Annotated in this window: 59 protein-coding genes (1 of these 59 only partly in view); 28 read left to right on the top strand and 31 right to left on the bottom strand. The window is 72.2% G+C overall.

What is annotated here, in order from left to right:
* Positions 1-1,243: the 3' portion of an adenylosuccinate lyase gene (gene purB / locus ACPA54_RS15980; RefSeq protein WP_423530198.1), read on the top strand. Its footprint begins 203 nt before the window's first position; the window shows 1,243 of its 1,446 coding nt (coding positions 204-1,446); the start codon falls outside the window, past its left edge; the stop codon is at positions 1,241-1,243.
* Positions 1,244-1,396: 153 nt separating this feature from the next.
* On the opposite strand, the gene ACPA54_RS15975 is transcribed toward purB, so the two are convergent.
* Positions 1,397-1,765 carry an MmcQ/YjbR family DNA-binding protein gene (locus ACPA54_RS15975; RefSeq protein WP_423530196.1) on the bottom strand — a complete coding sequence of 123 codons (369 nt, stop codon included), beginning with the start codon at positions 1,763-1,765 and terminating at the stop codon, positions 1,397-1,399.
* A 187-nt stretch (positions 1,766-1,952) separates the two neighbouring features.
* On the opposite strand from ACPA54_RS15975, the gene ACPA54_RS15970 reads away from it, so the two are divergent.
* Entirely contained in the window at positions 1,953-3,560 is a 1,608-nt protein-coding gene (locus ACPA54_RS15970; protein ID WP_423530194.1) for an alkaline phosphatase D family protein, read from the top strand.
* A 108-nt stretch (positions 3,561-3,668) separates the two neighbouring features.
* Here ACPA54_RS15970 and thpR read toward each other — a convergent pair whose 3' ends face one another.
* The 3 genes from thpR to ACPA54_RS15955 all read right to left on the bottom strand — a co-directional run bounded on the left by thpR (position 3,669) and on the right by ACPA54_RS15955 (position 5,853).
* Entirely contained in the window at positions 3,669-4,277 is a 609-nt protein-coding gene (gene thpR, locus ACPA54_RS15965; RefSeq protein ID WP_423530192.1) for an RNA 2',3'-cyclic phosphodiesterase, read from the bottom strand.
* Between the two features lie 81 nt (positions 4,278-4,358).
* Positions 4,359-5,156, bottom strand: coding sequence for a F0F1 ATP synthase subunit A (atpB, locus tag ACPA54_RS15960; RefSeq protein ID WP_423530190.1), 798 nt, complete (start codon positions 5,154-5,156; stop codon positions 4,359-4,361).
* Positions 5,157-5,247: 91 nt separating this feature from the next.
* Positions 5,248-5,853, bottom strand: coding sequence for a TetR/AcrR family transcriptional regulator (locus ACPA54_RS15955; protein ID WP_423530188.1), 606 nt, complete (start codon positions 5,851-5,853; stop codon positions 5,248-5,250).
* 146 nt (positions 5,854-5,999) lie between these two features.
* On the opposite strand from ACPA54_RS15955, the gene ACPA54_RS15950 reads away from it, so the two are divergent.
* Positions 6,000-6,899: an alpha/beta fold hydrolase gene (locus ACPA54_RS15950; RefSeq protein WP_423530186.1), complete on the top strand. Its 900-nt coding sequence runs from the start codon at positions 6,000-6,002 to the stop codon at positions 6,897-6,899.
* Between the two features lie 28 nt (positions 6,900-6,927).
* Here the strand turns inward: ACPA54_RS15950 and ACPA54_RS15945 are convergent, their stop codons facing one another.
* The gene (locus ACPA54_RS15945) at positions 6,928-7,716 is read right to left on the bottom strand and encodes an AraC family transcriptional regulator (protein WP_423530184.1); all 789 of its coding nucleotides are present in this window, start codon (positions 7,714-7,716) and stop codon (positions 6,928-6,930) included.
* 233 nt (positions 7,717-7,949) lie between these two features.
* Here ACPA54_RS15945 and ACPA54_RS15940 point away from each other — a divergent pair, with 233 nt between their 5' ends.
* Positions 7,950-9,065, top strand: coding sequence for an MFS transporter (locus ACPA54_RS15940; RefSeq protein WP_423530603.1), 1,116 nt, complete (start codon positions 7,950-7,952; stop codon positions 9,063-9,065).
* 33 nt (positions 9,066-9,098) lie between these two features.
* On the opposite strand, the gene ACPA54_RS15935 is transcribed toward ACPA54_RS15940, so the two are convergent.
* From ACPA54_RS15935 to ACPA54_RS15925, 3 genes are all read right to left on the bottom strand, one after another.
* Entirely contained in the window at positions 9,099-10,577 is a 1,479-nt protein-coding gene (locus ACPA54_RS15935) for an amidase (protein WP_423530182.1), read from the bottom strand.
* A gap of 611 nt (positions 10,578-11,188) precedes the next feature.
* The gene (locus tag ACPA54_RS15930; RefSeq protein ID WP_423530180.1) at positions 11,189-11,890 is read right to left on the bottom strand and encodes a hypothetical protein; all 702 of its coding nucleotides are present in this window, start codon (positions 11,888-11,890) and stop codon (positions 11,189-11,191) included.
* A gap of 72 nt (positions 11,891-11,962) precedes the next feature.
* Positions 11,963-12,733: a class I SAM-dependent methyltransferase gene (locus tag ACPA54_RS15925; protein WP_423530178.1), complete on the bottom strand. Its 771-nt coding sequence runs from the start codon at positions 12,731-12,733 to the stop codon at positions 11,963-11,965.
* A 531-nt stretch (positions 12,734-13,264) separates the two neighbouring features.
* On the opposite strand from ACPA54_RS15925, the gene ACPA54_RS15920 reads away from it, so the two are divergent.
* Positions 13,265-14,497: an SDR family oxidoreductase gene (locus ACPA54_RS15920; RefSeq protein ID WP_423530176.1), complete on the top strand. Its 1,233-nt coding sequence runs from the start codon at positions 13,265-13,267 to the stop codon at positions 14,495-14,497.
* Positions 14,498-14,715: 218 nt separating this feature from the next.
* Here the strand turns inward: ACPA54_RS15920 and ACPA54_RS15915 are convergent, their stop codons facing one another.
* Positions 14,716-15,021, bottom strand: a complete 306-nt coding sequence (locus ACPA54_RS15915; protein ID WP_423530174.1) for a DUF6221 family protein — start codon at positions 15,019-15,021, stop codon at positions 14,716-14,718.
* A gap of 40 nt (positions 15,022-15,061) precedes the next feature.
* The gene (locus ACPA54_RS15910; protein ID WP_423530173.1) at positions 15,062-15,553 is read right to left on the bottom strand and encodes a hypothetical protein; all 492 of its coding nucleotides are present in this window, start codon (positions 15,551-15,553) and stop codon (positions 15,062-15,064) included.
* An 86-nt stretch (positions 15,554-15,639) separates the two neighbouring features.
* Between ACPA54_RS15910 and ACPA54_RS15905 the strand changes: the two genes are divergently transcribed.
* Together ACPA54_RS15905 and ACPA54_RS15900 are read left to right on the top strand one after the other, a co-directional pair.
* Positions 15,640-16,104, top strand: a complete 465-nt coding sequence (locus ACPA54_RS15905) for a hypothetical protein (RefSeq protein WP_423530171.1) — start codon at positions 15,640-15,642, stop codon at positions 16,102-16,104.
* Between the two features lie 155 nt (positions 16,105-16,259).
* Positions 16,260-16,697: a hypothetical protein gene (locus ACPA54_RS15900; RefSeq protein ID WP_423530169.1), complete on the top strand. Its 438-nt coding sequence runs from the start codon at positions 16,260-16,262 to the stop codon at positions 16,695-16,697.
* A 111-nt stretch (positions 16,698-16,808) separates the two neighbouring features.
* Here ACPA54_RS15900 and ACPA54_RS15895 read toward each other — a convergent pair whose 3' ends face one another.
* Complete coding sequence (locus tag ACPA54_RS15895; RefSeq protein ID WP_423530167.1) at positions 16,809-17,234, bottom strand: PPOX class F420-dependent oxidoreductase; 426 nt, start codon at positions 17,232-17,234, stop codon at positions 16,809-16,811.
* Between the two features lie 237 nt (positions 17,235-17,471).
* Between ACPA54_RS15895 and ACPA54_RS15890 the strand changes: the two genes are divergently transcribed.
* The 3 genes from ACPA54_RS15890 to ACPA54_RS15880 all read left to right on the top strand — a co-directional run bounded on the left by ACPA54_RS15890 (position 17,472) and on the right by ACPA54_RS15880 (position 19,286).
* Positions 17,472-18,239 (top strand): GNAT family N-acetyltransferase, encoded by a 768-nt coding sequence (locus ACPA54_RS15890; RefSeq protein WP_423530166.1) that lies wholly within the window; start codon positions 17,472-17,474, stop codon positions 18,237-18,239.
* A gap of 81 nt (positions 18,240-18,320) precedes the next feature.
* A complete protein-coding gene (locus ACPA54_RS15885; protein ID WP_423530164.1) occupies positions 18,321-18,743 on the top strand; it encodes a hypothetical protein in 423 nt (140 codons plus the stop codon).
* Between the two features lie 132 nt (positions 18,744-18,875).
* Positions 18,876-19,286, top strand: a complete 411-nt coding sequence (locus ACPA54_RS15880; protein WP_423530162.1) for a hypothetical protein — start codon at positions 18,876-18,878, stop codon at positions 19,284-19,286.
* A gap of 126 nt (positions 19,287-19,412) precedes the next feature.
* Here ACPA54_RS15880 and ACPA54_RS15875 read toward each other — a convergent pair whose 3' ends face one another.
* Positions 19,413-19,589 carry a hypothetical protein gene (locus ACPA54_RS15875; RefSeq protein WP_423530160.1) on the bottom strand — a complete coding sequence of 59 codons (177 nt, stop codon included), beginning with the start codon at positions 19,587-19,589 and terminating at the stop codon, positions 19,413-19,415.
* Positions 19,590-19,718: 129 nt separating this feature from the next.
* Positions 19,719-20,657: an ADP-ribosylglycohydrolase family protein gene (locus ACPA54_RS15870; protein WP_423530159.1), complete on the bottom strand. Its 939-nt coding sequence runs from the start codon at positions 20,655-20,657 to the stop codon at positions 19,719-19,721.
* Between the two features lie 52 nt (positions 20,658-20,709).
* Between ACPA54_RS15870 and ACPA54_RS15865 the strand changes: the two genes are divergently transcribed.
* Complete coding sequence (locus ACPA54_RS15865) at positions 20,710-21,093, top strand: YrdB family protein (protein WP_423530157.1); 384 nt, start codon at positions 20,710-20,712, stop codon at positions 21,091-21,093.
* 327 nt (positions 21,094-21,420) lie between these two features.
* Here the strand turns inward: ACPA54_RS15865 and ACPA54_RS15860 are convergent, their stop codons facing one another.
* Complete coding sequence (locus ACPA54_RS15860) at positions 21,421-22,083, bottom strand: hypothetical protein (protein ID WP_423530155.1); 663 nt, start codon at positions 22,081-22,083, stop codon at positions 21,421-21,423.
* 148 nt (positions 22,084-22,231) lie between these two features.
* On the opposite strand from ACPA54_RS15860, the gene ACPA54_RS15855 reads away from it, so the two are divergent.
* Both ACPA54_RS15855 and ACPA54_RS15850 read left to right on the top strand, forming a co-directional pair.
* Positions 22,232-23,515 (top strand): ferredoxin reductase family protein, encoded by a 1,284-nt coding sequence (locus ACPA54_RS15855; protein WP_423530153.1) that lies wholly within the window; start codon positions 22,232-22,234, stop codon positions 23,513-23,515.
* Positions 23,516-23,857: 342 nt separating this feature from the next.
* Positions 23,858-24,898, top strand: a complete 1,041-nt coding sequence (locus tag ACPA54_RS15850; protein WP_423530151.1) for an esterase/lipase family protein — start codon at positions 23,858-23,860, stop codon at positions 24,896-24,898.
* Positions 24,899-25,021: 123 nt separating this feature from the next.
* Here ACPA54_RS15850 and ACPA54_RS15845 read toward each other — a convergent pair whose 3' ends face one another.
* Both ACPA54_RS15845 and ACPA54_RS15840 read right to left on the bottom strand, forming a co-directional pair.
* The gene (locus ACPA54_RS15845; protein ID WP_423530149.1) at positions 25,022-26,647 is read right to left on the bottom strand and encodes an ABC-F family ATP-binding cassette domain-containing protein; all 1,626 of its coding nucleotides are present in this window, start codon (positions 26,645-26,647) and stop codon (positions 25,022-25,024) included.
* Between the two features lie 322 nt (positions 26,648-26,969).
* On the bottom strand, positions 26,970-27,740 hold the full coding sequence (locus ACPA54_RS15840; RefSeq protein WP_423530147.1) for a DNA alkylation repair protein: 771 nt from the start codon (positions 27,738-27,740) through the stop codon (positions 26,970-26,972).
* An 89-nt stretch (positions 27,741-27,829) separates the two neighbouring features.
* On the opposite strand from ACPA54_RS15840, the gene ACPA54_RS15835 reads away from it, so the two are divergent.
* The 4 genes from ACPA54_RS15835 to ACPA54_RS15820 all read left to right on the top strand — a co-directional run bounded on the left by ACPA54_RS15835 (position 27,830) and on the right by ACPA54_RS15820 (position 30,803).
* Positions 27,830-28,345, top strand: a complete 516-nt coding sequence (locus ACPA54_RS15835; RefSeq protein ID WP_423530145.1) for a GNAT family N-acetyltransferase — start codon at positions 27,830-27,832, stop codon at positions 28,343-28,345.
* Between the two features lie 119 nt (positions 28,346-28,464).
* Positions 28,465-29,208, top strand: coding sequence for a GntR family transcriptional regulator (locus ACPA54_RS15830; protein ID WP_423530143.1), 744 nt, complete (start codon positions 28,465-28,467; stop codon positions 29,206-29,208).
* 88 nt (positions 29,209-29,296) lie between these two features.
* Positions 29,297-30,469 (top strand): ROK family transcriptional regulator, encoded by a 1,173-nt coding sequence (locus ACPA54_RS15825; RefSeq protein ID WP_423530141.1) that lies wholly within the window; start codon positions 29,297-29,299, stop codon positions 30,467-30,469.
* A gap of 181 nt (positions 30,470-30,650) precedes the next feature.
* Positions 30,651-30,803 (top strand): hypothetical protein, encoded by a 153-nt coding sequence (locus ACPA54_RS15820; protein ID WP_423530139.1) that lies wholly within the window; start codon positions 30,651-30,653, stop codon positions 30,801-30,803.
* An 18-nt stretch (positions 30,804-30,821) separates the two neighbouring features.
* Here the strand turns inward: ACPA54_RS15820 and ACPA54_RS15815 are convergent, their stop codons facing one another.
* The 4 genes from ACPA54_RS15815 to ACPA54_RS15800 are packed head-to-tail and all read right to left on the bottom strand — an operon-like array spanning position 30,822 to position 34,856.
* Positions 30,822-32,036, bottom strand: a complete 1,215-nt coding sequence (locus ACPA54_RS15815; protein ID WP_423530138.1) for a CaiB/BaiF CoA transferase family protein — start codon at positions 32,034-32,036, stop codon at positions 30,822-30,824.
* Entirely contained in the window at positions 32,033-33,187 is a 1,155-nt protein-coding gene (locus ACPA54_RS15810) for an amidohydrolase family protein (RefSeq protein ID WP_423530136.1), read from the bottom strand. The genes ACPA54_RS15815 and ACPA54_RS15810 overlap by 4 nt, the downstream gene beginning before the upstream one ends.
* A 44-nt stretch (positions 33,188-33,231) precedes the next feature.
* Positions 33,232-34,377, bottom strand: a complete 1,146-nt coding sequence (locus ACPA54_RS15805) for a thiolase family protein (protein ID WP_423530134.1) — start codon at positions 34,375-34,377, stop codon at positions 33,232-33,234.
* On the bottom strand, positions 34,374-34,856 hold the full coding sequence (locus ACPA54_RS15800; RefSeq protein WP_423530132.1) for a Zn-ribbon domain-containing OB-fold protein: 483 nt from the start codon (positions 34,854-34,856) through the stop codon (positions 34,374-34,376). The genes ACPA54_RS15805 and ACPA54_RS15800 overlap by 4 nt, the downstream gene beginning before the upstream one ends.
* Positions 34,857-34,965: 109 nt before the next feature.
* Here ACPA54_RS15800 and ACPA54_RS15795 point away from each other — a divergent pair, with 109 nt between their 5' ends.
* The 6 genes from ACPA54_RS15795 to ACPA54_RS15770 all read left to right on the top strand — a co-directional run bounded on the left by ACPA54_RS15795 (position 34,966) and on the right by ACPA54_RS15770 (position 38,997).
* On the top strand, positions 34,966-35,463 hold the full coding sequence (locus ACPA54_RS15795) for a nitroreductase family deazaflavin-dependent oxidoreductase (RefSeq protein ID WP_423530130.1): 498 nt from the start codon (positions 34,966-34,968) through the stop codon (positions 35,461-35,463).
* Between the two features lie 191 nt (positions 35,464-35,654).
* Positions 35,655-36,518, top strand: a complete 864-nt coding sequence (locus tag ACPA54_RS15790; protein WP_423530128.1) for an amidohydrolase family protein — start codon at positions 35,655-35,657, stop codon at positions 36,516-36,518.
* A complete protein-coding gene (locus ACPA54_RS15785; protein WP_423530126.1) occupies positions 36,518-37,525 on the top strand; it encodes an LLM class flavin-dependent oxidoreductase in 1,008 nt (335 codons plus the stop codon). The genes ACPA54_RS15790 and ACPA54_RS15785 overlap by 1 nt, the downstream gene beginning before the upstream one ends.
* Before the next feature lie 41 nt (positions 37,526-37,566).
* Positions 37,567-38,028 (top strand): nuclear transport factor 2 family protein, encoded by a 462-nt coding sequence (locus ACPA54_RS15780; protein WP_423530124.1) that lies wholly within the window; start codon positions 37,567-37,569, stop codon positions 38,026-38,028.
* Positions 38,029-38,138: 110 nt separating this feature from the next.
* Positions 38,139-38,267, top strand: coding sequence for a hypothetical protein (locus ACPA54_RS15775; RefSeq protein ID WP_345676109.1), 129 nt, complete (start codon positions 38,139-38,141; stop codon positions 38,265-38,267).
* Between the two features lie 151 nt (positions 38,268-38,418).
* Entirely contained in the window at positions 38,419-38,997 is a 579-nt protein-coding gene (locus tag ACPA54_RS15770; protein WP_423530122.1) for a hypothetical protein, read from the top strand.
* A gap of 96 nt (positions 38,998-39,093) precedes the next feature.
* Here ACPA54_RS15770 and ACPA54_RS15765 read toward each other — a convergent pair whose 3' ends face one another.
* The 3 genes from ACPA54_RS15765 to ACPA54_RS15755 all read right to left on the bottom strand — a co-directional run bounded on the left by ACPA54_RS15765 (position 39,094) and on the right by ACPA54_RS15755 (position 41,161).
* On the bottom strand, positions 39,094-39,894 hold the full coding sequence (locus ACPA54_RS15765) for a hypothetical protein (RefSeq protein ID WP_423530120.1): 801 nt from the start codon (positions 39,892-39,894) through the stop codon (positions 39,094-39,096).
* A gap of 130 nt (positions 39,895-40,024) precedes the next feature.
* The gene (locus tag ACPA54_RS15760) at positions 40,025-40,537 is read right to left on the bottom strand and encodes a hypothetical protein (RefSeq protein ID WP_423530118.1); all 513 of its coding nucleotides are present in this window, start codon (positions 40,535-40,537) and stop codon (positions 40,025-40,027) included.
* Positions 40,538-40,618: 81 nt separating this feature from the next.
* Positions 40,619-41,161, bottom strand: a complete 543-nt coding sequence (locus ACPA54_RS15755; RefSeq protein ID WP_423530116.1) for an ATP/GTP-binding protein — start codon at positions 41,159-41,161, stop codon at positions 40,619-40,621.
* A 57-nt stretch (positions 41,162-41,218) separates the two neighbouring features.
* Between ACPA54_RS15755 and ACPA54_RS15750 the strand changes: the two genes are divergently transcribed.
* A complete protein-coding gene (locus tag ACPA54_RS15750; RefSeq protein ID WP_423530114.1) occupies positions 41,219-42,571 on the top strand; it encodes a BTAD domain-containing putative transcriptional regulator in 1,353 nt (450 codons plus the stop codon).
* On the opposite strand, the gene ACPA54_RS15745 is transcribed toward ACPA54_RS15750, so the two are convergent.
* The 4 genes from ACPA54_RS15745 to tatA form a co-directional block, all read right to left on the bottom strand.
* Entirely contained in the window at positions 42,543-43,466 is a 924-nt protein-coding gene (locus ACPA54_RS15745) for a TauD/TfdA dioxygenase family protein (protein ID WP_423530112.1), read from the bottom strand. The two genes, ACPA54_RS15750 and ACPA54_RS15745, sit on opposite strands and share 29 nt — an antisense overlap.
* Complete coding sequence (locus ACPA54_RS15740; RefSeq protein ID WP_423530110.1) at positions 43,463-44,158, bottom strand: TetR family transcriptional regulator; 696 nt, start codon at positions 44,156-44,158, stop codon at positions 43,463-43,465. Before ACPA54_RS15740 ends, ACPA54_RS15745 begins: the two co-directional genes overlap by 4 nt.
* 204 nt (positions 44,159-44,362) lie before the next feature.
* A complete protein-coding gene (locus ACPA54_RS15735) occupies positions 44,363-44,938 on the bottom strand; it encodes a TerD family protein (protein ID WP_345676117.1) in 576 nt (191 codons plus the stop codon).
* Positions 44,939-45,095: 157 nt separating this feature from the next.
* Positions 45,096-45,353 carry a Sec-independent protein translocase subunit TatA gene (gene tatA, locus ACPA54_RS15730; RefSeq protein WP_423530108.1) on the bottom strand — a complete coding sequence of 86 codons (258 nt, stop codon included), beginning with the start codon at positions 45,351-45,353 and terminating at the stop codon, positions 45,096-45,098.
* A gap of 205 nt (positions 45,354-45,558) precedes the next feature.
* On the opposite strand from tatA, the gene ACPA54_RS15725 reads away from it, so the two are divergent.
* From ACPA54_RS15725 to ACPA54_RS15715, 3 genes are all read left to right on the top strand, one after another.
* Entirely contained in the window at positions 45,559-45,918 is a 360-nt protein-coding gene (locus tag ACPA54_RS15725) for an ArsR/SmtB family transcription factor (protein WP_423530106.1), read from the top strand.
* The gene (gene mgtA / locus ACPA54_RS15720) at positions 45,902-48,592 is read left to right on the top strand and encodes a magnesium-translocating P-type ATPase (RefSeq protein ID WP_423530104.1); all 2,691 of its coding nucleotides are present in this window, start codon (positions 45,902-45,904) and stop codon (positions 48,590-48,592) included. The genes ACPA54_RS15725 and mgtA overlap by 17 nt, the downstream gene beginning before the upstream one ends.
* A 120-nt stretch (positions 48,593-48,712) precedes the next feature.
* Complete coding sequence (locus ACPA54_RS15715; protein WP_423530102.1) at positions 48,713-50,203, top strand: NAD-dependent succinate-semialdehyde dehydrogenase; 1,491 nt, start codon at positions 48,713-48,715, stop codon at positions 50,201-50,203.
* 6 nt (positions 50,204-50,209) lie between these two features.
* On the opposite strand, the gene ACPA54_RS15710 is transcribed toward ACPA54_RS15715, so the two are convergent.
* The 3 genes from ACPA54_RS15710 to ACPA54_RS15700 form a co-directional block, all read right to left on the bottom strand.
* Positions 50,210-50,641: a phosphatase domain-containing protein gene (locus ACPA54_RS15710; RefSeq protein ID WP_423530100.1), complete on the bottom strand. Its 432-nt coding sequence runs from the start codon at positions 50,639-50,641 to the stop codon at positions 50,210-50,212.
* A gap of 18 nt (positions 50,642-50,659) precedes the next feature.
* Positions 50,660-51,766 carry a glycosyltransferase family 4 protein gene (locus ACPA54_RS15705; protein ID WP_423530601.1) on the bottom strand — a complete coding sequence of 369 codons (1,107 nt, stop codon included), beginning with the start codon at positions 51,764-51,766 and terminating at the stop codon, positions 50,660-50,662.
* Positions 51,767-52,091: 325 nt separating this feature from the next.
* Positions 52,092-53,312 carry a trans-sulfuration enzyme family protein gene (locus tag ACPA54_RS15700; protein ID WP_423530098.1) on the bottom strand — a complete coding sequence of 407 codons (1,221 nt, stop codon included), beginning with the start codon at positions 53,310-53,312 and terminating at the stop codon, positions 52,092-52,094.
* A gap of 99 nt (positions 53,313-53,411) precedes the next feature.
* Between ACPA54_RS15700 and ACPA54_RS15695 the strand changes: the two genes are divergently transcribed.
* Entirely contained in the window at positions 53,412-53,945 is a 534-nt protein-coding gene (locus ACPA54_RS15695; protein ID WP_423530096.1) for an Lrp/AsnC family transcriptional regulator, read from the top strand.
* A gap of 39 nt (positions 53,946-53,984) precedes the next feature.
* Here ACPA54_RS15695 and ACPA54_RS15690 read toward each other — a convergent pair whose 3' ends face one another.
* Positions 53,985-54,770, bottom strand: a complete 786-nt coding sequence (locus tag ACPA54_RS15690; protein ID WP_423530094.1) for a phytanoyl-CoA dioxygenase family protein — start codon at positions 54,768-54,770, stop codon at positions 53,985-53,987.
* Positions 54,771-54,870: the final 100 nt, after the last annotated feature.

Below are 54,870 nucleotides of genomic sequence, written 5' to 3'. Positions count from 1 at the left end.
GAACGTCGACCTCGCCTCGATCGCCGAGCGCGAGCGCGTCACCCGGCACGACGTGAAGGCCCGCATCGAGGAGTTCAACGACCTCGCCGGCCACGAGCACGTGCACAAGGGCATGACGTCCCGCGACCTGACCGAGAACGTCGAGCAGCTCCAGATCCGCCAGTCGCTGCACCTCGTCCGGGACCGTGTCGTCGCCGTCCTCGTGCGCGTCGCCGAGCTGGCCGCCGACAACGCCGAACTGGTCATGGCGGGCCGCTCGCACAACGTCGCCGCACAGGCCACCACCCTCGGCAAGCGGTTCGCGAGCATCGCCGACGAACTCCTCGTCGCGTACGCCCGCCTCGAGGACCTCATCGCCCGCTACCCGCTGCGCGGCATCAAGGGCCCCGTCGGCACCGCCCAGGACATGCTCGACCTCCTCGGCGGCGACCGCGACAAGCTCGCCGACCTGGAGAACCGCGTCGCGACGCACCTCGGGTTCGACGCGACGCTCGTCAGCGTCGGCCAGGTCTACCCGCGCTCGCTCGACTTCGACGTCGTGTCGACGCTCGTCCAGCTCGCCGCCGGACCGTCGTCGCTCGCCAAGACGATCCGGCTGATGGCCGGCCACGAACTCGTCACCGAAGGCTTCCAGCCCGGCCAGGTCGGCTCGTCGGCGATGCCGCACAAGATGAACACCCGTTCGTGCGAGCGCGTCAACGGCTTCACCGTCATCCTGCGCGGCTACATGTCGATGACCGCGGAACTCGCCGGCGACCAGTGGAACGAAGGCGACGTGTCCTGCTCGGTGGTGCGCCGCATCGCCCTGCCCGACGCGTTCTTCGCCTTCGACGGCCTCGTCGAGACGTTCCTGACGGTCCTCGAGGAGTTCGGCGCGTTCCCGGCCGTCATCGCCCGCGAACTCGACCGCTACCTGCCGTTCCTCGGCACCACCAAGGTCCTCATGGCCGCGGTCCGCGCCGACGTCGGCCGCGAGACCGCGCACGAGGTCATCAAGGAGAACGCGGTCGCCGCCGCCCTCGCGATGCGCGAGGAAGGCGCCGAGCGCAACGACCTCCTCGACCGCCTCGCCGCGGACGCGCGCCTCCCGTTCAGCCGCACCGACCTCGACGCGATCCTCGCGGACCGCCTCGCCTTCACCGGTGCCGCGGCCGCGCAGGTCGACGAGGTCGTCCGCCGCGTCGACACCGTCGCCGACCGGTACCCGGAGGCGGCAAAGTACCGTCCGGGCGCAATTCTCTGACGCGGTACACAAAACGCGGCACCGGAGCGACCTGACACGCACCACGCGGCACCACGCGTTTCGCGCCACGCGGCACGACGTGAACGGCGCCCGGGTGCCGGCCTCCCTCACGAGGCCGGCACCCGGGCGCCGTGGTGTTCCGCACGATGCGGCTCACGCGTCTTCCGCGGCCTCCCGCTCCGCGTCGTACGCCTTCACCACCCGTTTCGGGGCCGTCAGCCGCCACGCGTCCTCGATCAGCTCGCCCAGTTCCTCGGCGGTGACCTTCGCGTAGACGACGTCGATCCAGCCGTGCCGGGCGAAGAACGGCGGCAGCAGGAACACGTCGGGCTCCTCCTCGACCAGCGCGGCCTGCGTCTCCCGCGTCGCCTTCAGGCACACGGTGTCCGCGCCGTAGCCGAGCAGCGCGAACATCTTCTTCCGCACCCGGTAGGTCGGCTGGTCGCCCCAGTTCTCGACGACCACCTCCTCGGCCTCCGGGAGGTCCAGCAACATCGCGCGTACGTCGTGCTCGGTCGGCATCCCCACGTTCTACCGCCCCGCACCGACACGCGGCGAGCACCCACACCGGCCGGACCCGCGCGGCACCGGGACGCTGTCCGCCACCGGGACGCTGCCCGCCACCGGGACGCTGCCTGGCCAGAGCAAATCGGAATACCAGCCGTGGAGCATTCCGGACCGTGATCCGCCGCTGTTACGTTTCCGCGCCATGACCAGACTCCCTTTGCAACGCCGGGACTTCATCCGGCTCACCGCCGCCGCGTCGGGTGCCGCCGCGGTCGGCACCGCCGCCGCACCCGCCGCGCACGCGGCCGAAGGACCGGACGCCGCCGCAGCCGCGCAATCCGGTGCCGAAGCGTTCCGGCACGGCGTCGCGTCCGGCGACCCGCTGCCCGACGCCGTCGTCATCTGGACGCGCGTCACCCCCGAACCCGACGGCCGGCCCGGCCGCGGCCGCGGGCCCGCCGTGCACGTCGGGTGGGAGATCGCGACCGACCGCGGGTTCCGCCGCACGGTGCGCTCCGGCACGGCCCGCACCGGGCCGGAACGCGACCACACCGTCAACGTCGACGTGCGGGGGCTGCGGCCCGGCACCGCGTACTTCTACCGGTTCCGGGCCGGCCGCACGGTCTCGCCGGTCGGCCGGACGCGGACCGCGCCCGCCGCGCACGCCAAGGTCGACGGGCTGCGCTTCGGCATCGCGTCGTGCGTGAGCTACAGCAACGGATACTTCGCCGCGTACCGCCACCTGGCGGAGCGCACCGACCTCGACGCCGTCATCCACCTCGGCGACTACATCTACGAGTTCGGCAGCGGGGCGGGACACCCGGGAAGCACCGACGTGCGGCCGATGGACCCGGCGACCGAGTGCCGCACCCTCGCGGACTACCGCACCCGGCACGGCGAGTACCGCACCGACCCGGACCTGCAGGCCCTGCACGCGTCCGCGCCGATCATCGCGACCTGGGACGACCACGAGACCTGCGGCGACACCTGGTCCGGGGGCGCCCGCGACCACGACCCGGCCACCGAAGGCCCGTGGGCCGCCCGGGTCGCCGCCGCCCGGCAGGCCTACTTCGAGTGGCTCCCGGTCCGCCAGGCCGTGCCCGGCTCCACCCAGCGGCGGCTCGCCTTCGGCACCCTCGCCGACCTGACCATGCTCGACCTGCGCAGCTTCCGCTCGCAGCAGGCGCTGCCGACGGACACCGCGGCCCTCGACGACCCGGCCCGCACCATCACCGGCGCCTCGCAGATGGCCTGGCTGAAGGACGGCCTCACCCGCAGCCCCGCCGCCTGGCACCTCATTGGCAGCTCGGTCATGGCCGCGCCGTGGATCCTGCCCACCGGGCAGGCCAACCCGCCGACCACCCTCAACGCCGACCAGTGGGACGGCTACCGCGCCGACCAGACCGCGCTCTTCACCCACCTGCGCGACCACGATCTGCGCAACACGGTGTTCCTGACCGGAGACCTGCACTCGTCGTGGGCGGGGGAGGTCCCGTCTCCCGGCGGAGGGGCGCCGGTCGCCTCCCAGTTCGTGGTCGGCGCCATCACGTCGACACCGTTCGCGACCATCTACCCGGGCGGCATGGGCGCGCGGATCGTGGCCGGCATCCTCGCGATGAACCCCCACCTGCAGTGGGGCGAAGCCGAGGCCAACGGCTGCGGCATCCTCGACGTGACCCGGGCCCGGGTCCAATTCGACTGGTACAAGGTCGCCGACCGGACGAAGGCCGACAGCCCGGTCACGCACCTGAAGTCGTTCGCGGTGGACGGGGGGACACGGCGGCTGGTGCCGGCCACGACGCCGGTGTGAGGGAACAGCGGCTGTGGACAACCACGGGGCTGTGGATGACCGGGTTGTCCGCGGCGGGGCGAGCGCGGAAGTGTGGTGTTTCGGGGAACCCCCAACCCGGTGTGATCATCAGCCCGGCACGTGCGGCGCCCCGGTCAACGGCCACGACGCGACGTCGGAGTAGCGCACCGGGCCCGCCTCACGGCCGTACGTGCTGCCCACCAGCCGCAACCGGTCCACCGGCCACGCCTCGCCCGCGAAGCCGCCGAGTGCCGCGGCGGCCGGCACCACCCCGTGCCGGTCGCCGTTGCTCGACCGGGCGAGCGTGACATGCGCCCGGAACGGCCGCTCCTCGACCGGCAGCCCGCACCCCGCCACCGCGTCGCGCACGTCGTCCGCGAGGAGCCGGAGCCGGTGCACGTCGCCGTCGACACCCGCCCACAGGATGCGGTCGCCGAACCGGTCGGTCCCGGCCAGCATCAGATGGAACTCCGCGTGCCGCGCCGCCACCGCACCCAGCGCCTCGCCCAGCGCGGGCACGGTGGCGGCCGGGACGTCGCCGAGGAACACGAGTGTCACATGCCACGCCCCGTCGTCCGTCCACCGCAACCGTGGCCGCTGCGCCACCACCGGCCGCAAGGCGCGCCGCAGTTCGGCCTTCGCCTCGGAGGGCGGATCGACGGCGACGAACAGCCGAAGGGTGCCGTCGGCGTCGTCTTCTCGGGTGCCACTCGCCATACCGGCGCCGATACCCGCCACACGCCCCGTCGACGCCGGACGCCACGCGTGGACGCCGGACGCCATGCGTCGTCGTCCCGCTCAGTGCCCGCCGTCCAGCGACGACGCCAGATACGACGCGGCCAGCAGCGTGAAGATGTACGCCTGCAGCGCCTGGATGAACAACTCGAACGCGACCAGCAGCACCACGACGACGAACGACGTCGCCGAGAACAGCGCCCCGACCGTCGGGCTCAGCAAGTACCACGACGCCACCGAGAACGTCACCAGCAGCATGTGGCCCGCGAACATGTTGGCGAACAGACGCACCGCGAGCGTGAACGGCTGCGTCACGAACACGTGCACGAACTCCAACGGCGCTACCAGCACGTACACCCACGCCGGCAGGCCTGGCGGAAACATGATGTTCCGCAGATAGCCCCAGCCGCCCTGCGTGCGGATCCCGACCACGATGTAGGTGACCCACACGATGCCGACGATCACCGCCGGATAGGCGATCCGCGACGTCACCGGGAACTGCGCGAGCGGGACGATCGACATCAGGTTCATCGTCCACAAGAAGAAGAACATCGAGACGAGGAACGGCACGAACCGGTCGCCGCGCCTGCCCATCGTCTCGCGGGCGATGCTGTCGCGGACGAACAGGTAGCCCAGCTCCCCGACGTTCTGTATGCCGCGCGGCACCAGCCTCGGCCGGGCGAACGCGGCGGCGAAGAACCCGACCACCAGCGCCGCGCACAGCAGGCTCAACAGCATCGGCTTGGTGACCCCGAAGCCCGCGATCGTGAACAGCGGTTTGAACTCGAACACGTTCAGGCCCGGCGCGGGGAAGCCGCAGCCCGCGTCGAAGAGGTGGCAGTCGGAGGCGAGCAGGGTCACGGCGGTCGTCCCTTCCCCGGCGTGTTTTTGGGGTACGAACGTACCATCATGAAGTTTGGGGGCTCCTGGGGCCTCTGCGTCGGGCCCGGTGTCAGACCGTGCCGAAGATGCGGTCCAGGTGGTGCCGGAGCACCGCCGCGGCGGCATCGGCGCTGCGCTGGCCGACCAGCACGCTGGTGCCCAACCCGGCGGACATCGCGAGGAGGCCGGCGATCTCGGCCGCGGCGTCGAGTTCCGGGGCGACCTCACCCGCGTCCTGGGCCGCTCGCAGGCGGCCGACGAGGTGGTGCTCGAGCGCCGTCGGACCGTCGACGAAGCCGTGCTCGGCCAAGCTGCGGTCGGTCAGCGCGAGGGTGGCGTAGGCCGTGTAGACCTTGTGCAGGTCGCGGCTGGGGCCGTCGTCGGGCAGGCCTTCCAGCAGCATCGCCTCCAGGACTTCCCGGGTTCCCGGGTGGCTGCCCGCGGCGCGGACCCGCGCCTGGACGCGGGCGCCGAGGAGGTCGCCGAGCCGCTGGTAGGCGTAGAAGAAGAGGCGGTCCTTCGTCTCGAAGTAGTACTGCACCAGCCGCACCGACATGCCCGCTTCCGCGGCCACCTCGCGCATGCCCGCGGCGTGCAGGCCGTCGCGGGCGGCCACGCGCACCAGCGCGTCCGCGATGTGCTGCCGCCGTTCCTCGTGGTCCACGCGCTTGGGCACTCGTTCCGCCGTTCTCTCCGGGTTCCGGGCTGGGGCGCCGTCGGGCGCCGTCGGGATCCGGACTCGGGTTCACGTTCGGACTCGGGTCGGGTTCGGGTTCGGGTCCGATCCGTCGGGCTATTCTCTCATCATGGTACGTTCGTGTCATGAAAAATGAGCCCGGCACCCGCGCGACGACGGGCCGGTTCCGTGACGAACGTTCCGCCGGCCGGTTCCGTGCCGCTTACGCCGAAGCGCTCACCCTCTGGCCGTCGCCGCGCCGCGCACTCGACATCGCGACGGACTTCGGCACCACCCGTGTCGTCCACCACGGGCCCGACACCGGCGAACCCGTCGTCCTGCTGCACGGCAGCGACGCGAACAGCTCCGTGTGGTACCCGCAGGTCGCGGCATTCGCGGAACGCCACCCGGTATACGCCGTCGACACCGTCGACGACCCGGGCGGCAGCGTCCAGACCGCGCCGGTCACCGGCTCCGCCGACGCCGCGGCGTGGCTCGGCCAGGTCGTCGCCGGGCTGGCGCTCGACCGGATCCACCTCGTCGGACACTCGTACGGCGGCTGGCTCGCCCTCAACCAGGCCGCCCATGCCCCGGACCGCCTCGCCACCGTGACCGTCCTCGACCCCGGCGGCCTTGAGAAGGTCCGTCCGGCGTTCTACGCCACGGTCATCGGCGGTGCCCTCGCCACCTTGCTCCCGCGCCGGGCCCGGCCCTGGGCGGCGCGCGTCCTGGCCAACAGCGCGGTCGTCGCCGATCCGCGTCTGACGGCGCCGCTGATGATCGCGGCCCGGAGCTTCGGCCCCCGGCGCACCGCCGCCAGGCCCTTCACGGACGACGAACTCCGTTCCATCCGCGTGCCGTTGCTCGTTCTGCTGGGTGCCCGCAGCACGCTGATGCGCGTCGACCGCGCCCAGCGCCGCGTGCGGGACCTGGTCGCGGGCGCGGTTGCGGAAACGGTGCCCGCGACGGGGCACGGGCTGGCGATGGAGAAGCCGGAGTATGTGAACGCGCGGGTGCTGGAGTTCGCCGAGACCGTGCGGGCCTGAACCCGGGGGCGGCTGACCCCGGCGGCGCTCAGGTGTGCGCGCCGCCGCCGCGGTACGCCCCCGGGGTCGTGCCGAAGGCGCGGCGGAAGGACTCGATGAACGCGCTTGGTGTCGCGTAACCGCAGGCTGCCGCGACCGACGTGACCGGGGCGCCCCCGGCGAGAAGCCGCAGCGAGTGGTGCAGGCGCAGTTGGGCGCGCCACTGGGGGAAGCTCATGCCGGTTTCGGCGCGGAAGAGGCGGCTCAGGGTGCGTTCCGACGCGCCGACGGCGGCGCCGAGTTCGGCGAGCGTCCGGCCGTCGCCCGGGTCCGCGGTCAGCAGCGCCGCGACGTCGCGGAGCCGGGCGTCGCGCGGTGCGGGGAGGCCGAGCGGGAGTGCTTCGACGCGTTGGAGCTGGTCGAGGGCGACGCGTTCCAAATTGCGGCGCTGTTCGTGGGGAAGGTCCGGCGGAAGGTCGGGGGACGTGCCGTCGGTGGAGTGCGCGGCGCCCGTCAGGACGGCGACGATTTCGCGGAGCAGCGGGCTGACGGCGAGGACGGTCGGTCTGTCGAGGCGCAGCGGGTTGACGTCGGCGGCGAAGCAGAGGGTGCGCATTTCGCTGGGGCCGTGGGCCTCGTGTGCATGGGCGACGCCGGCGGGTATCCAGACGGCGCGGTGCGGGGGGACGGCCCAGGTTCCGGTGGGTGTCGAGACGACGAGGACGCCGATACCGGGGCTGATGAGCTGGTTGACCGCGTGGTCGTGCCAGTCGATGCGCTGGCGGTGCGCGAGCGTCTCCCGGGTGGGGCCGGGCAGCGGGAGGCGGGTTATCGACATAAGTGGTCAGACTACCGACAGTCCGCAGGGGGGTGGTTTCGGAAGGCTGGTCTGGGCCGGGTGCGCGAGGGGTGCTCCGGCGTGACCGGTGGTGAAGGAACGGAGCTGTGATGACGGATGTCGACAACCGCCCGGGCGAGGTGCTCGACGGTGTGGACGGTGAGCGGGCGGGGCCGGAAGTGTCCGCCGCCCGGGACCCGGACGGTGCCGCCGCCGAGTCGGTGTGGCGGCGGATGCGGCTGTGGGGGATCGCGCATGCGGTCGACGACCTGTACCAGGGCCTGGTGCCGGCGAGTGTGCCGTACTTCGTGCTGGACCGGGGCTACAGCTATGTGGCGGCGTCGGGTCTGACGCTCGCGGCGACGCTGGGCAGTTCGGTGCCGCAGCCGTTCCTGGGCGTTCTCGTGGACCGGCTTCGGGTGGGCTGGATGGCGGCGGCCGGGGTCGGGTTGGCCGGGCTGGGGATCGGGCTGTCGGGTTTGGTGCAGCCGTACTTCGGGGTGTGGCTGCTGATTCTGCTGTCCGGGCTCGGGGTGGCGATGTTCCATCCGGCGGCGGGCAAGTCGGCGCGGGAGGCGGCGGGGGAGAGCACCGCGGCGATGAGCGTGTTCGCGGCGGGCGGCAGTGTCGGGTTCTTCCTCGCGCCGGTGCTGGCGACTCCGGCGCTGGTGGCGTGGGGGGTCGGTTCGACGGCGCTGTTCATTCCGCCGGCGGTGCTGGTGGCGTACGTCCTCTACCGCAATCGGCATCGGCAGCAGGTGCTCGCGGCGAAGGCTTCGGCCACGCGGACCGGGGTTGACCGGTGGCCGCCGTTCCTGGTGCTGACGGCGATCGAAGTCGTCCGGTCGGTGACGTTCTTCGGAGTCAGTACGTTCGTCGAACTGTATTGGATCAAGCATCTGCATGCGTCGCATGCGCTGGGCGGGACCGCGCTGGCGCTGTTCCTGGGCGGCGGTGTGTTGGGCACCCTGCTGGGCGGGCGGATCGCGGACCGGATCGGGCTGGTGCGTACCGTCCAACTCGGCGGGGTGCTGGTGATTCCCATGCTGGTGGGGCTGCGGCTGACGCCGGGACCGTACGCTCCGTTGCTGTTCGCGGTGCTGGCGGGCCTGACGCTGAACATTCCGTTCGCGGTGCTGGTCAAGCTCGGGCAGGACTATCTGCCGACCCGGCCGGGCACGGCGGCCGGGGTCACGCTGGGGCTCGCGGTGAGCATCGGCGGGCTGATCTCACCGGCTTTCGGCGTGGCGGCGGATGCGGGGGGACCGCAGAGCGTGTTCGTGATCCTGTGCTTCGTGCCGATCGCGGCGACGGCGCTGGGATGGTTCCTGGCGGAGCCGGAACGGTAGACGGATAGCCGGACGACAGATGTCGCGGGCCGGTCAGAGGTCCGGGGTGCGGTCGAACCACGGCCGTGCGGACTCGAGTTGAGTGGCGAGGGCGAGCAGCAGGCCTTCGCCGCCGAGACCGGCCACGAACTGGACGCCGAGCGGCAGCCCGCTCGGCGTCCAGTACGTCGGCACGGACATCGCGGGGCGGCCGGTGATGTTCGCGAGCTGGGTGTACGGCGTCCAGCGCAGGTTCTCGTCCGCGATCCGGTCGACCAGGTCGGTCTTCGCGAGCAGTCCGGCGCCGCGGACCGCGAGGAGCAGGCGGCTCGCCGTCTCCATCCAGGCCGGAGTCGCCAACTGGCCGATGCGCGCGGGCGGGTGCGCGAGGGTCGGGGTGAGGAGCAGGTCGTAGGTCTCGTGGAACTGGGCGAGACGGTGGGCGTGCTGGTTCCAGCGGTTGTGCGCGCCGACGTAGGACGGGGCGCTGGTGGCGCGGCCGACGGCGGCCATGATGCGGGTGTCGAGTTCGAACTTGTCCTCGCCGCAACCGGTGAGACGGCGCACGAAGTCGACTTCGGCGGCGACGGACGCGAACCACATGTTGAGGAAGTCGCGGGCGAGCTGGCGTTCGTCGACGCCGGTCTTGGCTTCCTCGACGTCGTGGCCGAGGGACCGCAGGAGTGCGACGGCGTCCTCGACGGCGGCGATCGCGTCGGGGGAGACGTCGGTGCCGATCGGGGACGCGGTGGCGTAGCCGATGCGCAGGCGGCCGGGGTCGCGGCGGGCGAGTTCGGCGAACGGCGCGTCGGGCAGCGCGGGCAGGTACGGGCCGGACGGGTCCGGGCCGGCGATGACGTCGAGCATCGCCGCGGTGTCGCGGACGCTGCGGGACAGCACGCCGTGGCCGGCCGCACCGTGGAGCATTTCGGCGTAGACGGGGCCGCTCGGTACGAGGCCGCGGCCGGGCTTCAACCCGAACAGGCCGCAGCAGGCGGCCGGAATGCGGATCGACCCGCCGCCGTCGTTGCCGCCCGCGACCGGCACGACGCCCGCGGCCACGGCGGCCGCCGAGCCGCCGGACGAACCGCCGGGGGTGTGTCCGGTGTTCCACGGGTTGCGGGTCGGGCCGTTGACCTCCGGCTCGGTGATGCCCTTCGCGCCGAACTCGGGCGTGTTCGTCTTGCCGAACACCACCAGGCCCGCGTCGAGCCAGCGGCGCACCACCTCGGCGTGGTCCGGCATCGGGAAGTCGGCGAGCGCGCGCGAGCCGCTGCCGGTGGGGAGGCCGGCGTAGTCCTGCGACAGGTCCTTGATCAGGAAAGGCACGCCGGCGAAGGGCCCGGACAGCGAGGTTTTGGCCCGCTCGCGCGCCAAGTCGTGCATCGGCCGGACGACGGCGTTGATCCGCGGGTTCACCGCCTGGGCCCGCTCGATCGCCAGCTCCAGCAGCTCCGTGGCCTTGACCTCGCCCGCGGCCACCAGCCCGGCCAGGCCCACCGCGTCGTGCTTGCGGTACTCGTCGAACTCCACCGCCGCGCCTCCTTGCCGAACCCACGCCCAGAGGAACGGGCTACTCGCGGGTAGCCCTCGCTGCGAGGTTACCCGGCACGGTTGGCGAGGGGCCAGAGGCGCGGCCGGTGGAGGGGTGCCGGGCCTGGCCCGCCCCGCTCGGACTGGGCCCGGCCTGGGCTCGGCCTGGGCTCGGCCTGGGCTCGGCCTGGGCTCGGCCTGGGCTCGGCCCGTCGCGCGTCACCCACGAAACCGGTCCCGTGCGGCGTTGCGTGGCTCCTTTTGTTCCGCCAACGATCGAGCGGCGAAAACGTCACACTGCGTTCTCGTCCGAGCGACCCGTCGTTCGAACAGCGCGAAGCAGTCGGAGGGGCGGCCGGGCGGCCGGTCAGGCCTCGCGCCACCCACCCGCCGCCCCGCCCCCTCACCGGCGCTGTTCGAGCGACCCGCCGTTCGAACAGCGTCCGAACCGGAGCGCCGGGTGGGGCCGTCCCGCGGGGCGGTCGGAAGGGCAGCCGGGGGGCGTGAGGCAGCCCAGCGAGGCAGTCGGAGGGACGGCTGGGCAGCCGGGCGGCCGGGCGGTCGGTCAGGCCCCGCGCGACCCGCCGCCGTCCCACCCCCTCACCCCTTGCTCACCCCTTGACGGCCTTCCCCAGCTCCATCGCCAGCGTCTCCAAATGCGCGCCCGTCAGGTCCGGCAGCGGGGCGTCCGCGTCGTCGTGGCCTTCGACCCCGACGACGAGGCCGATGTCGCCGTCCCCGGAGACCGGCACCCGGTAGAACGCCGCCGTCCCCGCCCCGGGTGTCACGCGGGCCGAGCCCGGCGGTAGGAGCGTCGACACGAACGTCGTGGCCTGGTCCATGGCCATCCCGCCGTCGTGCATGAGCAGCGGCAGGGCGAAGTTCTGTGCGGTCTTCGCGGCCGGCGAGGCGATGACGGTCAGCGACAAGTCGGCATCGCCGACGAGGTACGAGCAACTGATCGACGACCTTGCCGGGACGGCCGGAATGGCGGGCATCGCCGGGCTGGTCGGGCCGGACGGCCTGGCCGGCTGGGCCGGTTCGGCCGGCGACGAGCCGCCCTCGGCGGGCGGGCTGTCCGGTACCACCGGGCGGTTCGCCCCCACGGTCTTCAACGCCCGCGCGACGTCGAACGCGAACGGGCACGGCGCGCCCGCCGTCACCGACTTCGCCTTGCCCTCGAACTCCTCGACCGATATTCGCCCCCCGGACCCGCCGGAGTCCGACGTACACGCCGCCGCGGCCAACGCCACCACGACACCGCCCACAGCGGCGGAAAAGCGGAACGGGATACGACGGTCGCGACAAGTCATCTGCCCGACCCTAGAGGAGCCGCCGCACGGCCACGTGCGGGAGTCCACACCCCGCGACGGCGACTGTGCGCCTCACCGCCGGGCGTGTGCGTACCAGACCCACCGGTGGCTGTCCGCGAGCCGTTGCGGCATCGGCGGGACCCACGGGCAGCGGCCCGCCACGAGGTCGGGCGGTAGGTATGCGTCGAGCCGCCACGCGCCCGGCGGCAGCGGCACGTCCGGATGCTCCGCGAACCCCAGCCACGGGCACCCGCTCTCCGTCATCAACGCCAGGAACGCGCTCTTCGCCGGATCCCGCGCGAACGCCGGATGCGGTACGTCGAACACGACCCGGCCGCCCGCCGCACTCAACCGGCCGATCTCGCTCAACAGTTCGATCGAGTCGCCCCGATCCAAGGAGGAGAACAAACCTTCGGCGATCCATACCGTCGGACGCCCGGCATCGTGCCCAGCCGCCGCCAACGCCGCCGCCCAATCACCCCGCAGATCCGCGTCGACCCGTCGGCGCGGCGCCGACGGCACCAGCCCCGCGGCCTCGAACGCACTTTCCTTGGCGTCGAGTTGCCCCGGCAAGTCCACCTCGTACGCGGTCAGATCGGACGGCAGCGCCAAACGCCGGCAACGCGGATCCGACCCGGCCCCGAGCAGCACCAGCTGACGCACCCCCGCCGCCACGGCACGCTCGACAGCCGCGTCCCCGAACCGCCCCGCCCCGCCCCACGACCACACCCACCGACGCGCCGAGCTCGATCTGATACGCCACCTGCTCCTCGGCCACGGTAGTGCGCAGCAGATGCGCGTACGGATCACGCAGATACGCGTCCGCCCGCCGGTGCTCGTCATCCCGTACGACCGCCATCCAGTCGCTCGTACGCTGCACGGCATCGTCACCCACGGCCGCACTCCCGTCTGCCCTGCCCTGCCCTGTGCCGCCTTGCCCTGTGCTGCCCCGCCCTGTGCCGCCTTGCCCTGTGCTGCCTTGCTCTGGTGGGCCGCGGCGTCGCATCCGCGTGCTCCGCGCAGAGCCCCGGCACCGCCCACGAATCCCACCGCGATCGCGTGGTTGGCCCCACCTTGCGTCCCCGCACCCCGTCGAGGGCTCGCCCCCGACGCGTGCCGAGCCGGGATTCACCCGGACAGGTGCACGGGCCGGTCCGCGAGAAGGCAACCCCCGGCCCGACCACTCCGCCCGGCCGTCCGCACCAGGTCACCGCACCCCGCGGCCGAACCCTTCGGCCCGCCCACCACCCCTTCCGTCCACCCGTGGTGGTCGCTTTCCGTAATCGTTCGAGTGGCATCCGTCACCTGGCTGGCCTACGTTTCCCGGTGGATGCCCCGCGATCCCGCGGAGTCCGGTGAAACGAGGTGAATACCTTGTCCCGCGTATCCGAACCCCTGTGCCCGGTCCGCGTGCCGGAGCCCTCGTCGGCGGCCGCGCCCGCCCCGCGAGGCCGTTCTTCCGGTACGGCGGCGCTGCCCGGTCCCGCTCCGGCCGGCGACGCGCCGCTGCCGGAGCCGGCCGCCGCCGAGGACGCCGAAGGGCCCGCACCGCGGACCACCGGCGATCGGCCGGTCGTGCTGCTCAGCGGGTCCAGCGGCATAGTCGGCGAGGCCGTGGCCTACGCCCTGCGCCGCGATTTCCACGTCGTGGCGCTGCGCGGGCGGCGCGCCGGTGCATACGTCCACGAAGACCTGCCCGTGGACCTCGCCCACCCGCGGCTCGGCCTCGACTCCCGTGCCTGGGACGCGCTCGTCGCCCGTGCCGACGTCGTCGTGCACGCCGCCGGGCGGGCCCGCTACGACGGCCACTCCGACGAGTTCCAGTGCGTCAACGTGTCCGGATCGCGCCGCATGGCCGAACTGGCGGCGGCCGCGGGGGCGCCGCTGATCCACCTGTCGAGCGCGTTCGTGGACCGGGTCGGCCAAGCGCGCGATGCGGCCGCCGCGATCCCGGACACCTGCCCGGTCACGCCGCTGACCTACCTCGAGTCGAAGGTCGCCGCGGAGCGCGCGGTCGCCGCTTCTGACGCACTCACTTGCGTCGTCCGCCCCTCCCTCGTCATGGGCGACAGCGACACCGGGCGCACGCCCGAACTCGGCTTCGTCCACGAGCACATCAAGATGCTGCTGTCCGGCGTCGCCACGTCGATGTGCGGGCCCCACCAGCGCGTCGACATGGTGCCGCGCGACATCGTGGCGCGCGCGGTCGCGGCCCTCGTGTCACTGGCCGTACACGACCCGCGGCGACTGCCGTCGCGCTACTGGGCGACGTCCGGGCCGGCGGCCCTGACCTGCGCCGAGTTCGGCGACATCGTGACGGACGTCGGACGGCGCGGCGGACTGCGCCTCGCCGCACCGGACTTCCACGACCCGGCCAAGGCCGCGCTCGCCGACTACCCGGACTGGGACGTCCTGGAGCCGCGGCTGCGCTCGGTGCTCGCCGCGCAGGCGGCCGGCAGCACGATCCTCGGCGCGGGCGAGATCCTGCCGACGTCGTTCGGCAGCCGCGAGGTCCCCGGCGCGCCGGCGCCGGTGACCGTGCGCCAGGCGCAGCAGCACCTCGAAGTCAACGCGCGGGCCCTGCTCGACGCGGCACCGGGCGCCTGACGCGCCGAGGGGGCGGACCCCTAGCGGCGGCGTTTCGCAGGTACGCGCCGCTGCCGGGCTCGGAGGACCGACCTGCGCGAGATGCGCCGCACTGCCGGACAACGGTGGTGCGGCGCATCTGCGCGACGGCCGATCGCAGAGGGGCGCCCCGCGCGGTGCCAGGCGCAGGATATGGACGCAGCTGTGGATGCCGCTATGGACGCAGCTGTCGATGCAGGCTACGGACGCCATTCCTGCCGGTAGGCGGGGTGTTCGGCATAAGCCTGGGCGAGGACACGAACCGCGTAGGCGAGGCCGGGCGCTCGGGGGTCCGCGGGATCCATGGCCTTGTAGTCGCGCGCCAGGCTTTCGGTCAGGTCGAGCATGGGGAGATGGCTGTCGAGAAGGGCTTCGCCGCCCAGAGTGTCGGCCACGCGGGCATAGGCATGGTTGTCGTCCATGATGCGGTCGACGAGGAACCGCACCAGGTCGTCCATGTGGCTGTCACCGCCGGCGGGGCGCTCTGGTGACGATCGGCGCAGCATGGTCAGTCGGCCGTCGGGTGGGAGGCGAGGTGGCAGTTGGTCATCGCTTGGTCCTGTTGAGGCTGGAGACGTATGCGTGGGCGTCGGACATGAGGCCACGCCAGACGGACTCGGTGTCGGGGCCGCAAGGGGCGACGTACACCCACTCGCGCATCGGGCGGCCGCCGGACTCGAAGGGTACGGCAGCCTCCGCGGCGACCAGCGAACTCGCTTGTTCCGCGGGGATCTTGACGACGAGTCGGGTGTCCTTGAGGAACGCGAAGTAGCGCCCGCCGACGCTGAGGCCCTCGTTCTGCAGGATGCGGCCGCTGCCGACGCCTGGCCGGGCCAGGAATTCGGCGGCCAAGTCGGCGTAGAGCGCGCGGATGGCGGCCGGGTCGTCGGCGCCGTCGGTCGGTTGCGCGGGGTTGCGGGTCATGGTGTGGTCCCGTCCGGTGGTGTGGCCAGGAGCCGTCGAGGCAATTGTGGACGGCTGCCGGGGTAGTCCGGCGTGTTCGGTGATCGCACCGACGCCGGCTGTGTACACATCCATCGAAGAAAGAGTGGTGCGGGGGGTTTCCGGTTTGCGACGGGGAATCATCTCTGGGGGAATGGTTCAGCGGACGTGGTGAGGTGTGCGTGACGGACCAGCCCAGGCCGCGTCAGCCACTGACCGACCTTGTGACCGAGGCGCTGCACACGGCCTCTCTCCGCAGCCTGTGGCGAATGTGCGTCGATATCGACAGTACGCCGCCGTTTCGGATCGACCTCGTGCAGTTGGAGGTGCTGGCCGAGGGTGGTCGGATTCTCTGTACGGACGAGGTGCTCCGGGCGCTGACGGCCGGTCTGCGCGGTGCCGGGCTGGCGGTTGATTTCGATGCGGTGGTGCGGGCGGCGGACGTGCAGTTCCCGCCGGTGCGGTCGCTGGTCTACCCGTTCCCGGGGGTGCCCGATCCGTCGGTGGCGGTCACGATGGCGATGCCCAAACATCCGTCCGAACGTGAACTTGCCGATGCGGAAGCAGAGTTGCGGCGGACGGTCGGCAAGATCGCGGAGTTGCGGCGGGCGGCGGAGGCGGCGCGCCGGACGCGGCGGCCGGAGTGATCGTCCGGAACCGAGGGTGATCTGGAGTCGCCAGGATGGGCCGGCCGGATTCACCCGCATATCGTAGAGAGTCGCCGATTACTGTCCGTGGTATCCGTCGTACGCTGGGTCTCTTCGGATCGACGTCTTCGGGCCCTTTCGCATCAGGGGAGTCCATGGCCAGCGACGCGGAATCGACGGTGCCGGGTGCACCGAGGGTCACCCTCTACGTCGACGACCGGCTCGACCCCGACGATCCCGTCCAGGTCACGGCCGACATTCCCGCCCGGCACGTGCGTGTCGCCGCGCATCCGCGGTGCATCGACGAGGCGACGGCGGAAGAGATGACGCGGCTCATCAACGAGAACATCGTCCGCGGGTGGGGCTGGGGCTTCACCGAGACCGCGATGGCGCAGACGCCGCCCGCGATCATCTTCCGGTCCGACCCCGACCTGTCCCGTCCGGCGCTCGTGGTCGACGAGACCGACGGGGTGATCGCCGTCTTGGGGCGGGCGCCGGGACTGACCGAGTACGGCGCGGAGTGGCTGACACGGCGCGTCGGGGAGCACATGGACCACGGGTTCTGGCATCGGCGGGCCGGTGGGCTGAGGTAGAGAGTCGACGGGACCCGGAAGGCCCGCGGCCGCGGGCCTTCCGGCTTGTCCTGTCCTGGCTGGTCCGGGTGTCCTGTCCTGGCTTGCTCGGGTGCGGAGCGCCGGGTGTGGTCAGGCGGTCGTAGCGGGGACCGAGCGGCGTTGCATGCCGTCCGCGTCCGGGTCGAGGCCCCAGGACAGGATGCGCCGCGGGTGGACACGGATGATCTCCGCGCTCAGGCCGGGGCGGCGCGGGGCGGCGTCGCGGACGGCTTCGGCGGTGCCGCGGATTTCGATACCGCGCACCTTCCACGGGGTGACGGAGGCGATGTCGTCGACGACGAACGCGACTTCGTGGGTTTGTTCGACGTTGCGGAACTTGCGGCTCGCGCCCATGGCGTAGCCGGCGATGTCGATCGTGCCGAGTGTGGTGTCGATGGTGAAGCCGACCGGGTTGTTCTGGAGCGTGCCGTCGGGGGCGGCGGTGGCGAGGCGGCCGAGGCGCTGGGTGCGGAGGTACTCGAGTTCTGCCGGGGTGAACGGCGATGCGGAGGTCATGCGGCCAGCCTGGAAGGTGAAGTGCGGTTCAGGTCAAGAGGGCACGGCGGGAGGCTGCGCGTGCTGCACTCGTGTGGGCGTGTCCCGGGCTTGCGTCGTGCCTGAGACGTGCGTGTGCCTGTGTGCCTGTGCCTGATCGGGGGCCTGCTCGGTGCTTGGTCGGTGCTTGGTTCGTGCTGTCCACAGGGTGCGGGGAATTGCGTTGTCGGGTGGCGGCGGGCGACGGACAATGGCCGGATGATCACGCTGCGGAGAACCGTTCACGACGCGTCCGGGCGTCCGGTCGCCGACTATGTGCCGGGGACGCGGGCGGGGCATCCGTGGGCCGACGATCTGCGGCCGAAGGACGGGGTGTCGCCGCGCGAAACCGCCGATGCGGTGCTGGCCGCGATGCCCGGGTGGCTGGTGGGTGCGCCGGAGGAAATCGGGGCGGCGCTGCTCGCCGGCGGGGCACGCAAGCATCGGCACGCGCACTGCTTTTCGTGGGACTTCGCGGCGCGCCGTGCGGACCCGTCGTGGGCGGTGCCGGAGTTGCGGCCGGGGCTGCGGCTGGAGTCGGCGCTGAGCCACGAGGCGGCGGACCTGACGTCGCTGTGGATGTCCGCCTATCCGCCGGGACACCCGGACAACCCGGACGGGGAGATGTTCGACTCGGCGCGCACTCAGCTCGCGCTGCTGTTCGACGGCCAGGTGCTGGGGCCGCTGCTCGCGTGCAGCACGGTGATCGTCGACGGGACGCGGCCGGTCGCGGCGTCCCTGGTCAGCGGCCGCGACGGCGAACCGCCGCTCGGCGGGCCGTGGATCACCGAGGTCTTCCGGCACGCGGACCCGGAGTACGCGGGCCTCGGCGCGGTCGCGCTGCGGGCGTCGTTGGCGTTGGCGGCGGATGGGGGGCTGTCCGCGCTGGGGCTGGCGGTGACGGACGGGAATCCGGCGCGGCGGACGTATGAGCGGATCGGGTTCGCGCACGTGGAGAGCACGATCACGGTTGTCGTGCCGGAGTAGGGCGGGCGGCTTGGTAGCCGCGTGGACGCGCCGGGTTTCGGGTGGTGACGACACGGCGGCGGGTGTGGCACGCTTCCGGCCGTGACCGAATCCCCGATATCCGGTCCGGCGTCCGTCGCGGCGCCGGATCCTGTGTGGCTTGCCGCGCGACCGGACGACCGGCTGCCGTCGGCGTTCCGGTTCCTGACGGAGATCGCAGCGTGGGTGGCCCTGCCGTGGGCGATCGCCGACACGTCGATCGTGCTCGGGGTGTTCGTCGGTTTGATGATGGTGGCCGTGCCGACGGTGTTCGCGACACCGGGCGACAAGCGCCAGGTCTTGGTGCCAGTGTCCGGCAAGGTGACGATCGCGCTGGTCGCGGCGCACATTCTCGCGGCGCTGTACGGCTCGTGGTCGGCCTGGCCGGTGTGGCCGGCGGTTCCGACGACGGTGGTCGCCCTGATGACGATCGTGACGGAGATGCCGCGGTGGCGGTGGTTGTGGGGAGCCGCGGGCAGGCGGTGAGGCGGCGCGGACGGGGCTGAGCGCGTGCGTCTTCACGGCCCGCGAGCCGAGTCGGTGGCACGCCTGCCACAACCGGTAGGTGGCCGGGCAGCGGACGAGCCCTCTGAGGGCCGATGCCCGGGCCCTACGGCCATGATGGCGACGGTGCATCTTCAGTATTTCAATCAGACCGGATGGCTCGCGTTTTTCAACGGCACCGAGACTGAGATCTGTCGGCAGGTGAACGTCGAGGGCTGGGACAAGGAGACCGGAACGGCCCTTGTGGTCCACGCGAAGCGCGGCGCGCTCCGACCGGTCACGGATTACGAGGACTTCTCGCACCTCGAAAGTGCGGACCAAGTGGTCGGCGCGATACCAGGCGGGGGATGGCGGGCCCATTGGCACACTGAAGGTCCGGGCGGAACTCCGCTGACGGAACAGGTGCTTGCGTGGCTGATCACGTCCAACGGGCGCGCCACCCCCATCACCATGGACGCGTACGGGCACGTAGAGGACGCGAACAGTGCCGACGCCTTCATTCCCCCGGGCGAGGTACTCGGCTGACACCTCCGCGTGTCGGTGGCGGTGTCGAAGATCGCGGTATGACGCTGATCGACTACTTCGTTGCCGTGGACGACGTGGATGCCTGCCGGGTGGAGCCGGGGAATGACGGACCCGAGGCTTACGGCTTCATGGTGTTGCCTGCCAAGGGAATAGACCCGTGTGGCCGTCGGGCGTCGCCGAGTCGGACATGTCCGGTGAGGCCTTGGTCGTCACCGTCACCGACACGCTGCGGGACGCCTTGGCGGCGGCGGACGCGCCGACGCTGGCGGCCGTCGCCGCCGCGTGGGCCGAGGCGGAGGACATGCGGGACGTGTCGGCGGCGGTGCTGGGCGAGTTTCTGACGTTGTTCGCCGAACTGGCCAAGGCGGCGGTCGATCGCGGGGCGCGGCTGTGCGGCTGGTGGGCGTTGTCAGGCCCCCGCGGCGGCTCGGGTCAGGTTGCGGGACCGGGTGGAAGCTCCGTCGCCGCCCAGTCCGGTAGGGGTTCGGTGGTGTCCGCCCAGGTCTGCGGGGGCGCCGTGCGCGGGCCGAGGATTCCGCCGACGATGGCGCACGTGGTGTCGACGTCGCCGCCTGCCGCGGCGGTCGCCCACAGGGCTTCGGCGAAGTCGTCGGGGTAGTGCGCGGCGATCCAGATCGTGAACGGCACGGTGTCCGGGGCGCTCACCCGCCGACCGCTGCCAAGGCTGCGGCCCACGGCCCGGGGGTCGGTTCGGCCCGCGAGTGCCAGCGCGGCGCCGAGGCGGTCGCGGACCAGTCCGGGCGGGGTGAGGTCGCGTACCGCGGCCATGAAGTCCCGGGCAGGGAGCGGGGCTTGGCAGACGAGTGCGGTCGCGGCGGCCACGGCGACCGCGCCCGCGACGCCCTCGGGGTGCGTGTGGGTGACCTCGGCGGACGCCGCAGCTTCGCGTGCCGCCCGGTCGAGATCGTCGGCGAACCACGCGCCCAGCGGTGCGACGCGCATCGCCGCGCCGTTGCCCCACGACCCTTGGCCCTCGAACGGCTCGGCGGCGAGCGGCCGCCACGCGGCGCCTTCGCGGACCAGGCGCAGCATGCGGTTCACCGTCGGCCCGTAGCCGCGGTCGAAGTCGTGGTGGCGGGCGAACGATGCGGCCAGCCGGTCCCGGTCGACGGTGCCGTGGGCGGCGAGTTCGGCATGCACCGCACACGCCATCTCGGTGTCGTCGGTCCACGGCCACGGGCCTTGGGGCAGGTCGCGCCGCCGCAGCGCGGGGAGGTTCCCGGGGACGAAGAACTGCGCGCCCAGCGCATCGCCGACTCGCAGGCCGAGGAGTGCGGCGCGATCATGTTTCCCGGGGGTGTGGACAAGACGGCCAAGGGCGCCGAGCCGTCGGCTTGAGGCTCCCGTCACGCCGAGGCCCCGGGTCTGTCCCGACGATCCGCCCTCCTGCCACCATGGCGGCATGACGCTTCGGGGACTCAATTTGGCCGTCCGATTCCTGCTGGAACTGGGTGCGCTCGCCGCGCTCGCGTGGTGGGGCGTGGACCTCGGATCGAGCTGGGTCGGCAGCCTGGTGATGGGCATCGGCTTCCCGGCCCTGGCCGCGGTGACGTGGGGCAACTTCGTCGCCCCGCGCGCCCCGCAGTTCCTGCCCCGCCCCGGCCGTTTGGCGATCGAGATCGCCATGTTCGGTTCCGCCACCACCGGCCTCGCCGCCATGGGCCACTGGCCGGCCGCCTTGGTCTTCGGCCTCGTCGCGGCCGGCAGCACCGCACTCACCCACATCTGGAAGCAGGACGACGCGATGCGGGCGAACGCGGGCAGCCGGATGCGCGCCCAGGCGTAGGGGCCGGGCGGCCACGGGCCGGGCGACCAGAGCGGGGCGTCCACGGGCGGGGCGTCCGCAGGCCGGGCGGCCACGGGGCGGGCCGGTCGACGTGCGACGGGCTTACCCCCCCCGCACTTAACGGGTCGTCAGGGGGTGGTTAAGAGCCGGTTAAGTGCCGTCTGCGGGAGGGGTTTTCGCAGGTGGGGGGCGGTTTCATGGTTAGGCTCGCGGCATGTCCGAGTCAGCCATTCGGCCGCGTGAAACGCGCGGCTCCTCCGGTGTGCCCGGTGCGTCCGGTGGTGGCGGTGCGGTCGCGCCGGGGCGCCACCGTGCTGCCGCGGCACCTCAGTCGGTGGCTCCTCGGAGTCCGGGCGGCGGTGGGCGGCACAGCAAGCCGGGTGGCGGCGATGGTGTGGCCATGCCCGTGGCTTCGGCGAGTGCCGTGCCGGGCGTGGGGAGGGGTGGTGACAGGCCGCTGATTCCGATCGTGCCGGCGGTGGGGCCCGCGGGGGTGGGGCCGGTGGTCGGGCCGATGGTCGGACCGATGGTGGGGCCGATGGTGGGACCGGTGGTCGCGCCGATGGGGCGGCGGCCGCGAGGAGAGGGCGCCGGGGTCGCGGAGAGGTCGCAGGGGCGGCACGCGGCGGTGGCGTCCCGGGAGCATGTCGACCGCCCGGACGTGGCCGGAGCAGCGGCACATTCGACCGCGGCTTCGCGGACTTCGGCGGCTTCCACGACGTCGTCGACGAGTTCGGCGATGACGTCGCCCGCACCCCTTCCCGCGACCTCGCCCGCAATCCCTCCCGCGACCTCGCCGACGCCCCCGTCGGCGACCCTGCTCCTGCCTGCGACCCCGCCGCCGACCTCGCACCCGACCTCGCCTGCACCCCTTCCGGCGACCCCGCCGACGATGTCGCCGGCGTCTCCGATTCCGCCCGCGACGCCGCTTCCGGTTCCGCCCCCGCTCTCGGGCCTGACCTCGTCGATGACCTCCGAGGACCGGGTCACGCCCCCCGCGTCGCCGATTGCCGACGTGGACCTTGCACCGGAGTCCGGCAGCGCGCAGGGGTGCGCCCGCGAGGGCGGAGCCCTGGGACCGTCCCCGAGTACCGCCCCTCGGCGCGGTGCGCATCGCCCCCGGGTCACGTCTTCGCAGTTGCTGGTCGGCGTGGTGTTCGGGGGCGGGGCCGTGGTCGGGGTGTGGGCGGCGCAGCTGGCGGATGTGGGGCGGCTGGATGCGTTGTTGGCGTCGTGTGCGCATCTGGCGGGCTTGGCGGCCGGGTTCGGGATGCTCGTGCTGATTCTGTTGATGGCGCGGGTTCCGGCGTTGGAGCACGGGGTCGGGGCGGATGTGCTGGCGCGGTGGCATGCGCGGGGTGGGCGGATCGTCATCGGGCTGGTGCTGGCGCATGCGGGGTTCGCCTGGTGTGCGTACATGCGCAATACCGGGACCGAACCTATTGGCTCTGTGGGGGAGTTGCTCGGGTATCCGGCGTTGGCGGCGGCGATCGTCGGGACTGGGATGCTTGTGGTGGTGGGGCTCGTGTCGGCTCGGGTGGTGCGGCCCCGGGTGCGGCATGAGACGTGGCGTGGGCTGCATTTGATGACGTATGCGGGGGCGGCGGCGGGTTTTGTGCACCAGCCCGCGGGGCCTGATCTGGCCGGGGCTCCGGTGCTGGCATGGGTGTGGACGCTGGCGCATGTGCAGGTGGCGGTGTTGGTGCTGTGGTACCGCGTGGTGGTGCCTGCGCGTGCGGCGCTGCGGCACGGCATTCGGGTGACGAGTGTGGTGGACGAAGGGCCGGGCGTTGTGTCGGTCACCATGCGGGGGCGGGAACTCGACGCGTTGCAGGCCGAGTCCGGGCAGTTCTTCCGGTGGCGTTTCGTCACCGGGAGGTTGTGGCGGACCGCGTTGCCGTTCTCGTTGTCGGCGCCGGTGCGGGACGACACGTTGCGGATCACCGTGCGCGTCGTCGGCGACCATACGCGCCGCATCCGGCGGCTGCGGCCGGGTGTCCGGGTGGTCGCCACCGGGCCGTTCGGGGCGATGACGGCGCATCGGCGGACGCGGCGGAAGGTGCTGCTGATCGCGGGCGGGGTGGGGATCACGCCGATGCGGGCGCTGTTCGAGACGCTGCCGGGCGGGCCGGGTGACCTGACGCTCATGTACCGGGCGCGGAGTGGGGACGACCTGGTGCTGCGCGACGAGTTGGATCGGATCGCGGGGGAACGGGCGGGGACCGTGCACTACTTGGTGGGCGGGTCGCGTGGCGTCGGGAATCCGCTGACGCCGGCGAACTTGCGGCGGCTGGTGCCGGACATCGCCGAGCACGACGTGTACTTGTGCGGCTCTCCGGGGATGGCGAAGGCCACCCGGCGGGCTTTGCGGCGGGCAGGGGTGCCGGGAGAGCGCGTGCACGCCGAGGTCTTTGCGTTCTGAGGGCTGGGACCGGAGGTGGTTCCGGGTCCGGGTGTGATTCCGCGTTCGATTCGAGAGGGATTGCTGCTGTGCCGATTCGCCGGATGGGGCTTGCCGCCGGGTTGTTTTCCGTCAGTGTCGCGGCCGTTGCCGTGCTCGGTGTGCCCGCGCCCGCGGCGCCCGCGCCGCCGGACCGGCCCGTTCGGCCGCCGGCCGCGGGGCAGCCGGCGGCATGTGACACGTGTCGACATGAACCGGTGCGTAGTGCGCATTGAAGTCGGCGAGCGCCGACTGTAACCTCCGGTAACCCCTGGAGGGGTGGCCCGGCCGCCTGGGCCGGATTTGCCGTTGGGGAGGTATGCCATGTCCGACTCGCACCGGTCGCGCACCTCGCTCACCCGCACCTCGCTCACCCGCGCTTGGTCCGCTTGCACTGTGTCCGCTCGCACGGTGTTCGCCCGCACGTCCCGCACCCGGACCTCGCGCCTCCGCGCCAAGCTCCGCCGTACCGTCGTCGCGGCTGCCGCGTCGTTGTGTCTGCTGGGCGCGGTGCCCGGTACCGCGGGGGCCGCGACGAACTATCCGGTGCCGTACTCGTTCGGCGCCGGCATCGCCGCGCAGCTCCTGCACCCGGGCTCGGCGCCGGTCGGTGCCAACGACTTCGGGTGCCGTCCGTCCGCGGAACACCCGTACCCCGTCGTGCTCGTGCACGGCACGTTCGGCAACATGACGGACAGCTGGCAGAGCCTGTCGCCGCTGCTCGCCAACAACGGCTACTGCGTCTTCGCGCTCGACTATGGCGGCTCGCCGGGCAACCTGTTCCAGGGCTACGGCGACATACCGGCGAGTGCCGGGCAGCTCGCCGCGTTCGTCGACCGGGTGCTCGCCGCGACCGGCGCGCCCAAGGTCGACATCGTCGGCCATTCGCAAGGCGGCATGATGCCGCGCTACTTCATCCGGAACCTCGGCGGCGCCGCCAAGGTGCACGAACTCGTGGGCCTCGCCCTGTCGAACCACGGCACCACCCTGTGGGGCCTGCTCAACCTGCTCCAGGCCTATCCGGGCGGCAGCCGGTTCCTGACCTCGCTGTGTGTGGCGTGCGTGCAGCAGACCGCCGGTTCGGACTTCATGAACGCGCTCAACGCCGGCGGCGACACCGTGCCGGGCGTGCATTACACGGTGATAAGCACGCGCTACGACTGGGCGGTCACCCCGCTGGAGAGCACGTTCCTGCACGGGCCCGACGCGACGAACATCATCGTGCAGGACACGTGCTGGTCCGACTTCGCCGACCACCTCGCGCTCATCTACGACCAGGTCGCCCTGCGTGAAGTCCTCAACGCCCTCGACCCCGCACGCGCCAAGCGCACCTGCGCCGTCGTGCTGCCGGTGCTCGGCGGCTGACCGGGCGGCGGCGCCCGGTCAGCCGCCCGGTCAGCCGCCGTCCCCCGGCACCGGAATCCCGAACGCCGCCACGGGATTCCGGTGCCGCAACATGCCGGTGCCCGCCTTCGGGCCGAGGGCGCGCTACATCCGGTCCACCCGGGTCAGGCCGTCCTCGTCGAGGCGCAGCCACCGGGTGATGCCGAGACCGCGCAGGAACGGCAGGTCGTGGCTCGCCACGATCAGCGCGCCCTGGTACGACTCCAGCGCGGTCGTCAGCTGCCGGACGCTCGCCAGGTCGAGGTTGTTCGTCGGCTCGTCCAGCATCAGCAGCTGCGGTGCCGGGTCGGCGAGCAGCAGTGAGGCCAGCGAGGCGCGGAACCGTTCCCCGCCGGAGAGCGTGTCGGCGCGCTGGTCCGCGCGCCGGCCCTTGAACAGGAACCGGGCGAGCCGGGCCCGGATGTCGTTGTCGGTCGCGGCAGGCGCGAACCGGGCGACGTTCTCCGCGACCGTCAGCTCGTCCCGCAGGAGGTCCAGCCGCTGCGGCAGGTACCGCATCGGCACGAACGCGTGGACTTCGCCCGCGTCCGGCTCCAGAAGCCCGGCGATGGTGCGCAGGAGCGTGGTCTTGCCGGCGCCGTTGCGGCCGACCAGGGCGATGCGTTCGGGGCCGCGGACCTCCAGTTTGAGCCGGGTGCCGTAGCGCGGGCGGACGCCCGGCAGCGACAGCACGTTGCGGCCTTCCGGGACCTCGGTCAGCGGCAGGTCGACGCGGATCAGGTCGTCGTCGCGTACCGCCTTCTCGGCCTCGGACAGCCGTTCCCGGGCGCCGGCGAGGCGCTCGGTGTGCATGGCCTTGTGCTTGCCGGCGGACACCTCGGCGGAGCGTTTGCGCATGCCCATGACGATCTTGGGCTCGCGCTTGTTGTCCCACATCTTCTGCGCGTAGCGCTTGCGTCGCGCCAATTTGACCTGGGCGTCGACGAGTTCGCGCCTTTGACGGCGGACGTCGGACTCCGCCGCGCGCACCATGCGCTCGGCGGCATCCTGCTCCACCTCCAACGCGGCCTCGTACTCGCTGAACGTGCCGCCGAACCAGCGCACGTCACCGTCCCGCAGGTCGGCGATCTGGTCCATCTCGTCCAGGAGTTCGCGGTCGTGGCTGACGACCAGGAGGACGCCCTGCCAGGCCGCCACGGCGTCGTAGAGGCGTTCGCGGGCTTCGATGTCGAGGTTGTTGGTCGGTTCGTCGAGGATGAGGACGTCGGGGTGGCGCAGCAACTGGCCCGCCAACGCCAGCATCACCGATTCGCCGCCGGACAGTTGCCCGGTGGTGCGGTCGAGGCCGAGGTGGCCCAGGCCGAGCCGGTCGAGGGTGGCGAGGGCGCGTTCCTCGACGTCCCAGTCGTCGCCGACGGCGGCGAAGTGCGCCTCGTCGACATCGCCCGCCTCGATCGCGTGTAGGGCGGTGCGCTGCGCGGCGATGCCGAGGACGGCGTCCACCCGGGCGGTCGTGTCGAGGGTCAAGTTCTGCGGGAGGTAGCCGAGTTCGCCCGTGACGCGGACCGAACCGCGGGTCGGGGCGAGATCGCCGGCGATGAGCCGCAGGAGCGTGGACTTTCCCGCGCCGTTGAGGCCCACCAGGCCGGTGCGGCCGGTGCCGAACGCGGCCTGGAAGCCGGTGAACACCGCTCCGCCGTCCGGCCACGCGAAGTCGAGGTCGGTGACGACGATGGAGGAGAGGGTGGAGGTGGGGGAGGCACTGGACATAAACGGTCTCCGGGTGCTCGCGTGGAAAGGGGCGGCATAGGGAGACCCGCAGGCGCGCGCACGAGTGACCGGAGAGCGTCGTCGAAGGAACGGCTCCTGCCGAGGTCGGGATCGCGCGTCAGACCACACGCATGACGCGTGGGGCTGCGGGTCTCCTACCTCAACGGAGCAACGGCCTTCTCCAATACGACGGAAGTGCGGGGGCCAGCGACAGTCGGAGGGGTGGCCCTCGACGGCTGCGCTCGACCGTACGACGCTGCTCAACGGCCGCACAACCGGTTTAATTCCGGCTCCCGCACGGCGTCGTACCGCCGGAAACGGCCTAGGCACGCTCGCGGTAGGCGCGCAGGACCGGGGCCTTGCGTTCTTCCGGGACGCGTTTGGGGGCCTCGCGCAGCGTCAGGCCGCTGATGCGGTCGACGTGCGCGGCCGTCCAGGCGAGGACGGCGTCCGGGTGCTTCTTGGACGCCTCCCGCAGGACCCAGCCGAGCGCTTTGCGGACGAAGAAGCGGGTGTCGTCGAGCAGCGGCTCGGCGATCTCGCCGAGCACGGGGAACCAGCGGGGGAACGTGTCGGCCGAGCGGACGCCGAGCATGAACGCGAGGATGCCGGAGCGGCGCAGCCACATCTCCTCCTGTGCCGCCCAGGCCCGGTAGACCGCCTCGGTGCGGGGCTCGCGCAGGAGGAGCCGGGCCGCGACCGAGCCGGACAGGACGTCGACGAGCGCCCACGTGCCGGACTCGCCGATGAGTTCGGCGAGGAGCGCGGTGTCGTCGAGGGTGAGGCGGTCGGTGTGGGCTTCCAGCCACAGGCAGGCGGCCAGGCGGGTCTCGTGGACGGTCGGCGTCCACAGGGTCCGGGTGACGGCGACGAGGTCGGCGTGGGTGAGCGTGGGGCGCGTCTTGCCGGCGGCGCGGACGATGCGGCGGACTTCCGGGACGGGCACGCCGTAGTGGTTGAGGTCGCTGTGCAGGTACGCCCGGGTGCCTTTGGCTCGGTCCGGGTCGGACAGGGCGATCAGGGCGGTGTCGATCTCCTCGGCGACCTGGATTGCGACGGGATCGGGCGTCTCGGACTCGGCTGCGGCGATCATGGTTCCTGCCTACCGGACCGGAGCGACACGGTCACACATATCGCGGCGGGCACGTCATGTGTCGACGGCACACGAGGAGATGGGGACCTATGACGACGGACATTTCGCAGCTCACGTTCCGGCTGCCCACCGAGGAGGACTTCCCGCGCGTGCAGTACGGGCTGACGCACTGGTGGGGCGGACTCGGCGGAGATGCGGGGGCGCAGCAGCGGCGCTTGTTGGTGCCGCGGTTGTTCCTGCAGCACTTCTGCCTGACGAGCCAGGTGGTGGAGGACGGGGAGGGGCGGCTGGTCGCGTTCCTGGTCGGGTTCCTGTCGCAGGACCGCGCCGACGAGGCGTACATCCACTTCGTGGGGGTCGACCCGGAGTGGCAGGGCTCCGGGGTCGGGCGGGCGATGTACGAGCGGTTCTTCGCGGCGGTCCGGACGGCGGGCCGGACCCGGGTCCGGTGCCTGACGGGCCCGGCGAACCGGGCCTCGGTCGCCTACCACCGGCGGCTCGGCTTCCGCGTCGAACCGGGTGCGCTCGACGTCGACGGGATCCCGGCGACGCCGGACTACGACGGGGAGGGCCTGCCCCGGGTGCTGTTCGTGAAGGAACTGTAGGGAAGGTCCCGCCGCCCCCCGGCTTCTTGACCATTGGTCTGGACCTGCGTACTGTCGCCGGTGATAACACCAAGGACCTTTAGTAAAGCGGGAAGCATAAATCCCGTCAGGGGGGCGGCATGGCGACGACGGCGACCGTCGAAATGGCAGCCGAGCCGAAGTATTGGCACCTGCGCACCGTGCTGCTCCAGGCCATCGACTCGGAGTTCGCGGCCGGCCAGACGCTGCCCAACGAGCGCGAGCTGTCGGCCCGCTTCGGCGTGGCCCGGGCCACGCTGCGGCAGGCCCTGGAGCAGCTCGAACTCGAAGGGCGCCTGCACCGCAAGCGCGGCGCGGGCACGGTCGTGGCCGGTCCGCGCCTGGAAATCGCGATGAGCACCCACAACGAAGGCTGGCCAGGCGTCGATCTCGGCGACCGCCAGCTCGTCGACGGCACCACCGCCCCCGTCCCCGCCCGCATCGCGGCGCAGATGGGTCTGCGTCCCCGCGCCATGGTGCACCGGGTGCGCCGCCGGCAGCTGTCGATGCGGCAAACGGTCGGCATCGAGTGCCTGTACGTGCCGCGCGCGGTCGTCCCGCGCGTCCCGGAACTCCTCGGCGACAACCGGCGCGCCGGCCTTGTGCTGCGCCACCTGCGGCACCATCCGCTGGAGGGCATGTCCCGCTCCGTCGAACTGGGCGTCGCGGAAGCCGAGGAAGCCCGCCTCCTGGAGCGGCCTCCGGGCAGCGCCGTCCTCGTGGTCACCACCGCATACGCGGCACAGGGCCGCACGGCCGCCCTCGTCGTCGCCACGTACCGCGCCGACACCTGCCGTCTCGCGTTCGGTGACGAACCCGTATCCGTCGCCCGCTCCGCGTCCTGAACCGGTAGCATCCGCCGACACCAGGGCAGCGCCGACACCAGCACCAGACAGCACTGCGGGATCGCGGCACGGGAAGGAGCCGAACACCGTGGCCGGTCCGCCGAGCGGCGCCGCGGGCGGGGACACGTCCCTGCTGCGGCGCATCAACTCCGCCGTCACCCTCCGCGCGCTGCGCGGCGGCGCCCACCTGACGGTCACCGAACTCATGGACGCCACCGGCCTGTCCCGCCCCACCGTGGAAGGCGTCGTCGACGGCCTCCTGCACGACGGCCTCGTCGTGGAAGCCGAAGCGGACGCGGACACCGCCGGACGCCGCCGCGGCCGCCCCGCCCGGCGCTTCCGCTTCCACGCCGAAGCCGGGCACGTCCTCGGCCTCGACATCGGCATGCACGAAGTCCGCTGCGCCCTCGCCGACCTCACCGGCACCGTCGTCGCCCGCCACACGCGTGCGGTTCCCGGCGGCCTCGGCGCCGAAGAACGCCTCGACCGCGCCCGCGGCACCGTCAACGACCTGCTGCGCCGCGCCAAGATCCCGCGCGAGCACCTGTGGGCGGCCGGTGTGGGAACGCCCGGCATCGTCGACCGGCAAGGTGTCGTCACCTACAGTGCCGCGGTGCCCGGTTGGACCGGCATGGACCTCGGCGGCCGCCTCGCCCGCTCGCTGCCCTGCCCGGTCTTCGTCGAGAACGACGCCAACCTCGCCGTCATCGGCGAACGCTGGCAGGGCGTCGCCGTCGGCTCCGACGACGTCGTCCTCATCCTGGCCGGCCTCAGTCCCGGCGCCGGATCCCTCATCGACGGCCGCGTCCACCGCGGCTTCGGCGGCGCCGCGGGCGAAATCGGCGCCCTGCACCTGCTCGGCCGCCAAGCCCCGCCGGAAAGCCTGCTGTCCACCACCGGCACGCCCCTCGTCCCGCTCGACGAGGACGCCGTCGCCGACGTCTTCCGCCTCGCCCGCGCCGGCGACCCGGTCGCCCGCGAAGCCGTCGACCGGTTCTTCCAGCGCCTCGTGCACGACATCACCGCACTCGTGCTCACCCTCGACCCGGAGATCGTGGTCGTCGGCGGCTGGGCGACCGGCATCGACGACGTCATCGAACCGCTCCGCACCGAACTCGCCAAGTTCTGCCTGCGCCTGCCCCGCGTCGAACTCTCCGCCCTCGGCACCGACGCCATCGCCCTCGGCGCCCTCCGCCTCGCCCTCGACCACGCCGAACAGCGGCTGTTCTCGGTCGAACACGCGGGCGCGGCCCACGCCTGACCCGCGGCCGCGCCGACGGCGAAGAATCCCGCGGCGGTGCGACGGGCTCCGCGGTCAGCCTCGGCCGCATGGCGGGAGACCCTGACCATCGCGCTGAACCGAGCCGTGACCGACGCCGAACTCGGCCGGTTGCGACGGCTCCTCCATGACGTGTCCGACCGCTTCGACGAGGAAGGGCCTCGTGAGCATGGAGACGCACGGACGTCACGCCGCCATCACGCGGGCGCTGCCCGGCGCGATGGCGCAGATGACCGACCCGTGGGACATCACCTTCGGATCGTCCGAACTCCTGCGCGCCTGGTCCGCGCATCAGGAGGTCCGGCTGCTCAAGTAGCGCCGTGCGGACGCGGCGTCACAACAGATCCCCCTCCACCTTCAGGCGCACGACCTCCTCCCAGTCGCGGCCGAGCTCGCTCGCTATGGCGTCGCCGTGTTCGCCGTGTTCCGGGGCGCGGCTCAGGTGCGGGCGGATGCCGTCGAACTGGGCCGGGCTCGGCACCAACGGGTAGGCACCTGACGGACCTTCGACGGAGACCAGGTAGTCGTTGGCCAGCACCTGCGGGTCGGAACCGGCTTCGCCGGCCGAGCGCACGACCGTCCACGGGATCGGGAGGTCGGCCAAGGCCTCGGCCCAGAAGGCCAGTGGTCGGGCGGCGAAGACCGCGTCGAGTTCGGTGATGCAGGCACGCGCGTTGGCCAGTACGCCCTCGGCATCGGCGAACCGCGGGTCGGCCGCGAGGTCTTCGCGCCCGATCGCCGAGCACAGGGCCGTGAAGGCGCCTTGGGTCATCACTCCGGACAGGTACAGATACCGGCCGTCTGCCGTGCGGTAGGCGTTCACCAGGGGGTTCGGGGCGTCGGCGTGGCGGAAACGGGGGATGGCTTCGACGCCGTAGAGGCGCGCGGCCACCGCGTTCGGGGACATCACCCACATCGCCGACGACAGCAGGGACACGTCGACGACTGCTCCTTCGCCGGTGCGTTCGCGGCGGAAGAGCGCGGCGGCGATCGCGCCGGCGAGGAAGCCGCCGGAGGCGAGGTCGCCGAAGGCGGGCGATGCGAGCGGCACGAACTCGTCGGAGACCTGGCTTGCCGCGTGGCCGACGCCCGCGCGGCTCCAGAAGTCGGTGATGTCGTAGCCGCCGCGGTCGCGTTCCGGGCCGCGGTCGCCGTGGCCGGTCGCCCGGGCGTAGACCAGCCGCGGGTTGACGGCCTGCAGATCGGCGACGTCCAAGCCGAACCGCTGCCGTGCCCCCGGGAGCAGGTTGGTGATGAACACGTCGGCCTCGCGGACGAGATCGCGCAGCAGCGCGCCGCCGTCCTCGGTCGACACGTCGAGGCCGATGCAGCGTTTGCCGCGGTTGAGGATCTCCCACATGAACTTCACGCCGACGTCCTTGTCCGGCAGGGCGGCCACCGGATTGCCGTTCATCGGATCGGCGGTATGCGGCGGTACGACCTTGACGACGTCCGCACCCCAGTCGGCGAGCACGGCACCCGCCGACGGCGCGAACGCGTACATCGCCACCTCGACGACCTTCACTCCCGCGAGTACGTCGTACGTCATACGCCCAGCAACTTCCGCAAGTTGGTCTCCGCGATCTTGACCGCGTCCGCATCGTCGACCTCGGCCAGCGCCGCCGCCAACCGGGCCCGGTTCTCCGGCCAACACCCGTCCCCGTGCGGGAAATCGCCCTCCCAGAGGAGGTTGTCGACCGGGACGTCGCCGAGCGAGCGGAGCGCGAACTGCTCGTCGACCAGGCACACGAACATGTGCTCGGCGAACAACTCGCGCGGCGCGCGCTGTCCCATCCCGGCCTGGCCGATGGACAGGTCGCGGAACAGCCGTGCGTCGTGGAACGCCTTCTCGGCACGTTCCAGCAGGTAGGGGATCCATCCGGCGCCCCCCTCGGACAGGATCACCCGCAGCCCCGGGAACCGTTCCAGGACGTCCGACATCAGCCAATCCGCAGCCGCCATCATCGAGTTGACCCCGTTCAGGGTCACCAGCACGCCAGGCGGCGCGTCGTCGGATGTGGTCACCAGCCGCGACGAACTCCCGATGTGCTGGCACACCGGCAACCGCGCCTCGCTCAGGAACGCCCACAGCGGATCCCAGTGCGGGGTGTGCAGGGAGGGCAGGCCCAGCACCGTCGGATTCTCCGAGAAGGCGATGGCTTTGGCGCCCTTCGCCGCCACGCGCTTGGCTTCGGCGACCGCGAGGTCGATGTCGAAGAGCGGCAGGATCGCGGCGCCGTAGAGGCGGTCGGGGGCGACCGCGCACCACTCGTCGAGGAGGTAGTCGTTGTAGGTGCGCAGGAACACCACTCCCGCGTCGAGGTCGTCGACGCCGAGGAAGAAGCGGTGCCCGGCGAACCGCGCGAAGTTCGGGAACGTCAGCTGCCCCCACACCTGGTCGACGTCCATGTCGGCGACGCGCTGCACCGGGTCGTAGCAGCCCGGCCGGATCTCGTCGAAGTTCGCGGTGCCGGGCGCGGGCGGATACCCGGCCTCCGGATGGCCGGGCAGCGGGCGGCAACTCCCCATCGGGATATGGGTGAGCTGCCCGTCGTAGAGCCACGCGTCGCGCCCGTCCGGGGACGTGACGACCCGCGGTGCCCGGTCGCGATACGCGGCGGGCACCCGGTCCACCCACAGGTGCGGCGGCTCGATCATGTGGTCGTCCGCGGAGATGAGCTTGGTGCCGTCGGGAAGCACAGGACGGGTCCTTCCACGTAAGTGGGCAAGTCGAGGGCGATGGGTCACAAGGTGAGCAGCAAGGCCGACGTGAACGCCTCCGCTCCGCTGCTCACCACCGCGACGTGCGGGTAAGGGGTCACTTGGCGGCCGTCGGCTGCGCCGCGGAGTTGCAGGCAGGCCTCGTGCAGGCCGCCGAACCCGTGCAGGCGTCCGGCGGACAGTTGGCCGCCGTTGGTGTTGAGCGGCAACTCGCCGTCGAGGGCGATGCGGTGGCCGCCTTCGACGAACCGGCCGCCGTCGCCGCGCGGGCACAGGCGCAGCGCTTCGAGCCAGCGCAGGGCGAGGACCGAGAAGCCGTCGTATAGCTGGGCGATGCCGACGTCGGAGGGCTTGAGTTCGGTGCGCGACCACAGCATGTCCGCGGCCGCGTCGAAGCCGGGTGCGGAGCCGATCGCCTCGAGGGCGACCGAGCGTCCGGGGGTGTCGGCGAGGCCGCCGGCGCGGGAGATGACGAAGGCGATGGCGCCGTCGACCGGGACATCGCAGTCGTAGATGCACAGCGGGTCGGAGATCATCCGGGCGCCGAGGTAGTCGTCGAGGGTCATCGGAGTCCGGTACACGGCCTGCGGGTTGCGGCCCGCGTGGGCGCGGGCGGTGACGGCGACCTGGCCGAGTTGGGCGCGGGTGGAGCCGGTGTCGTGGAGGTAGCGCTGGGCTTGGAGGCCGCCGTAGGTGGCGTAGCCGGCGCCGTAGGGGGCCGTCCACTGGGTGCGTTCGTGGGCGAGGCTGGCGGCGACGGTTTCCGAGCGGCCGCCGAGCTGCGTCTGGGCCGTGGATTCCCAGACGGTGCGGAAGCACAGCACGTGGTCCGCGAGGCCGCCCGCGACGGCGAGTACGGCGTTGACGACCGCGCCGAGTTGGCCGGGGAGTTCGCGGGCTCCGGTGTACCAGCGAGGCTGCAGGCCCAGCAGGACCCGGACGTCGTCGGCGCCCGCGCCGGTGATCCCGGGCGTGGAGCCGATTTCGCCCGGGTACGTCGACACGCCGTCGATGTCCGCGGGGGTCAGTCCGGCGTCGGCGATCGCGGCCAGCGCGGCGTCCGCGGTCAGACGCCACGGGTCGACGCCGAGGCGACGGCCGATGGCGGAGGTGCCGATGCCGGTGATGACGGCGGCGGATTCGGGCTTCCGCGGGTCCGTCCCGGTCATGGGCGGAACACCGGGATCCATACGGTGCCGGGGTTCCCGCCCGCGCGTGCGGAGTCGCCTGCGGAGTCGCCTGCGGAGTCGCCTGCGGGCTCGGAGTCGCCCGAGTGTTCGACGTCGTCCGCACGTTCGAAGGCGACTGTCACGGGCATGCCGATGCGGACCGCGTCGACGGGGCAGCCGACGACGGCGGTCAGGAGGCGCAGGCCGGGCTGTTCGGCGAGGTCGACTTCGGCGAGGACGTACGGGGGTTCGAGCGCCGGCGTCCACTGGTAGCGGTTGATGGTGAAGGAGTACACCGTGCCTTTGCCGCTGACCGGTGCGAAGGCCACGTCGGCGGAGTGGCATTGCGGGCACAGCGGCCGTGGCGGATGGATGTACGTGCCGCATGGCCCGCAGCGGGCGATGCGGAGGACGCCGTCGGCGCCGGACCGCCAGTACTCGGCGGCCCGGGGAGTGGGCGGCGGGGCGGGGCGCGGCATGTGCTCTCCTCCCGGCAGGGTGATGGTATTGCATCACGGTGATGGTATTTACTCAATTGTTCGATGTCAGGGGATCGGGATTGATCGTGAATCGATGGGGAGGGCAACCATGGGTACGACTGACGGCGGTCGCGACGAGGCTGCTTACCGTGCACCGGACTTGGCGCTCGTCGGCGCGGAACACGTGCGCCGCTACCGGGAGACCGGCGGCGACGTCGGCTACGTCTGGAACGGCGTCACCGCACTGCTGCTGACCACGATCGGCCGGGTGTCCGGCGAGCCGCGCACGTCCGCGCTGATCTTCGGCGACGACGGTGGCGACGGCGACGGCGAGGGCCGGTATGTGGTGATCGCGTCCCAGGGCGGCGCGCCCACGCATCCGCAGTGGTACCGCAACCTGGTCGCCCGGCCGCTGGTCGAGGTCCAGATCAAAGGGGAGTGCTTTGCGGCCGTCGCGCGCACGGCCGAAGGCGCGGAACGCGAGCGGCTGTGGACGCTGATGGCAGGGCTGTGGCCCAACTACGAGGCGTACCGGGAGCGGACCGACCGGGTCATTCCGGTGGTGGTGCTGGAGCGGGTGGCGTCGGAGGGCGGCGACGGGTCCTGACGGTCGCCGGGCCCGACGGTCGCCGGGCCCGACGGTCGCCGGGCTCGGCGTGCGGCCGGCTTGGCCGTGGCTCTCGTGGTGGTGGCTTTCGTGGCGGGCGGGTTGATCGGCGGCCGTTGAACCCTGCGGGGGACCCGGCTAAGGTGCGGCTCGACGGAGAGTGTCGAATATTCAACATTCGAAGGAGGCCCGTGCCGGACTACGAGATCCTCGACTGCCACCACCACGTCGGCGACGTGCACGGCGTGCTGGGCCTCGGCCCGACGCCGACGGGCACCGACCCGGCCGCCGACGAGCTGGCCGTACGCCTGGCCACGATGGACCGCAACGGCGTCGACCGCGCCATCGTCATCCCCGGCCACGGCTACCTGCGCCCGTCCGGCCTGGCCGACACGCGCCGTATCAACGACGCCATCGCCGCCTACCGCGACGCCACCCCCGACCGGTTCCCCGCCGCCGTCGGCATCGTCGAACCGCTCTACGGGCCCGCCGGGCTCGACGAGGTCGACCGCTGCGCCCATGAACTGGGCCTCCGCGGCATCAGCTTCCACACCCGCTTCCAGGGCGTCTCGACCGACTCGCCGCTCGTCCGCGCCCTCGTCGGGCGGTGTGCGGAACGCGGACTCGTGCCGTTCGTGCACGCGCTCGGCGACGTCCCCGACGAGGCGCTGTGGAAAGTCCAGGAACTGGGCCGGGAGTTCCCCGAGACGACGTTCGTGGTGCTCGACGCATTCTCGTCGTTCGAGCAGTGCCGCCAGGCGCTGTCGGTGGCCGAGATCACCCCGAACCTGGTGTTCGACACGTCGCTCGCGTACACGTTCGACCTCGTCGAGCCGTTCGTACGGCGCCACGGAGCGTCCCGGCTCGTCTTCGGCACCGACCTGTACTCCACGCCGCTCGGCTACCGGCGCACCCACGTCCTCGGGCAGATCCTCGACTCGGCGTTGTCCGAGGACGACAAGCGCCTGATCCTCGCGGGGAACACACGGGCGATCCTCGGACTGGGGCCGGCGCCGCGGGGTGCTTCCGCCGCCGCTTCGGGGAAGGGTGCGTGATGCGGTTCGCCACCGGGACCACGGTCAAGGACTTCGACGCGTACGGGGCCTGGCTCGACGTCGCCGCCGACTGCGGGTTCGCGATGCTCACCACGGGGGACTCGCAGTCGCTGTGGGCGGACCCGTACGTGTCGCTCGCCTTCGCGGCGCAGCGCACCACGACGCAGCGGCTCGGCATCACCGTGTCGAACCCGATGACCCGCCACCCGGCGGTCGCCGCGTCCGCGGCGTCCGCGCTGCACCACCTCAGCGGCGGGCGGTTCGTGCTCGGCATCGCGTCCGGCGACTCGGCACTCCGCAACATCGGGGTGCGGCCGGGACGGGTCGACGAGACCGAGTCGTACGTCGCCGCGGTCCGGGCGCTGACCCGCGGCGAGAAGGCCACGTGGCAGGGCACCGACCTCGTGCAGCGCTGGAAGCCCGGGCCGACGCCGGTGTGGATGGCCGCGGAAGGGCCGCGCACGCTGCGCGCGGCGGGGCGGAGCGCGGACGGCGTCGTCCTGTCGAACTCGCTCACCCGCGAGGCGTACGAACGCAACCTCGCGCACATCGCCGCGGGCGCCGCGGAAGCCGGACGCGACCTCGCCGACCTCGAGATCTGGTGCATGGCCAACATCGTCCCGGACGCGACCGAGGACGACGGGATCGCCGTCGTCCGCTCGGTGCTCGCCGGCACGGCGAACCACGTCTTCCGGTTCACCACCGAAGGCAAGGGCCTGCCCGACGCGCTCGTCCCCAAGGTCGAAGAACTCAAGCGGCGCTACGACTCGACGCACCACGCGTCCCCGGAAACCGCCGCGCACAACGCCGCGCTCGTCGACGAACTCGGCCTCACCCGCTGGCTCGCCGCCCACTCGACCGTCGCCGGACCGATCGGCCACTGCCGCGAACGCCTCGCCGAAATCGAAGAGGCCGGCGTCCGCAACATCATCGTCGCCCAATTCGTCCCGGACCAGGCCGCGTTCATGCGGACGTTCGCGGACGAGATCGTCGGACGGCTGGGCTGAGCCGCCCCCTCGGCTCGTCGCTCTTGCTCAAGGAGAACCCCGTGGACCTGGAAACCCTCCTCGCCGAACGCGAGATCACCCGCGCCCTGATCCGCTTCGCCCGCGCGATGGACGAACGCGACTGGGACGTGCTGCGCACGATCCTCGTCGACGACGCGACGTCCGACGTCGGCACGGGGCCGCTGGAGGGCAGCGAGGCGCTCATCGCGTGCATCCGCTCGTACTTGGACGCGTGCGGCCGGACGCAGCACCTGCTCGGCAACATCCTCGTCGACGTCACCGGCGACGAAGCGGTCAGCAGGGCCTACGTCAGCGACATGCACCTGTCCGCCGACCCGGATTCCGACCTGACGTTCGCGACCCTCGGCGACTACCACGACCGCTGGCAGCGCATCGACGGGACATGGCGGATGGTGCACCGGACGAAGCTCAACCGGGGCGTGGTGGGGTCGTTCGCGGTGTTCGGCATGCCGGACGCTGCGGACGGGGCTTTGCGGGCCTGACGGCCGCACCGGATGGATTTGCCTCGGCCTCTTGCGCAACCGTACGGCGCCCGTCATCGTCACCATCACCGAAGTGGGGGACCCGAGAGGGAGACGAAGGAGGGGGAGACATGCTGCGCCGTATTCTGCAGCGCGTTCTGCCGAGCCGGTTGGCTCGCATGGTGACCAATCCGGGACGCGCCATCCAGCGCGAGGCCGAGGACCAGATCGTGCGTCAGGTCCGCCGCCGCATGCGCTGACCCGGGGGATGTGACCCGGCCCCCGAACCACCCCGCAGCGCGGGGCGGTTCGGGGGCTTTGTCGCTTTCCGCGGGACCCGCTGATGTCGGTGCGAGCTGGAACAATGGTTCTCATCCCGGCCAGTACGGCATGGAATGGGGGCAATTGCCGATGACAGACACGACCGAGACCACCGGCATCACGACGACGACCGCAAGCCCCGACGGCAGGGCGGCGGGCACGACCGGATCCGCCGTCGCGGCGAGCAAGACCCGGGCGACGCGCGGGCGCCCGGTCCGCATGACCACCGCGCGGCGCGCGCTCGCCCGGATCTCCACGGGCGCCGTCCGCACCTACGACAGCCGCCAGGGCGCGCCCGGAATCTCCGGCCGCACCCTCGACACCCTCGACGCCCGGCGCCTCGTGCGCTACGGCACCCCGATACCCGGCCTCGGCCGCCCGATCCGCCCGACCGCCGCAGGCACCCGCGCCATCCTCCGACGCGGACCCGGCGGCACGGCGGTCTGGCGGTGGCTGCTCGACCAGGACGAGGTGTGGGTCGCCTCCGACGGCCGCACCACCTTGATCCGCGAAATGCCGCCGGCCTACTGCGCGAACGTCGCTGCCTGGCTGCAACGCAACGCCGCCTCGATCCGCACCTACGCGGCCCCGAGGCGCCGCCAGGACGCCCTGACCTGGATCGACGGAACACCGCTGATGCGGGCCCTGCGGGAGTCGGCCGCGGACTGACGGGGTCGGCTGCTTAAGGAGTTGAGCTGGGGAAGCGACGGACGCGGCTGGTGTGGCCGCGCCCGTCGCCTTCTTTGGAGTCGGCCGTCGCAGGCGTCACCCGTGGCAGTGCAGTCGTACGATCACAGTGTCGTCGGGCAAGCCGGCCAAGTACGCATTGGTGCCCGGCCACGGCGTGGGCGCAAACGTGTGCGGACACGCCGACGGAGACTCGCATTCCGCGTGAATCGGCTGCATGCCCGACTCGACCCACCAGCCGTCAGGCGTGACGACGTCGGTGTCGAAGCCCACGATCGAGGACGTCATCCTCGCCACATACTCGCTGCGTGTGCCGGTGAACCCGATCACCGGATGCTCCCACGGCGACGGGTATCCCAGCGAGCCCCTGCCGAGGCTGAACGGGTGATCCAGGAAAGCACTGATCAACGGCTGCTCCCGATAGGCGGCCATGAGTGCCTCGAAGCCCTCCTCGGTGCCATCGCGCCCCCATCGCTGGACGAAGACCTCAAGCCGCACCGCCGGTTCGTGGGTCCGGAGCAGGTGCTGCCACAGGTCCCACGAAGCTGCTTCGGCACGTTCGTACGCCGTCCTCGGCGCTTCGAGGTCGAGCAAAGCCCGCGGCCCGCCCGCGCACACTCCGGGCACACTCACCGGCGCGGTCGTCTGGTTCCACGGGGGGTCGTCGTGGATGAGCCGCGGGTCCTCTTCATACCCCGCCACCACGGGAAACCCGCCCCCGTCGCTGCCGCCGACGATGCGCCAAGAGTCCCACATGCCGCGCTGCCAAGGGTTGTCCGCGTCCAGGTCGAACGGTGCCATGGCCGCGGCGACTGCGGCACGCACATTGCCGTCGACTGCTTCCGGGCGCAGACACACCGACACGCTGATCCCTGCCATGAACGCCCCCGTTTTCCCGGCACCGACACGTCGCCCTGAGCTGAGAGCGCGGCACGACGAGGCGATCATGGCACCCGATCAACCGACACGGCACTTCGAATTTCGACGTGACGGAATGTCCGCCACGGCTCTATTCGATCAGCGGGCAGAGGGGTTCGGCGGTGCCGTGGACGAGGGTGAGGGTTTTGGCGCCGTCGGCGGTGATGTCGAGGGTGTAGATGCCGTCGAGGCGGTAGAGCCCTCGGGGCATGTTGCCGCCGTCGTCGCGCCAGCCGGTCATGACCGGCCCGTAGGCGTACCACATTTGCGACCCGTCGGGCCGGTAGTCGACGAGTGCGCTGCCGCCGGCGTCGACGTCGGTCGCCTTGCCGTTGGCGGTGTTGGTGACCCGGATGTCGAGCGGGCCTTTGTACGCGACCAGCTTGGGCTTGCCGTCGGGGTAGGTGTCGAGGACCCGCTGGAGGACTTCGTCGAGCAGTGGCTGACTGTGCGTCGGAAAGTCGCAGCGCGTCCCGGCGGCCCAGTCGTACGGCGGGGTGGCCGGCGCCGGCTCCCAGCCCGACGGGGTTTCGGCGTTGGCAACGTGCGGCCCAACGGCCACCATGGCGGCGACAACCCCGACGGCAGCAATGACTCGACGCACGGAACCTCCCAGGACGGTCGGACGGTTTCCCCCCAGGGTGATACGGGCGTCTCACCGAAACCTGACCACGCGCCGTGTCCGTCACCACCCGGCGCCGGAGATCACCGTTTCGACCAAGTCGATCCGTCGGGAGAGGTCGGCGGCCGGGATGTCGACGAGGTCGTAGCCGAAGGTGCGGTAGGTCTGTTCGTGGAGGCGTTCGAAGGTGAGGGACTCCTCGAAGGTGATGCGGCGGGCGGGGGTCGGTTCGCAGAAGCCGAGGTTGCGGATGAAGAGGACCTGGGGCTGGTAGATGGCTTGGGACGTGATCCGGTCCAGTTCGGCGGCCAATGCGGGCGATACCGGGTGGCCCAGGTAGGTGGCGAGGGCGTGGGTGCAGATCGGGGAGCGGTCGTAGATTTGGATGGCGGCGTCGGTGGTGGCTAGTTGTTGCCGGCGTTGCAGGGTGATGACCTCGTCGATGAAGGATGCTCGGGTCCATGGCTCTGCCTCGCCGGCGGCTTGGGCTCGGGTGATGACCTCGGTTGCTGCTTCCTCGACGACCGTGTGGCCGCGGGCGGCCAGGCCGCGCAGGATTGCGGTCTTGCCGGCGCCGGGGGTGCCGGTGAGGACGTACCGTCGCATGGTGTGAATACCTCTCCTGTGACTGGTGGCGGTGCCGCGCCTACGGTGGGGACGACTATGGAATTTCGGCTGCTGGGGTCCTTTGAAGCGCGGCATGGCGGTGTGCCGGTGGGGTTGGGGCTTCGGCGGCAAGAGCGGTGTCTGCTGGGGATCTTGCTGGTCGAAGCGGGTCACGTCGTCCGGACCGAGAGGCTCGTCGAGTTGCTGTGGAACGGTGTGGCGCCGGTGTCGGCGCGCGGCACTGTGCACACGTATGTCGGGCGTTTGCGGGCCGCGCTCCGGCCGTATGGTGTGGCGGTCGAGTCCCGGGCGGAGGGGTACTCCGTCGAACCTGCGGAGCATTGGATCGATGTCCGGGAGTTCGCCGATCTTGTGGCCACGGCTGCGTCGTCCGGTGATCCCGGCGAGCGGGTGCGTTGTCACGACGCCGCGTTGGAGTTGTGGCGGGGGCCGCTGTTGGCGGACGCGGCCGACGAGCTGCTGCGGAGTCGGCTGGGGGGCCGGCTTGCCGAGCTGCGGCTGAGTGCGCTGGCGCAGCGGGCCGAGGACCGGCTGGCGATGGGGCAGCATGCGCGCGTGGTGGCCGATCTGGTCCCGGTCGTGGACGAACTGCCGTCTCATGAACGGCTTGTGGCGGCGTTGATGACCGCGCTCTACCGGGACGGGCGGCGGGCGGAGGCGCTTCGCCGGTATCGGGACACGGCGCGGGAACTTGCGGAGGGGGTCGGGCTCAGCCCTGGGCCCGCGCTCGCCGATCTGCATGCGCGGGTGCTTGCCGACGACCCCGCGCTCGACCGGCCGCCCGCACCACTGTACGCCGTGCGGGTGGCCGGGGAGTGGCTGCCGTGGCACACCGGCGGCCATCCGGCGTTGGAGTTCTGCAACACGTACGCCGGGTGGAGCAAGCCGGGGCGACCGCGGGGGGAGTGGCTGCGGGGATACTCCACGCTCGCGGTGTGGGCGGGGTATGCGGATCTCGTCGACGACCATGACGTCGCCGCCTTGGTCGAACGCGGGCGGATGCAGCCCGAGCAGGCCGAGGCGGTCATGGGCGAGGCGCGGGCTTTCCGGACGGACCTTTACGCCTGCCTCACCGACGCCGAGGATGCCCGCGCCTTCGCCGCCGTCGCCGCCGTCGCCCGCGATGCCGCGCAGGTGGCGGTGTTCACGCGGGGGCCGGACGGGCTCGGGCGTTGGCGGCTTCCGCCGTCGGCGGGGTTGCGGGTGCCGTTGTATGCCGCCGCCCGCAGTGCGGCCGAACTCCTCGCGGACGCACGGAGGTTCACTGTGTGCAAGTGCCCGAGTGACGACTGCGGCTGGTTGTTCCTGGACGCGGGCGGGCGGCGGCGTTGGTGCAGTATCGCGACGTGCGGCGAAGGCGTCAGTACGGGCGGTCGCCGAGGATGGTGACGCGTTCCATGATCCGGGTGTGCGGGTAGTAGTCCGCGCTCGCGTAGTGCTGGGTGGCGCGGTTGTCCCAGAAGGCGATCGTGCCGGGGCGCCAGCGGAGCCGGACCTGGTACTCCGGGTGCCGGGCCTGGTCGTACAGGAACTCCAGCAGCGCGTTGCTCTCCTCCGCGGACAGGCCGGGGATGTGTGCGGTGAAGATCCGGTTGACGTAGAGCAGCTTGCGGCCGGTCTCCGGGTGGGTGCGCACGACCGGGTGGGCGACGGCCGGGAAGCGTTCCTGCTGGCGGGCGAGTTCGTCCGGCGGGAGTTGGCGGCCGAACGTCTGGGTGAAGTCGTGGACGGCGCTGAGGCCGTCGATGCGGGCGCGCAGGTCGTCGGTGAGGCCGTCGTAAGCGGCGCCCATGTCGGACCAGAGTGTGTCGCCGCCGATGTCGGGGACGTGGACCGCGCGCAGGATCGACCCCATGGGGGGTGTCGTCTCGAACGACGCGTCGGAGTGCCACACGTTCTCCACGGCCGGCGAATCGGCGCCGCGGGTCAGCCGGACGACCTCGGGGACGCCATCGGCCTTCGCCAGGAACGGGTGGACTTCCGGCGTGCCCCAGCGCTGCGCCAGGTCGCGGTGCTGTTCGGCGGTGAGGTGCTGGTTGCGGAAGAACAGCACCTTCCATTCGAGGAGCGCGCGGTGCAGTTCGGCCTGCACGTCGTCGGCGAGCGGGCGGGACAGGTCGACGCCGGCGATTTCGGCGCCGATGGTGGGGGAGCAGGCGGCGAGTTCGAACAGGGTGTACGGCGCGGACGGGGTGTAGTCGCCGTTCGGGCTGAGTTCGCGGACCGGAACGGCGGACAGGCCGTTGTCGAATATTGGGCGCGCGGGGGGACTGGTCGTGGTCATGGGGATTCCTCCGGAGGCGTGAGGGCGAGGGTCGACGGCCGGGCGGGTGCGGTGAGCAGCGCGGCTCCGGCGTCGATCAAGTCGGCGAGGTAGAGGGCGGCGTCGTCCGGTGGCGGAGTGGCGCCGGTGAGTTGCTGTTCGCGGTCGGCGAGCGCGTGGGTGGCGAAGCCGGTGAAGTGGGTCCAGCGGCGCCAGGCGAGCGCGTCGGGAAGGGTGGCGCGGCCGAGGGCCAGGGCGCGGTCGTTGAGTTCCTTGAGCCCGGTGGTCCACGGGGTGCGGCCGAGGTCGCCGGGGCCGGGGGTGGCTACGTCGGGGTGCACGGTGTAGGCGGCTTGGACGCAGAAGCGGAGGTACCAGCTGCCGCCCCCGGGGCCCGACGTGAGGTCGCCGAGGAGTTCGGCGAGCGGGGTCACGAACGCTTCCGCGAGCGCGTACGGGTCGTCGGCGCGGCCGTCGGCGTCGGAGCGGGCGATGAGTTCGATGCGGCGGGCGTTGAGGGGTTCCATGCGGAACCGGAAGACCGCGTCGACGAGCGCCTGGGCGGACCCGAAGTGGTACTTGACCGCGTTGGTGTTGCGCTGTCCCGCCTCGGCGGCGATCTCGCGCGCGGACACGGCGTTGATGCCGCGTTCGGCGAACAGGCGTTCGGCGGTGGTCATCAGGCTCAGGCGGGTGGCCGACGGGCTCTCCATGCCGAGCAAGTTAACGCACGTGCGTTAACGGTTCAAGACATGCCTGCCCGGAGCTGCGGGAGATGCCCGCAAGGCCCGGCGGGAGATGCCCGCAAGGCCCCGCGGGAGATGCCGGGAAGACGCCGGAAATGCGCCCGTCCCGGGGCCGTGGCGAGGGGAAGTCGCCGCGGCCCCGGGACGGGACGGAGAAAAGCCGCGCGGTCGTCAGACGTTGACGCCGAAGTCCTTCGCGATGCCCGCGAGGCCGGACGCGTAGCCCTGGCCCACCGCGCGGAACTTCCACTCCGCGCCGTTGCGGTACAGCTCGCCGAAGATCATCGCGGTCTCGGTCGACGCGTCCTCGGTCAGGTCGTAGCGCGCCAGCTCGCCGTTGTTCGCCTGGTTCACCACGCGGATGAACGCGTTCTGCACCTGGCCGAAGTTCTGCGAACGCGAGTCGGCGTCGTAGATCGACACCGGGAACACGATCTTCGCCGCCTCGGCCGGGACCGTCGCCAGGTTGATCTGGATCTGCTCGTCGTCCCCGTCGCCGCCACCGGTCAGGTTGTCGCCGGAGTGGACGACCGAGCCGTCCGGGCTGCTCAGGTTGTTGAAGAACACGAAGTGCTGGTCGGACAGGACCCGGCCGCCGGCGTCGCACAGCAGGGCGGACGCGTCGAGGTCGAAGTCCGCCCCGGTCGTGGTCCGGACGTCCCAGCCGAGGCCGATGGTGACCGCGGTCAGGCCCGGCGCCTCCTTGCTCAGCGAGACGTTGCCGCCCTTGCTCAGCGATACGCCCATCAATTACCTCCGGTATGCCTCGGGATTTCGAATTGCTGGTGCGGGCCGGTGCGTTGCCGAACCGCCGGGCCGCACCGTATCGGTTCCGGCCGCCGCGGTGTGCGGCCACCGGCCAACCGGTGCGCGGAGCGGCGGGCGACGCACGCCCGCGGCCGACTCAGGAACTGCCGGAACCCGGCCCGGACACGCTCTGCGACGGTGTCGCCGGCACCGGCTCGGGGGCCGGGACCGGCCCGGCGCCTTCGGTCACCGCATGCTGCTCGTCGGCCTTCATCGCGCGCGTCTCGCTCTTGAGGATCCGCATCGAGCGGCCGAGCGCGCGGGCCGAGTCGGGGAGCCGCTTGGAACCGAACAGCATGATCGCCACGACCGCGACGATCAGCAGGTGCCATGGTTCGAGACCGTTGCGCAGCATGCGTAGCCACCCTCCGTCGTCGTCGCGCCGGTGCGTGCGGGGGGTCCCGGAGCGCGCCGACACTTGCCAGATTGCGCAACTCTACAACCCAAGCGGCGCCGTGTAGAGACCCCGGGGGTCGGCGGCGTACGGCCATCGACGGCGCACAGCCCTCTAGACTGAGCCGTCGGGCATCCCGCCCGGTCGACGACGCGGAGGAGACACGGTGGCGGCAGCACCCGGCGGAGTCCACGACCCTTCCGCCGACCTGCTCACCGAAGCCGCCTCGGCGTTCGCGCTCCTCGCGTCGCCCGCGCGCCTGCACATCGTGTGGCTGCTCACCCAGGGCGAAAGCGACGTCACCGGACTCGCCGACCGGGTCGGCGGCGCGCTGCCCGCGGTGAGCCAGCACCTCGCCAAACTCAAGCTCGCCGGCCTCGTCCGCGCACGCCGTGAAGGCCGCCGCGTCGTCTACCTCGTCGACGACCCCGACGTCGTCGCCATGGTCCGCTGGTTCATGGACCGCCTCGCCGCCCGCGCCGAGGCCGTGCCGCCCGCCAGGCGCTCCCGTGGCCTGGGGGCGTGACGGCCAGGCGGCCGTGCTCCCCGCCGCGGCCCCGCCTCCGGCGGCCGGCCCCGGACTGACCCGCCTGGAAGTCCTCCGCCGCCTCGACGCCGGACCCCGCGGCCTCACCGACGCCGAAGCCGACGTCCGCCTCGCCCGCTACGGCGAGAACCACCTCCCGGAAAGCCGCACCACCCGCGGCCTGCTCCGCGTCGCCCGCAGCCTGCGCGACCCGTTCACGATGATGCTGCTCGTCCTCGGCGCGGTCTCCGCGGTCGTCGCGTCCTGGGGCACCGCATGCGTCATCACCGTCCTCGTCGCGGTCAGCTGCGCCCTGCGGACCACCGGCGAGATCCGCGCCGAACGCGCGTCCGCCGCGCTGCGCGACCTGGTCGCCGGAACCGCCACCGTCCGCCGCCGCAGCCGCCCCGACGGGCCCGCGGCGACCCGCGAAGTGCCCGTGGAGCAGATCGTCCCCGGCGACGTCGTCTGCCTCGGCCCCGGCGACCTCATCCCGGCCGACGTACGGCTGCTCAGCGCCGCCGGCCTGACCGTGCATCAGGGCATGCTCACGGGGGAGTCCGCGCCGGTCGCCAAACACCCTGTCGAGGTGCCGGTGGCGGTGATCCCACGGCAGGGCGGCGGGCAGCCCGCGACCCCCGAACTGTCGGGGTTCCACCACCCGCATCTGTGCTTCCAAGGCAGCAGCGTCGCGTCGGGTAGCGCCACGGCCGTCGTCGTCGCCACCGGCGCCGCCACCCAGTTCGCCCGCGGCCAGGCCGCGGGGCCGCGGCGACGGCGGCCCCGGGCGGCGCCGACCGCGTTCGACCGGTCCGTCGACGGCATCTCGTGGATCCTCATCCGCTTCATGCTGCTGACGCCCCCGCTCGTGCTCATGGCCAACGCGGCGGTCCGCGGGCGCGGCCTCGAAACGCTGCCGTTCGCGGTCGCCGTGGCCGTCGGCATGACCCCCGAGATGCTGCCGGTCATCGTCACGACCGCGCTGTCCCGCGGCTCCGCCCGGCTGGCCCGGGAAAGCGACGTCATCGTGCGGCGCCTGCCCGCACTGCACGACGCGGGCGCGATGGACGTCCTGTGCGTCGACAAGACCGGCACCCTCACCCAGGACCGGCCGATCGTGGACGGCGCCGCCGACCCGTACGGCCGCCCCGACCCGGCGGTGCTCCGCTGGGCGGCGCTCAACAGCTGGTGGACCGTCCACCTGGCCGAGCTTCCGGAACCCGACCCGCTCGACGAAGCCCTCCTCGGCACCGACTCGGCCGCCGACGACACCGGCTTCGACGGGGTCGACGCCCTGCCGTTCGATCCCGAGCGCCGGATCGCCACCGCCGTCGTGTCCCGGCCGGGGGCATGGGCGCGGCACATTCTCGTCACCAAGGGTGCTGCCGCCGAAGTCCTCGAACGGTGCACCCGGCTGCGGATGCCCGAGCCGGAGGAGTGCGGCGCGTCGCTCCCGTTCCCCGACGCGGTCCCGCTCGACGACGCCACCCGGGCCGACCTGCTCACGCGGGCCGCCGCGCACGCCGAAGAAGGGCTCCGTGTCGTGGCCGTCGCGGTCGCGGAACGCCGGGCCGGCGGCGACGCGTATACGCCCGAGGACGAGCGCGACCTGGTCTTCGTCGGCTTCGTCACCTTCCACGACGCCGTCGCGGACACCGCCGCGGACGCGCTCACCGCACTGTCCGAACGCGGCATCACCGTGAAAGTCCTCACCGGCGACCACCCCGGCACGGCCGTCCGGATATGCCGCTCGCTCGGCCTCGGCCCCGACCCGGGCGCCGCCGTCACCGGCCGCGACATCGACGCCCTCGACGACGACGCCCTCGCCGAGCTCGCCCGCACCACGACCGTCTTCGCGCGCTGCACGCCCGCGCACAAAGCCCGCGTCGTCACCGCGCTGCGCCGCGCCGGACACACCACCGGCTTCCTCGGCGACGGCGTCAACGACCTGCCCGCGCTGCGCGCCGCCGACGTCGGCATGTGCCCGCGCGGCGCGGTCGACGTCGCCCGCGAGACCTGCGACGTCGTCCTCGCCAGCAAGGACCTCACCGCGATCGACCGCACGGTCGCCGAAGGTCGCCGCAGCAGCGGCAACGTCGCGTCGTACCTGCGCGTCACCATCTCGTCCAACCTCGGCAACGTCATCGCGATGCTGGTGGCGGGCGCGATCCTGCCGTTCCTGCCGATGCTCCCCGCGCAGGTCCTCGTGCAGAACCTGCTGTTCGACATCGCCCAGCTCGCGCTCGCGTTCGACAACCCGCCGGACGCCGCGCTCCGCCGCCCGCTCATGCTGCGGCCGGACCGCTTCCTGCGCTTCGTCACCGCGTACGGCGGCCTCAACGCCGCCGCCGACATCGCCACCTTCGGCGCCCTGTGGTGGGCCACCGACGGAGACGACCCCTTCCACGCCGGATGGTTCACCGAGAACCTGCTGACGCAGGCGCTGGTCATCACCCTCCTGCGCACCGGACGCCGGGCGGCGGAAGGCCGCACACCCGGGCCGATCCGGCTCGCCACGGCCGGACTCGCCGCCATCGGGCTGGCAGTGCCGATCACCCCGCTGGCGCCGCTGCTCGGCATGGGGCCGCTGCCGTTGCGGTACTACGCGGCGCTGGGCATAGTGCTGACGGCTTACGCGACCGCGCTGGCGCTGACGCGGAAGCGGCGGCAGTAGGCGGGGGCGTTCGTGGCGTGCCTGGCCTTGCCCGTGGCCGTGGTGGTGCGGCCGCGCGTCGGGCGGTGGATATAAGTGGCAAAGCGGACTGAATTCCGTGGGAGCGGAAAGGAGCCCCGCATGAGCGACTCGTCCAGCACCGACCCGACCGGTACCGACCTCGTGGGGCTCCGCACCGGAGCGCTGCCGACCGACCTGTACATCGGCGGCGCGGCGGTCGCCGCGTCCGACGGCGGGCGGTTCGACGTCCTCGACCCGGCCACCGGGGAGATCCTCGCCAAGGTCGCGGACGGCACCGTCCGGGACGCCATCGCCGCCGTCGACGCCGCACACGCCGCCGGCGCCGACTGGGCCGCCGCCGCGCCGCGGGAACGCGGCGAGATCCTGCGCCGCGCCTTCGAACTCATGACCGCGAACGCCGGCGACCTGGCACAGCTGATGTCGCTGGAGAACGGCAAGGCGCTGCCCGACGCGCGCGGTGAGGTCGCCTACGCGGCGGAGTTCTTCCGCTGGTTCTCCGAGGAAGCCGTCCGCGCGTCGGGCGAGCTGATGACGGCGCCGGCCGGGACCAACCGGATCATGGTCACGCATCATCCGGTCGGGGTCTGCGTGCTGGTCACCCCGTGGAACTTCCCGGCCGCGATGGCGACCCGCAAGATCGGCCCGGCGCTGGCGGCAGGCTGCACGGTGATCCTGAAGCCGGCCAGCGACACGCCGCTGACGGCTCTCGCGATGGCCCGCATCCTCGAAGCGGCCGGGGTTCCGCCCGGGGTGGTGAACGTGCTGCCCGCCACGCGTTCGGGCGAGGTCGTGTCCGCCATGCTGCACGACGACCGGGTCCGCAAGCTGTCGTTCACCGGCTCGACCCAGGTCGGCCGGATCCTCCTGAAGGAGGCCGCCGACAACGTGGTCAACACGTCGATGGAACTCGGCGGCAACGCCCCCTTCCTGGTCTTCGCCGACGCCGACCTCGACGCGGCCCTCGACGGCGCGATGATCGCCAAGATGCGCAACGCGGGCGAGGCCTGCACCGCCGCCAACCGGTTCTACTGCGAGGCCCCGATCGCCGCCGAGTTCGCGCGTCGCCTCGCCGGACGCATGTCCGAACTCGTCGTCGGCCCCGGCACCCGCGAGGGCGTCCAGGTCGGGCCGCTCGTCAACGAAGCCGGGGTCGAGAAGGTGGACACGCTGGTGCGCGGCGCGGTCGCCCAGGGAGCGAGCGCTCTGACGGGCGGGCACCGGCCGGACGGCGACGGGTGGTTCTACCCGCCGACGGTCCTGGTCGACGTCGCCCCGGACGCGGAGGTGCTGAAAGAGGAGATCTTCGGGCCGGTCGCGCCGATCGCCACCTTCGAGACCGAGGACGAGGCCGTGCGCTTGGCCAACGGCACGGAGTTCGGGCTGGTGGCATACGTCTACACCGGCGACCTCGCCCGCGGACTGCGCGTGTCCGAGCGCCTGGAGGCCGGCATGGTCGGCCTCAACCGCGGCCTGGTCAGCGACCCGGCCGCCCCGTTCGGCGGTGTGAAGCAGAGCGGGATCGGCCGGGAAGGCGGACACGAGGGGATGCTGGACTACCTGGAGACGCAGTACATCGCGGTGGACTGGTAGGCGTCGTCAGGCGGCGAAGCCGCGCACGTAGCGCTTCTGCCACGGGGTTTCCACGGCGTGGCGGTCGTAGTTGCGGCGGACGAAGTCGACGGCTTCGGCGGGCGGGACACCGTCGAGGACGGCTAGGCAGGCGAGCGCGGTGCCGGTACGCCCTCGGCCGCCGCCGCAGGCGACCTCGACCCGGTCGGTGGCGGTGCGGGCGAGCGCGTCCGCGAACGCGCTTGCGGCGTCGGCGCGGTCGGCGGGCAGGCGGAAGTCGGGCCAGCGGAGCCAGCGGCTCGGCCAAGCGGTGGGCGGAGGCTCTTTGCCGAGGAGGTAGAGGGCGAACGTGGGCGGGTCGCCGTCGGGCAGGGCGTGGCGGAGGCCTCGGCCGCGGATCAGGCGGCCGGAGGGGAGTTCGAGGAGACCGGGGGTGGTGGCGGGCCAGGTGGTGGTCATGGGGGGACTGTAGGCGAGTCACCGCCCGACCACCCTTCGATAAACCGCCTCCACGGCATCCGTCACATCCCCTGCCGTGGGCAGCGAAGCCGCTCGCTTCAGCGCCACCGTCCCCAGGTGGAACCGTTCGCCCGCGTCGTCCAACAACCGCCGCAGCGCCTCCGCCAGCGCCGCGGGGTCGCCCGGCGCGACCAAAAGCCCCGCGTTCTCCAGTTGTTCCGGTATCGCGCCGACCGCGCTGGCCACCACCGGGACGCCCGCCGTCAGCGCCTCCAGCACCACCAAGGGCGCGCCCTCCGTCAGCGACGGCACGCACAGCACGTCGAACGCCGCCACCGCGGCCTCTCCGTGGTCGCACGCGCCTACGAACCGCACGTGGTCCGCGAGTCCGAGCCTTGCCGCCAGCGCGGTCAGCGGCGCCCGCAGATCGCCGTCGCCGACCACCGTGAACCGGGCGTCCGGGTGTTCAGGGGCCACCCGGGCGACCGCGTGGAGGAAGACGTCGATGCCCTTCTCCGGCTGTAACCGGGCCACGACGCCCACCCGGACGCCCTGTCGCGGCGACAGCAGCCCGCCGAACGTCGCGCCCGGCGGATAGCCCGGCGCCGGGTCCCGCGAGTCCGGGAACAGCGCGGTCCCCAGCACCACCACCCGCCCCGGCGGCACCCGGTCGACGGTGCGCAGCCGGCGGGCTATCTCGTCGGACACGGCCAGCACCGCAGCGCAGCGCCGGTACAACGGTCTGCTGTAGCCGCGCGCGACCGAGCCGCGCCACGACGCCATGCTGTGCTCCGTCACCACCACCGGCACCCCGGCGGCCGGTCCCGCCGCCGCGGCGGCCATCGCCGCGGCGTGCACGTGTCCGTGCAGGACGTCGAACCGGCCGGTCCGGGCCAGCCGCGCGATGCGGGCCGCGAAGCCCGGACTGAAGCGTTTCGTCACATGCCGACGCCCGAGCACCTCGACCCGCACCCCGGCCTCCGCCAGCGACGCCGCCATCGGCGAGTCGCCGCCCGTCGTGCAGGCCAGCACCACGGTGTTTCCCCTCTCCGCCAGCGCGCGGGCCAGGCCCACGACTTGGCGTTGTGCCCCACCGATGTCCAGGTCGTCCACCACCAACAGCACGCGCAAGTTCCCCGCCCCTCCTCACACGTACCGCGCATTCCGCGCAGAAACGCACCCAAGGGGCAAGCGTGCAGCACGTGTTGCCAACCAACCAGGACCATCCAGCCCTGGGCAAGGAAGGCATCCACACGGGTGGGATCCCGGGTCGGTACGCTCCGGCACGGCGTGCCGGGCCGTGCGCCTGGGGCCGCCCCCGACGCACCCGGGGCGGCGGTCGGAGGGGAAGAGCGGACTCGGGAAGCGGAAGCCGGACGAACACCCCGGACACACAAGCCGGTTCGTCATCCCGGCAGCAGGAGGGGCCGCAACCTCAAGCTGCCCGCCTTCACGCAGCCCCCGCGCCGGCTTCCTCCCGAACGGCGGTCACCGCCCCCGAAACTCCCGCCCCCAACCCCCGCGCCAGATCAGCGATCAAATCCCGCGGGTCTTCCAGACCGATCGACAACCGCAGCAAATCCGCCGACGGGCGTGCCTCCGGCGGGACCGGGCGGTGGGTGAGCGCCGCCGGGTGCTGGATCAGCGAATCGACCCCGCCGAGCGACACCGCGTGCGTGAACAGCCGTACCGCCGACGTGACCTGCTGCGCCTGCGCGTAGCCACCGCGCAACCGGACCGCGAGCATCGCGCCGGTTCCCCGCATTTGCCGACCGGGACCGACCAAGTCGCCGAGCGCGGGGTAGTGCACGTCCACCACATCCGGGTGGCCGCCCAGCCATGCCGCCACCTGCGCCGCGCCCTCTTGCTGGGCCCGTACGCGTATCGGCAACGTCGCCAGGCCCCGGTGGACGAGGTACGCCCCCAGCGGGTGCAGCAGAGCCCCGGTCACCGCCCGCACCCGGCGCAGCGCCGCGGCGTGTTCGCTGCCGCACGCGATGACGCCGGCCACCACGTCGCCGTGGCCGCCCAGGTACTTCGTGGCGCTGTGCAGTACCAGCGCGGCGCCGAGATCGGCCGGGTTCTGCAGGACCGGCGTCGCGAACGTGTTGTCGACCAGCACCGGAACACCGTCCGCCGCTGCGACGGCGGACCGGATGTCGACCAGGTCGAGCGTCGGGTTGGCCGGGGTCTCCAGCACCACCAGGGCGGTCGCGCCGGGGCGGAGTGCCGCGCGGACGCCGTCCGGGTCGCAGTACGTCACCTCGGCGCCCAGCAGGCCCGAGCCGAGGAGGTGGTCGGTGCCGCCGTACAGCGGCCGGACCGCGACCACGTGCCGCCGTCCCTCGGCGGTCATCGCCAGCACCGCCGCGGTCAGTGCCGCCATGCCGGACGAGAACGCGACGGCCTCCGGCGTGTGTTCGAGCCGGGCGAGGGCGGATTCCAGGCGGGCGACGGTCGGATTCCACAGCCGCGCATACACCGCGCCGCCCTCGGGATGGGGTGCGCCGCCGGTGGCCATGGACTCGTAGGACAGGCCGCCGAGTTCGATGTCCGGCAGCGGATTCGTCGACGACAGGTCGATCGGGAGGGCATGTACGCCCAGCGCGGCCAGGTCGTCGCGGCCCGCGTGCACCGCGACGGAGTCGGGTTGCAGAAACGGCGAGGTCATGCCGACACCATGCGCGGAATCCGCAATACTGCGCAATATCGATCGAAGATGTTCAGGTCGGAACCCGAAACCGGTGAAGAATCCACGGAAGGAGCGCCCGTGCCGACCCCGCCACCGCAGAAACCGCAAACACCCCCGCACCCCGCCAAGCCCGCCCCGCTGCCGACCACCCCGTTGGACGGCACCGACCTGGCCATCCTCGGCGCCCTCGTCGACGACGGACGCATGACCAACGCCGCCCTCGCCGCCCGCGTCGGCGTCGCCGAATCCACCTGCGCCTACCGCGTCCGCGCCCTCCGCCAGGCAGGCGTCATCGAGAGCATCAACGCCCGGCTCAACCTCGCCGCCCTCGGCCACCCGATCAACGCCATCATCAAAGTGCGCCTGGGCAGCCACACAGGCGACCTCGTCCGGGCGCTCTACGACAACCTCGTCGACGTGCCCGGCGCCCTCACCGTCCTGCACATGGCGGGCGACGACGACTTCCTGCTGCACGTCGCCGTCGAGAGCCCCGAGAAGCTCCGCGATCTGATCCTCGAACACGTGACCGTGCACCCGGTCGTCCGCCAGACCGAAACCCAACTGGTGTTCGAAGTCCGCGACGGCCGCGGCGTCCTGCCCCGCCGCCGCTGAGCCGGCCCACCGGTCTCCGGGCGAGCATGCGGGCGGCGGTCAGTCCAACGCCTCCCGCACCGCCCGCTCCACCGGCGAGTACGCCCCGTCCGGCCGCTCCAGGCGCAGCGGTCCGACCGGCAGCAGCGGCGGCTGCGCCATGAACTTCGGCACCGAACCGCGGTGCCGCTGCGCCGAGTGCACCAGGAACGGGTGGCACAGGAACACGTCCCCGGCTTCCCCGGTGGCGAGCACCGTCGGCCGCTCCGGCGCGTCGAGCCGCCCCGCCGCGTCCATCTCCGCACACAGGTCGAACATGTCGCGGCCCTCGTCCCCGGCCGGGGCGAGGAACGCCGGCAGGTCGCGGTGCGAGCCGGCCTTGATGCGCGTGGGCGCGTCGTCCTCGCCGACGTCGGAGAACAGGAACAGCATCAGCAGCGCCCGCCCGCGGGAGTGCAGGTTGAGGCGCCAACTCCGGCCGTCGTCCGCCGGATAGCTCGCGTCGACATGCCACCCGGCGTCGCCGGGATCATCCGGATGAGGGAACCGGATCGGGAACGTGCCGATTCCCAGGCGCGGCAACCAGCGCCCCGGCCCGACCAGTTGGTCGAACGCCCGGTGCAGCCGCGGACTCGTCGCGGCGCGCTGGAACGGCGGCTGCCCGTAACCGTCCAGGCGGATCACCGGCCGCGTCCACGTCGTGGGATCGTCCGGATCGCAGCCGGTTTCCTGCCACAGGAACGCCCGGCACTCGTCCGCGAGCGCGCGCGGAAACGCCCCCGGCACGCGCACGAACCCGTCGGCGACGAACTGCTCGACTTCGGCATGACTCAGGACGTCCGACATGATCACGATCCTGAACAACCGCAGCCGTCCGCGGCAACTCCTTTTCCGGCGGCCCGGAATCCGCCCGGCAGGCCACCGCACCGCTTGCTAGCGTCGGGCC

The organism is Uniformispora flossi (assembly GCF_049534875.1).
Classification (GTDB): domain Bacteria; phylum Actinomycetota; class Actinomycetes; order Streptomycetales; family Streptomycetaceae; genus Yinghuangia; species Yinghuangia aomiensis.
The sequence above is the reverse complement of the archived record's forward strand: the minus strand, read 5'-3'. Positions and strand labels throughout refer to the sequence as shown.

Bases quoted from the DNA above. Each gene is read 5' to 3' on its own strand.
- ACPA54_RS15975 (WP_423530196.1), bottom strand. From the start codon at position 1,765: ATGCCGACCGAGCACGACGTACGCGCGATGTTGCTGGACCTCCCGGAG.
- ACPA54_RS15970 (WP_423530194.1), top strand. From the start codon at position 1,953: ATGACCAGACTCCCTTTGCAACGCCGGGACTTCATCCGGCTCACCGCC.
- thpR (WP_423530192.1), bottom strand. From the start codon at position 4,277: ATGGCGAGTGGCACCCGAGAAGACGACGCCGACGGCACCCTTCGGCTG.
- ACPA54_RS15950 (WP_423530186.1), top strand. From the start codon at position 6,000: ATGAAAAATGAGCCCGGCACCCGCGCGACGACGGGCCGGTTCCGTGAC.
- ACPA54_RS15945 (WP_423530184.1), bottom strand. From the start codon at position 7,716: ATGTCGATAACCCGCCTCCCGCTGCCCGGCCCCACCCGGGAGACGCTC.
- ACPA54_RS15940 (WP_423530603.1), top strand. From the start codon at position 7,950: ATGCGGCTGTGGGGGATCGCGCATGCGGTCGACGACCTGTACCAGGGC.
- ACPA54_RS15930 (WP_423530180.1), bottom strand. From the start codon at position 11,890: ATGACTTGTCGCGACCGTCGTATCCCGTTCCGCTTTTCCGCCGCTGTG.
- ACPA54_RS15925 (WP_423530178.1), bottom strand. From the start codon at position 12,733: ATGACGAGCACCGGCGGGCGGACGCGTATCTGCGTGATCCGTACGCGC.
- ACPA54_RS15915 (WP_423530174.1), bottom strand. From the start codon at position 15,021: ATGCTGCGCCGATCGTCACCAGAGCGCCCCGCCGGCGGTGACAGCCAC.
- ACPA54_RS15910 (WP_423530173.1), bottom strand. From the start codon at position 15,553: ATGGATGTGTACACAGCCGGCGTCGGTGCGATCACCGAACACGCCGGA.
- ACPA54_RS15900 (WP_423530169.1), top strand. From the start codon at position 16,260: ATGGCCAGCGACGCGGAATCGACGGTGCCGGGTGCACCGAGGGTCACC.
- ACPA54_RS15895 (WP_423530167.1), bottom strand. From the start codon at position 17,234: ATGACCTCCGCATCGCCGTTCACCCCGGCAGAACTCGAGTACCTCCGC.
- ACPA54_RS15890 (WP_423530166.1), top strand. From the start codon at position 17,472: ATGATCACGCTGCGGAGAACCGTTCACGACGCGTCCGGGCGTCCGGTC.
- ACPA54_RS15880 (WP_423530162.1), top strand. From the start codon at position 18,876: ATGATGGCGACGGTGCATCTTCAGTATTTCAATCAGACCGGATGGCTC.
- ACPA54_RS15875 (WP_423530160.1), bottom strand. From the start codon at position 19,589: ATGTCCTCCGCCTCGGCCCACGCGGCGGCGACGGCCGCCAGCGTCGGC.
- ACPA54_RS15865 (WP_423530157.1), top strand. From the start codon at position 20,710: ATGACGCTTCGGGGACTCAATTTGGCCGTCCGATTCCTGCTGGAACTG.
- ACPA54_RS15850 (WP_423530151.1), top strand. From the start codon at position 23,858: ATGTCCGACTCGCACCGGTCGCGCACCTCGCTCACCCGCACCTCGCTC.
- ACPA54_RS15845 (WP_423530149.1), bottom strand. From the start codon at position 26,647: ATGTCCAGTGCCTCCCCCACCTCCACCCTCTCCTCCATCGTCGTCACC.
- ACPA54_RS15840 (WP_423530147.1), bottom strand. From the start codon at position 27,740: ATGATCGCCGCAGCCGAGTCCGAGACGCCCGATCCCGTCGCAATCCAG.
- ACPA54_RS15835 (WP_423530145.1), top strand. From the start codon at position 27,830: ATGACGACGGACATTTCGCAGCTCACGTTCCGGCTGCCCACCGAGGAG.
- ACPA54_RS15830 (WP_423530143.1), top strand. From the start codon at position 28,465: ATGGCGACGACGGCGACCGTCGAAATGGCAGCCGAGCCGAAGTATTGG.
- ACPA54_RS15815 (WP_423530138.1), bottom strand. From the start codon at position 32,036: ATGACGTACGACGTACTCGCGGGAGTGAAGGTCGTCGAGGTGGCGATG.
- ACPA54_RS15805 (WP_423530134.1), bottom strand. From the start codon at position 34,377: ATGACCGGGACGGACCCGCGGAAGCCCGAATCCGCCGCCGTCATCACC.
- ACPA54_RS15800 (WP_423530132.1), bottom strand. From the start codon at position 34,856: ATGCCGCGCCCCGCCCCGCCGCCCACTCCCCGGGCCGCCGAGTACTGG.
- ACPA54_RS15795 (WP_423530130.1), top strand. From the start codon at position 34,966: ATGGGTACGACTGACGGCGGTCGCGACGAGGCTGCTTACCGTGCACCG.
- ACPA54_RS15785 (WP_423530126.1), top strand. From the start codon at position 36,518: ATGCGGTTCGCCACCGGGACCACGGTCAAGGACTTCGACGCGTACGGG.
- ACPA54_RS15775 (WP_345676109.1), top strand. From the start codon at position 38,139: ATGCTGCGCCGTATTCTGCAGCGCGTTCTGCCGAGCCGGTTGGCTCGC.
- ACPA54_RS15770 (WP_423530122.1), top strand. From the start codon at position 38,419: ATGACAGACACGACCGAGACCACCGGCATCACGACGACGACCGCAAGC.
- ACPA54_RS15765 (WP_423530120.1), bottom strand. From the start codon at position 39,894: ATGGCAGGGATCAGCGTGTCGGTGTGTCTGCGCCCGGAAGCAGTCGAC.
- ACPA54_RS15755 (WP_423530116.1), bottom strand. From the start codon at position 41,161: ATGCGACGGTACGTCCTCACCGGCACCCCCGGCGCCGGCAAGACCGCA.
- ACPA54_RS15750 (WP_423530114.1), top strand. From the start codon at position 41,219: ATGGAATTTCGGCTGCTGGGGTCCTTTGAAGCGCGGCATGGCGGTGTG.
- ACPA54_RS15745 (WP_423530112.1), bottom strand. From the start codon at position 43,466: ATGACCACGACCAGTCCCCCCGCGCGCCCAATATTCGACAACGGCCTG.
- ACPA54_RS15740 (WP_423530110.1), bottom strand. From the start codon at position 44,158: ATGGAGAGCCCGTCGGCCACCCGCCTGAGCCTGATGACCACCGCCGAA.
- ACPA54_RS15735 (WP_345676117.1), bottom strand. From the start codon at position 44,938: ATGGGCGTATCGCTGAGCAAGGGCGGCAACGTCTCGCTGAGCAAGGAG.
- tatA (WP_423530108.1), bottom strand. From the start codon at position 45,353: ATGCTGCGCAACGGTCTCGAACCATGGCACCTGCTGATCGTCGCGGTC.
- ACPA54_RS15715 (WP_423530102.1), top strand. From the start codon at position 48,713: ATGAGCGACTCGTCCAGCACCGACCCGACCGGTACCGACCTCGTGGGG.
- ACPA54_RS15710 (WP_423530100.1), bottom strand. From the start codon at position 50,641: ATGACCACCACCTGGCCCGCCACCACCCCCGGTCTCCTCGAACTCCCC.
- ACPA54_RS15700 (WP_423530098.1), bottom strand. From the start codon at position 53,312: ATGACCTCGCCGTTTCTGCAACCCGACTCCGTCGCGGTGCACGCGGGC.
- ACPA54_RS15690 (WP_423530094.1), bottom strand. From the start codon at position 54,770: ATGTCGGACGTCCTGAGTCATGCCGAAGTCGAGCAGTTCGTCGCCGAC.